Genomic DNA, 57,671 nt, shown 5'->3' with positions numbered 1-57,671 from the left:
GACGATCCTCGCGGATGCAGGCGATAAAGTCGGTGTCCTCCGCCAGGTAAGCATCCTTGAAGAGCGACCTCCAGCTGTTCATGTACGGGCGATGAAGCGTTTTGTCCCTTCGCGCGGTCACGATCGTTCTCTCGTGCGTCTGTCCCAGATAGATGACGCCCTCGGTGCCGAGAATCTCCACGCGGCTGTCGTAGCCATACTGGACGCCCATTGCCCCATCTATGCTGCCGAGCTTGCCGTCCGCGAACTTGGCGGTCATCGCGACCGTGTCGTAGAAGTCCGGATACTGGCCTCGAATGTCCGGACAGCGGAAGTTCCCTCCTACGGCGTGCACTTCCGCGATCTCCGAGCCGGCGAACCAGCGCAGCGTGTCGATGTCGTGGCTGTTCACCTCGGCCAGCGGTCCGTTGCTCTTGCGGATGTCGTACATCCACGGCATCGGCGTGCTCGGCCCGCGGGTCAGCGACTTGACCAGGACGACGTCTCCGATCGCTCCGTCCTCGATCTGCCGCTTCGCGTCCCGGAAGCTCTCGTCGAAGCGGCGCATGAACGCGAGCTGCAGCTTCACGCCGCCCCGCTCGCAAGCCTCGATCATCTCCGCGCACTCCGCCTCGTTCATTGCCATCGGCTTCTCGCATAGCACATGCTTGCCCGCCGCCGCCGCATCGACGACGATATCGCGATGGTACGCGGTCGGCGTCACGACGACAACGGCGTGAATCGTCTCGTCCGCCAGCGCATCGCGGTAGTCGGCATACACCTTCTCGACCTCCAGCGACCGCGCCGCCTGCTCGGCCGCCTCCCGGTTCGGATCGGCGAACGCCGCTAATCTCGCGTAAGGCACGCTCTTGCGGAAGTTGGCCGCGTGAATCAGGCCCGCCCGTCCCGCGCCTATGACGCAAACGTTGATGATGTCGGGTGCCACTCTGCTCCCACCTTTAACGAATGATTTTATATATTATCGTTTATTATCATATTTTATTGAATAGTGTTGCGTCAATCGGTTTTTTGAATTTATGGTTTTGCAAACAAAGAACCGCCAAGGCGATTGCCCTGACGGTTTATCTTCCTAGAATCGGTAGCGGCCCGCCCCGACTTCGACCCCATGCCCAATCGGATCCGGAGAGGCCGCCGTTCCGAACGGCAGATGAACGACCGCCGAGACGCCTTCCGGAATCTCGACGTCCAAAATCAGCCTCCCGCCTTCGCGGCGCCACGCCGAGACGATCGTCCCCCGGACGGTATCGATTCGAGCCTCCGCCCATTCGAGCCCGACCGGCGGACACGGACGGATCTCGATCCTCTCGTAGCCGGGAGCAAGCGGCCGAATGCCGCCAAGCCGAGTATAAAAGGACGCGCCGATGCCTCCGAACATCGCGTGGTCGTGCGAATGCATTCCTCCCTTGAAGCTCCACTGTTCCCATAGCGTGGTAGCTCCTTGCGCGATTTGCCAGCCGAAGCCGGGATACTCATCCTTCTTCAGGATCGCATAGGCGAGGTCGATGCGGCCATGATCCGCCAGTACATCCATCAGATAACGGGTCCCGTAGATTCCCGTGTCCAGATGGCCGCCTTTGGCCTCGATAACCGCGGCCAATCGGGCAGCGGCCGCTTCCTTCTCGGAGTCCGGCGCCATGCCGTAGGCCAGAGGCATCAGCTGCGCGGTCTGCGAGCCGCTCCCGAACACTCCCTCGCCTTGGTAGAAGCGCTTGAGAAACGCCTGCCTTACGCTTTCGGCGTGCCGGGCGTACTTGGCTTCGTCCTCGCGCCGACCAAGCGCCCCCGCCGCCTTGGACACGACGGAAGCCTGATGATAATAAAGAGAAGTGTTGACGATAGCTACCTCGCCGAAGTAATTCTCCCACCCGTCCTCGTTCGGCGGGCACCAATCCCCGAAGCCCTCCTCCGCGATGCCTTCCGGCCACTTCTCCGCCAGATGATCGATATAGGAGCTCATGGCCCCGTAATGCCGCTCGAGCGCTTCGACATCGCCGTAATACCAATATAAGTGCCATGGAAGCGTCACTTTGTCCCCGCTCCAGTCCGGATTCGTCAGGCTGTCGTCGATGTCGCCCAGCCACTTCCGGTAATAAAGCCGCATGTCGAAGTTATGAATGGCGGCCTCCTCGACGACCGCCGAATCCATCAGACAAGGAGTGCGTTCGTCGCGCTGGCAGCAATCGGTCGGAATGCTGACGAGGTTGTTCAGGAAAGACCAGCGGATATTGCTCTGCAGGCGCGTCAACCGTTCGTCCGAGCAAGAGAACCGGCCCGTCTCCCGTACGTCCGCATGAATGGGCACCGCCTGAACGTCGAGCAGTTCCGCGTCTCCGGTAACCTCGACATACCGGAATCCGTGGTACGTAAAACGCGGCTCGTAGCTCTCGGTTCCGGAGCCGGACAGAACGTAAACGTCGGTCGCGGCGGCGTTGCGGTTCGTCCAGGGGTCGATGTTCCCCGCCTCGTCGATCAGCTCGCTGTATCGAAGCTCGACTCGGCTGCCCGCCGAGCCGACGGTCTCTATCCTCGCCCAACCGGCGATATTCTGGCCGAAGTCGTAAACGGCAGCGCCTTCGCGCGGATGCAGGACTCGAACGGGCGCCAACGGCTCCCAGGCGAAGACGCCAGGCTGCGAATTCGGCTCCAGCCGGCCTTCCGGAGGCTGCGCCAAGCTCGCCTGCCTCCAGCTCTCCGCTTCGAAACCGAACGTGTCCCAGCCGATCGGCTCCCTGCGGGCGTCGTAAGTCTCTCCGTCGTAGATATCGTTAAGCAGCAGCGCGCTGTCCGATGTCCGCCACGTCTCATCCGTGACGATCCGCTCCGCGCGGCCGTCCGCGAACCGGATTTCGAGCGACGCGATTACGGCTTTGTCCCTCTTCCATTTCCAGCCCCAACGGGAATAGTTGAGGTTGTAGCCGTTGCCCAGCCACAGGCCGATCGCGTTCCCGCCTTGCCTGACCGCGCTCGTCACGTCATATGTGTCGTAGAGGAGGCGCCGTTCGTACGGAGAATTGGCCGGAGCGAGAACGCGCGCATCGGCTTTGTGGCCGTTCAGGCGCAGCTCGTACCAACCGAGGGCATAAACGCTCGCGATGGCTCGTACGACTTCTCCTTCCAACTCGAAGCTCTTGCGAAAGAGAGGGCTGTCGACGGGTACCGGCGATTCGCATAAGGAAAAGGTGTTCTCGCCGAGCCGAAGCCCGCTGCCGGAAGAGTCGACGTTCCCGGCGCTGAATTGGACCGCGGAAGGATCGTAGAACCGGTTGACATACAGGGCGCGGCCGTCCTCATCGAATACGCGAAGCTTCCGGATAACGGCCGTCTGGCCCGAACCGGTCCGAAAGCCGATCGTTCCCGGCTTCAAGGAAGGCGCCGGAACGGTCAACGCCTTTCTCCCGTTTAGATGGAGCGAGCAATACTCCCCGCCTCGCTCGATTCGAATGGAGACGGCGACGGGGGAAGCGGCCATTGCCGCCGCCTCGGCTCGGGCAAGCTCGCGGCGAACGCCGTCCTCCACCTCGACAAGGATGGCGGCGTCTTGCTCCGCGATCAGCTCGATGCCGTAATAATTTCTCTCGTCCCGAACGCCGAACAGCAAAGCGGCGCCGCCCGACTCGATGACGACATCGGCTTCCACGGCGATTCGCTCCCATTCCCGATGAGAGGCAACGGGCCTCGTTATCCAGCGGGCATGCTCGAGGCCGAAATCCGGTCTGGCGTTAAAGGCTTCCGTCATCTCGGTCGACCTCCCGCTTGTTCGCCATCGATGCGAGGGCCGCCCCCGCCCGAAGCCGGAGCATTCCATGCGCCGACCGTCAGTTCCCCGAGCGAATCCCCGCTTCGCGCCAGAAAGGGGATTCGCCGCGCTTCGTTCGGGCGCAGGCCGAAATCATTGTCCGCCAAATAACAATCCCAGTCGTCCGGGAAGCCTTCGACCGTCACCCTCACGGCCGGCACGTCCCCGGCATTGCGGACGATAATCGCGCCTTCGTCGCCTTCGCGCTCGACCGACCACTCCAACCGGGTTTCCGGCAGGCGTCGCATGGGGGCATCGCCCAGGCTTCCATACAGCCCGAACGCCTTCTTCGCTTCTTCGCCCGGATATTCGTTCCCGTTATGGACGTGGTTCTTCTCGAAGTCGAGCAGCTCCTCGTTCTTGGGCTGCGCGTTGAACCAGTACCATTGGTCGGATAACGGCGTTCCGTCGGTGCTTCGCAGCTCGACCGCGAGCAGGAACGGGGAAATCTCCGCGGCGGACGGCAGCGGGAACGCAATCTTGCCCATCCCTCGCGTCTCGTTCGCCTTAAGCTCCAGCCCGGCATAGCGCTTCGACCAGAGCACGTTCAATTTGCTGCCGTACATAACGGCGGTCACGGAGACGTTGCCCAGAGTTTCGCGCGTATCGTTCGCGGCATATAGCTCCGCCTCGAACGTCTCTCCCTCCAGCCAGCCGTTCAGCTTCGCCGCCGTCGCGAATGCGGCTTGCGGACGGCACGCCTGCATCGCCCGGTAATAGCTCAGCTTCGGCGTCCCGTAGAAATCGACGACGGCCCAGGAATGCCCCGGGAAGAGGTCGGTGAATTTGTAATACCAGAACCCCGTCGCTCCCACTCCCGCTTGGGATCGCTGCCTATCCGCGGTGAAGCGAATCGAATCTCCTTGGGCGGTCTGTGAATAGAGAATGTAATCTTCCAGGCTTCGGATAGGACCATAGGCGCCGTACCTCATCACCTTGATGACATCCTTAAGGCTGAATTGGTGGGAATGCGCCAACCATCCGCGGCTCTCTTCCGTCGGCGGCCACGAGGACAAATCTTCCGTCGGCAAGTAACGGGCGCAGCTCGAGAGGTTGACCGAGCTCGGGATGCCGAATTCTCCGTAGAAGACCGAGGGCATGGCCAGCGTGGCCGCGTCCAACGGCTCCCCGCCATGGTAAACGTTCCAGTTGTGCGCGCTTCCGCCCCAAGGATCGGTCCGGTGGAACGGCCGCGACGGATCAAGCTGGCGGCAGCGCCTTCCGACGAGAAACAGTCCTTCATCCGCGCCGCCGTGCGGGCCGTTCTCGTTGCCTCCGCCCCACATGACGAGCGACGGGTGCGAGCGAAGCCGCTTGACCGAGAGCGTCACTTGGCGGTCGATAACGCCGAGATCGGTAAACGGCGCGTCCATAGGGCCCCAGCAGAGCGGGAATTCCTGATACACCATGATGCCTTTCTCGTCGCACAGCCGATAGAAGACGTCATCCTCGACGATTCCTCCTCCCCAGGCGCGCAGCATCTGCACGTTGGCCCTGCGGGCAAGCTCCAGCAACCGTTCGTATTTGGCTTCCTCCCGCTCCAGCATCGGGTCCGGCCAGCACCAATTGGCTCCCTTGACGAACATCGGTATTCCGTTGACGATAAATTGCCAGCGGTACTCGGTCTCTTCGGCCGCGCCGGGATGAGGAGCCATCTCCAGCGTACGCACGCCGAAGACGACGGATTCGCCATCGATCGGCCTGCCCGGCTCTAAGCTCACTTGAAGCGACAATCGGTACAGAGCCGGATCGCCGTATCCGATCGGCCACCACAGCTCCGGATCCGGCAGCCCGATATCGGTGCGGAACTTGTTCGTTCCGCTCGCGAGCTCGACCTCGTTGCGGAAACGCAGCGCCGGCTCGGCTTCTTCGCTTCCTTCCAGGCGAATTTCGCCATGAACGACAGCCTTCGCGAAGGCAGGGAGGCGGCTCTCAAGCCCATATTCCACGAGAAGCTTCGCTTCGCCGTCCGCGATCGACCGCGTGACGACGTACGCATCGGACAGCGAGAGGTCCGGCTCCGCCCTCAGCCATACGTCTTTCCAGATTCCCAAGGAGATAAGGTGACCGTAATGCCAGCCGAAGCTCGGGCTTCCCTTCAACAGGCCGTTCCACGACTGCGGCGCCTGATCGATTCGAACGACAAGCTCGTTCGGCTCGCCGAAGCGAAGCGAATTCGTCACGTCCAGGTACGGGCCGCCGAACATCCCCTTATGGTGGCCGAGCGATTGTCCGTTCAAGTATACCGTCCCCGAATAATCGAGCCCGTCGAACCGCAGCGTAAGCCTTCTCCCCCGCCAGCCGTCCGGCACCTCGAACGTCCGGGCGAACCACCAGTCCATTCGTTCGGCGCGAGTGCGCCGGAACCACAGCGGCGTCTCCTTCGGCTCGCCAAACTCCTCCAGCTCATCCAGCATGTTGGCGTTCCAATGCGGATCCGCCAGTTCCCCGAGCATCGTCAACGCCTTCTGAACCGTAGAGGGAACCGTTACTTCGCGCCATTCGCCGCGGTCGAAGCCGGGCTTATGCCAGCCTTCGATTAGACCCGGACTGTCCTTAGCCTTTCTTCCGAACCACCCGGTAGCCGGGGCCGGATGGCCCGGATCCGCCGGTTCGCATTCTCTCATTCTCCATGTTCCGGACAAGCTCAGCTCTTCGCGCTTCCAATCGATGACGGGAATATCGGAAGGCAGGGCAAGAGCCTCGCGAACGGGAAGACGGATCGCCGCTTCCGTCAGCGAATCTCCATAAAGAGCGGATCGGCGAAACGCTTCGTCTTGCAGCTCGTCAAGATAGCGCTTTCCAACTATAGGGCGATAATACGTTATGTCATCCATCGTGATACCCCTTTGCCTAGGAATCCATTGACATAAAATATTATCGATTGTTTCATTGTTATAGTCAATCATATTTTATTGCTTATTGTTGTTTTATTGTTATTCCATTGTGGTTAATGCAGATTCGACGGCTTCCCGGCTACTGCCGCTTGCCGAAGTTGCGGATCCGAACCCCCACCTCCACGTCGATTTCCGCCTTGGAGAACGTCTCCGCCCAGTCCAGCTTCTCCCAGTCGGAGTAACGCATGGAGTTGCGGACGTATTGGCCGATTCCGATCGCGTCGGCGCGGGCGTCCTGCATGCGACGGATTAGTCTTTCGCACCTCAGCTTGACGAATTTCGCGATCTCCTTCTCCAGTTTAGCTTGTTCCGCCCGCTTGCTTACTTCCACGGTCCCGACGTACTCCAGAAGCGAGCCGCTCAGCGATACCTTCACCGTCACCTTCGGGCCTGTCCCTCGGGAGAGAGAAGGCAACGAGCGAACCTTGATTTTGCGACGGCTGGAGAAGTAAAGCATCGATGCCACGTCGGAGGAATAGTCGTCTCCTGTGAAATCGACGAACAGATCGCCGGATTTGACTTTGCCGTACAGAATTCCGAAGTAAGGCAAGTCGTCGGGTTCCACCTTGCCCGTCATCCGGTCTCTCTCGAACAAGGCGATGCCGTCGAAAATAATGCTTTCAGGCTGCCCCCGGATGATGGCGGCGATGGGGTCGATGCCGTCGTCGTAATAGTCCCGGGCAAACGAGTAAAGGGTCGTATCCGGCATGTTCATGGCTCCCGTTTCGACCCGGATCAGATTGTCGATATATTCTCCCGCCGTACCGCCTTGTGGGTACTTCCTCTTCAGTAGCTCTTCCGCCGAGCCCTCGACGACAAGAAAGTGAACCCGGTTGCCGACGGACGGGTCGCGCATCAAGGAGTCGATGTGCGTCCATACTCCCTCCCGCGCCAGGCTCGCTCCGAATAAAGCCTGCCGCATCTGGCCGTTCACGAGTCGACGGTCGTTCTGCCGGTCGAATACGATTCGCGCTTCCCTAGCCGTCTTCGCGACGGCCGAATATTGGACCGCCTCCTTCTGGGTCGTCTTCGGAATGCTTACGGTGACCTTGATTTTCCCCTGGTTTTCTTCGCCGTCGCCGGCAAGCTCATAGGCCGTCGTCCGAATGAACCCCAGCTTCTCGATGATTCTTTGATCCGAGCAACCGATCAGCGGCAGCGCGAGTGCCAGAATGACAAGCGAGAGCTTCCGAAGAGTCATCCTTATCCTCTCTCTTTCTTCTTCCTGCTGTTCTTCTGATGCAAGGCGACCGGAATCAGGACAAGCGGCATGGCGAATGAAAGCAGGGCTTCCGTCATTAAGCCCATATCCAGCCACTGTTCGGTATCGCGAAGAATCTGCAGGAAACATCCGAAGACGAAGACTCCCGCGATAATTAGGATAGCGAAGAGCTTGTCCGGCGCCTTGGTAACGATCCGTTGCAGGGTCACTTTACTCGCATAACAGTAACCTATTGTAGAGACCAGATTCGCGAATAAGAAAACCGTGAAGATCAGATTTTCCACTCGGTTAAGAAACGGAAGTTCGATATATTCCAGCGTATTGATCAACGGATATTGCAAGCTCTGTATTTCCTTGAAGCTGAAAAAACCGAACGCGATGATCACCGAGATAATATAGATGACGGTGATCATTAAGTGACCGTAGTACGCCCCTCGCAAGGCGACTCCCTTCTTGTCCATCTGAGGGAACAAGAACAGAAGCACCTCGAAACCCACAAACGCGAGGTACACCTCGAACCAACCATGAAAGGTATGTCCGTTCTCCGCTCCTTGAAAGAAAGAGGAGGTTAAACGGACAAGTTTCCATTCTCTGAAAAAATAAGGAATCAGCATGTTCAGGGAGCAGGTCAAAATAAAAAATACGGTGACGGCTTTAAGGATGCTGTAGATGTCTTTGATCAACAGAGTATAGACGATCAAACAATAGAGCGCTAACAACATCGTCGGGCTTGTCGTTTGAAAGGCGAACGTTTGGTAGATGAGCAGGAAGTGTTTGCCGATGATCGCCCCCAGCCATGCCCAGTATGCAGCTAAGATTATGTAGAATGGGGAAAGTATCCACTTGGGGAAAGTCCCCTCCAGCAGCTCGAATGCCGAACGGCCTTCCCCCGCGCGGAAGAGAATATGATAGAGGAAAATGTTTATTAAGGCTATAGGGGAAAGCAACAGGATAGCGACCCAGCCGTTCGTCCCGACATTCTCGGCGATGGTGCGAGCGAGGCTGAAGACGGTCCCGTCGAGCTCGCACATGTAAACGAACAGCGCGAGATGGAACGAGTTGATCTTCTCTTTGGTCATCCCTTGCATGTTCTCACCGCCGCTATATCCGTTTCTTGACCCGGACGCTGTTAGGAGTTCTGGAGATGGTGGGACGACGGGTCAGGGCCCAGAAGGGGCCGCGAACGAACGTATCCAGCATATCCCTGAAGTTGACCGGGGCGACCGGGGTTAAATACGAAGCTCCGAGATTGGTTATTCCGGACAGATGAATGATCATCAGCGTGATTCCGAGGAACAAGCCCAGATTGCCAAGCAGGCCGGCCAGGATAATCAAGCCGAACCTGATCAGGCGCAAGGAAGCGCTCATGATATAGCTGGGAATGACGAAAGAAGCGATGGCCGACGTGGCGACCGCGATGATCAGGATGTTGCTCGTGAAGCCGGCTTGCACGGCCGCTTGGCCGATAACGATACCGCCGACGATGCCGATCGTTTGTCCGATCTTCGTCGGCAAACGCGCTCCCGCTTCCCGAAGAAGCTCGATCGTCGTCTCCATGAGAAGAGCTTCGTAAAGAGGGGGAAAAGGCACTTTGCTGCGCGATTCCGTCAAATTCAGGAGCATCGTATGAGGAATCATCTCGTAATGAAAAGTAGTCACCGACACGTAGAAAGCGGTGAAGCCGATCGTAATGACGAAACCGATGATCCGGAGCAGACGGAGCGCGGTGCCAAGCAGCCACCTTTGGTAATAATCGTCCGGGGACGCGAAGAAATCGAAGAAGGCCGTCGGACAGCTGAAGACGGACGGGCTTCCGTCGACGATGCCGATGATTTTGCCCCCTGTCAGCTTGGAAGCGGCCGCGTCCGGACGCTCGGTCGTCATGAATTGCGGGAAGACGGAATTCGGGTTCTCGTCGATCAGCTGCACGAGCATGTTGCCTTCGCCGACCGCGTCGATCTCGATGCTTTTTATTCGGTTAATCAGATTGTCGACGATCTCTCGGTTAACGACTCCGTCGATATACATGATCATGACTTGCGTTTTGGAGATCTCGCCGACCGACAGAAGGACGGTCTTTAACTTGGAGCTGCGCACCCTCATGCGCAAGACGGCGACGTTCTGGAACAGATTCTCGACGAAGCCGTCGTGCGGGCCGGCGATGACCGTCTCCGTCTCGGACTGCTCGATGCTGCGGCCGAGCTGCTCGCTCAGATCCACAAGCCAAACATAATCCTCCAGGAAGATAGCCGCGCTGCCGGTCAGGATGCCGTCAACGCAATCGCCTGTCTCGGCAACTCGATGATAAGGGGCACGGCCTAGAATGCCTGCCGCTTCTTCCCGGCTCGCGTCCGCGAACGGCTGGACAATGTCCCGGTGGAGATTGTTGTTGCCGGTGAGCGGCACCATATAGAAGACGCTCATTCCGTTCGCGAATTCCCGCTTAACGAAATCGGCGCAGTCCTTGAACTGCGCCTCGATAGTTGCGATCGTCGGCTTTGCCGTTAGCTCCTTGTCTAGCTGCGCGCTGTCGCCCATGTCGTTCACCTCAGGAAGAATAATGAAGATATGGTCATCCTTCCCTAGATGCCGCCGGGCCATACGCGCGCGTTAATCACGCGAACTTACCATTCGTTGATTATCAAAGCTATTTAGTGGGTCTCCGTTCAGACCTTATTCTTCCCGGACAGAAGCCCGCCCAGAGCTTCGACGAGCTGGCTGGGATAATAAGGCTTGACCAGATAGCCCTTGGCCCCGAGCTGCCGGGCTCGCTCCTCCTCCTCGAAAGCGGAGGAGACGAGAACCGAAACGCCGGACAGCCGTTCATCCGCCCTTATTCGCTCCAAGAAATCCAAACCCGACATGCCTTTGCTCAGCAGAAGATCCAGCACGACCGCGTCCGGCAGCCGCTCGATCATCCTTGCCAGCGCCGCCTCTCCGCTGTCGCAGGCGATCACCCGGTACCCGTTCTCCCTCAGCTCCCCGGCGAGCAGCTCGGCCATGCTCGCGTCATCCTCCACGAGCAGAATCGTTGCGTGGCCCTCGCCATTGGCCGACTCCTCGGAATCAAGAGTCCCCCGGTCTGCCTCCGTCCTCTCGACCATGCGCGGGAACGACAAGGTGACGGTCGTTCCTTGGCCATATTCGGAGGAGACCTCGATTTCGCCCTCGTGCAGCGTCATGATCTCTTTGACGATGGAGAGGCCGAGTCCGGTTCCTCCGATCTTCCTCCGATCTCCGTTATCGACCCGATAAAATTTCTCGAACAGCTTCGGAAGCGATTCCTTCGGGATGCCGAGGCCGCGATCCTCGACGCTGACTTGGATTCGGTTCTCCCGGAGCGAACAGACGATTAGGATATCGCCGCCTTCGGGAGAATACTTGACCGCGTTGCCAAGCACGTTCGTCAGAGCCTGATTGATCTTGTCCTCGTCCACCTTGGCGATGGCGCCCTCCGATTCGTCCGTAAAAGAGAACCGATGGCCCTTCGCTTGCACGGCATGAATCTCCATGGCATTCCGGACGAGCTTCGCGATCTCAAGCTCCTTCGGATGCAGGGTCGTACGGCCGGATTCCATCCGCTGCAAATCCAAGAAGTCGTTGATCAGAGACGTTAACCGATTCGCTTCCTGATGGATGGTTGTGACGTATTTGCGCTGCCGTTCCTCGGTCAGCTGCTTGTAGAGCAGCAGCTCGGCAAATCCGAGGATGCTGGCCAGAGGCGTCCGCAGCTCATGGCTTACCGTGCTCACGAATTCGGATTTCAACTGGTCGGCTTCATGCTCCTTCGTGATGTCCCGATGAACGAGAAGGTAGCCGAGCTGCACCTTGTTCTCCATGAGAGGCTCGTAATACATCCGAATGAACCTGGGCTCGGGGCCCGTCATCCGGTAGACAAGCTCGGCCCCCATCTCCCTTTCTCCTTCCACGATCGCGGAGATAAAATCCAGGAGCTTCTCCGGCTCGTCCACGAGCGGCATGACGATACGACCGAAAGCCTTCAGGTCGAGCTCAAGCTCCTCCTTCTCGGGGAGCCCCATCATCTCGTACCATTTGCGATTTACCTGAATCGTCGTTCCGGACGCATCCAGCAGTTGAATGCCTTCTTGAATCGTATCGAGCATGTCTTGAGTCAGCCTGCGCTGGCTCTCCGCGTTCTCGTACATCTTCAGCTTCTCCAGGGAGAGGGACGCCTGCAAGGCGAAGGAGACGATTTCTTCCTCGTCGCTTGGGGTAAACCGGCGGCCTACGCTGGTAAGGCCGATCAAAGCCAACGGCTTGCCGTCCGCTCCGAGAACGGGAACGTACATGTCGCTGGCTTCGATCTCTTCCGTTACATATCCTTTCTCGGAACCATAGGCTTGGCGCTTGATCGTATAGGGCTTTTTGCAAGCAAAAATTCTCGCGAGAATTCCGTTGTCCCGGGATTCGATCAATTGGGAGATGGCCGCGTCGGATAAACCGAAGGACGAATAATCCCGGCTACCGTCCAGCATGATCACCAGACCCTTGTCAGTCTCGGTAAGCATGACGAGGTTATACACGATGCTGTCCAGCAGCTCCCGCCGCTCCAAGGTGGTGGAGAGCGCTTCGACAAGAGAATTGCGGCGCTGCAGGATTCTCTCGTTCGCTTCCATCCTCGCGAGCGCCGTCGTCAGCTCCTCCTGCTGCATCTGAAGCTCGTCCTGCTGAGCGATAAGCTCCTCGTTCTGGGCGAGAAGCTCCTCCTCTTTGCTCTGGATTTGATGCATCATCGAATCCAAGGAACGGGCGAGCTCTCCGATCTCGTCCTCCCGCCAAGAGTATCGCGGCGGATCGATTCGTCCCGCGGCGAACGCCTTCGCGCTCCGGGAGAGCTTGCGGATCGGGATGCTCAGATCCCTGACCATGCGATAATACAGGAAGACGACAAGCGGAAGAGCCGCCAAGCCGTACAGCATGAATCTCGTCGCCTGTCCCGACAGCCGCTCGTTTAATCGCGTCTGCGCTTTCTCCAGTTCCGCTTGGTTGCTCGCCATCACTTTGTAGGAGTTATCGAGCACCTCGTTCGAGAGACTATTCAACCTGCCGTTCAAAGCGGGCGGTGCTCCGCCGTTCTCCTGGGCTTGTTCTCTCGCCTCCGGCAGCTGCTCATCGAAGAACGTATGGAAGAACCCGTCGAGCGAATCCAGCCACTCCTTCTCCTCGCTCCTAAGCTCCAGCTTGCGATACTGCTCGACCGCTTCTTCGTACTTATCCTGTTCGTCGTATATCCGATCGTACTTGAAGTCGTCCGGTTTCGAGTTCTCGATGTAGTCCCGCGAGCTTGCAAAAATATTGTTGATATGCTGCGTGATTTGAATGACCATGCGCTCTTTGAGCGCAAGCTCGTCCGCCTGGCTTTGGAAGTTGCGAAGCGCCCGATGCTCGTTCACGTTCATCAGGGCTACTCCCAGAATAAAGATCACCATAAAACTTAGCTGCAGCAAAGACAAGCGCCACAGCATGCTGCGCTGGGGCGCTTTCCAGAACCTATGCATGGAGCATCTCCTTTACTTTGTCCACGAGCGCCATCGGGCTGAAGGGTTTGGCCATGAATTCGTCCGCTCCCGCCGCCGCCGTTCTCTCCCGGTCCGTCAGCTGGTTTTTGGCCGAAAGCATGAGGATCTTGAAGCGTTCTCCTCCGGGCAGCGCTCTTGCTTGAACGATAACGTCAAGCCCCGATAATTTGGGCATCATATAGTCCAGAATAAGCAGATCGTAGCTTCCGCGCTTGATCATCCCGATGGCTTCTTCCCCGTCGCAGGCCGCATCGATCTCGTAGCCTTCGTCCTCCAGGGAATCGCTGACGAGCATGCGAAGGGCGGGCTCGTCTTCCGCGAGCAGCAATTTGAACATTCCTTATCCTCCGTTTCCGGTCACCGGATTCTTCTAAGCAGTCTTTTGATTCGGGCATCCAGTTCTTGAATCCGGAACGGCTTCGTTAAATAGTCGTCCGCTCCGAGCTCCAGCGCGCGATTGATGTCGTCCGTGCCGGCTCTTCCGGTCAGCATAATGACGGAGTAACGGTCGGAATCCGCTTTGGCGCGAAGTTCCGCCAGCACCTCCAAGCCGTCGATGTCCGGCATCATGCCGTCCAGGATAACGAGATAAGGATGACGCTCCTCGTGCCTTTCGTCCGCAAGGAAGCTTTCCCCGTCCCGGAAAACCCGAATGTCGGCGCAGATCGATACGTCGAGCGTCATGTTCAGCAGCTCCATAAGAAGGGTCCGAATGATGACGTCGTCGTCGACGATCGCGATGTTCAGCCTCTTGCTCCTCTCGAACGCCGCCTGTTCGAGCGAACCGGTCTCGATGCGGCATCGGCCGAACGCTTTCGCCCGGTACAAGGCGCGGTCCGCGGCTTCGAGCCATTCCTCGTACCGCTCCGGGTTCGCGTCGGACACCTCGACGACGCCGGCGGAGAACGTCACCCGCAGCGCCTGCTCCGCCGTGCCGAAGTCCACCTTGCCGAACTCCTCCAGAATGCGTTCGAGAAGCACGACCGCTTCCCTGGAGCCGGTATGAGGCAGAAGCAGAACGAACTCCTCTCCTCCGAAGCGAAACAGATCGTCCGAAGCTCGCGTATGGTCTCTAACATATTCGGCGAAACGCGACAGAACCCGATCTCCGGTCGAGTGCCCGTAGCTGTCGTTCACCGCTTTGAACCGGTCCAGATCGACGACCGCGATGGCGAAGTTCGTGCCCGAACGCTGCTTTTCCACGCATAAACGGCGGTAAGCGCCCGCGAACGACTTGCGGTTGAAGGCGCCGGTCAGGTCGTCCACGTACAGCAGCCGGTCGATCTGGTCCTTGCGCTTCAGCTGCCTCTCCAACCGGACAAGCAGCTCCTCCATATCGAGCGGCTTGCTCAGGAAATCGTCCGCTCCCAGGCGGAACGCCCTCAGCCGGTTCTCCTTGTTGTCGACGACGCTGATGACGGTCGTGGGGACGAAGCGGTTTCTCATGCGCCCGCTTAACGTCTCCATGACCTGGAACCCGTCGATCTGGGGAATCATAAGGTCCAAGATAAAGCAATCCGGCATCAAATCGTGAAAATAATGAATGGCATGATCCGGGTTTACCGTCGCGATGACGAAATATCCGTGGGATTCCAGCTCTTCCTTCAAGTAGCGAAGCATGGCGACGTCGTCATCGAGAATCAGCACCAGCGGCTGATCCATGGGAATGTCGAAGTCGTTCGCCAGCAGGAGCGGCTCCGAACCGTCCCGTTCCTGCGAGGACTCGTAGCTGATTCTCATAAGCGGGAATAAAAAAGCTCTAAGCTCGTCCCGGGTCCATTCCCCTTCCGCCGGGCCATTCAGCCGGGCGTCTTCCATGAGCAGGGCGGCAACCTCCGAGACATCGGCCATCCCGATCGTTCCGGCCGTTCCTTTGACCGAGTGCAGGAAAAGGGCGATTTCTTCGGCCGTGACGGACGCATGCTCCTCGAACCAAAGCTGGAACTGATTATGTAAAGAATGAATGAGAGTGTCCTGATATTTGCGCAATGCCGTTCCTCCGCACTAGGATGCCAAGCATCATTTTCCTATTTTTAAGTATATCACCCCGCGCAATCCGCCCTTTTGTCCTATATCGCCACCGATAGGCAAAGAAGCCTTGAGCGATGGCGCATCGCTCAAAGCCGAAAAATAAGTTCATTGGATTAGCGGGTAGCCATGCCGTCTCGGTTCGAAGGAACCCCGGTCGGTGAATAATACGAAGGCGCGGTTCGGGTCAACTGCCTGGTGCCGTGACCTGCTGCCTGCGGGAAGATCCGCGAGACCATGGCGTTGAGCTCGTCCACGAAGCCTCTGACCGGATGTCCGGCACGCACGTCGCTAGCGTAGCTCTGCAGCCGTCCGAACAAATCCGCGTTCGCGGTGACGTAAACATTATCGATGTTCGGATTCATGCCTTTGACGATGTCGGCCACTTGATTCTTCAGAGCATCCGAAAGCTCGCTGCTCGTATACCCCGTACCGGTTCCTGTCGTACCGGTTCCGGTCGTCCCGGTTCCAGTCAAGCCGGTTCCGGCGGTCCCTGTCCCATTCATTCCGGTTGTCCCCGGAGTCGGTGTGGCGGTGAACGGCGCAGGGGCGCGATTCGTGCTCATCGTTCCTACTCCGCCGCGAATACGGCCATTGCCGGTCATGCCGGTCATTCCCGTTCGAGGAACGGCGTTCCCCGCATTGTAGCCATAGCCGGACGGGCTGCCCGAGAAAGAACGAGGGTTGTTCGGACCCGCTCCGCGGTCGACCGAGTCAAATCCGCGGGAATTGTACGGAGTAACGGAATGAGTACGCGTGGAACGGGTCGTGACTTGGCCGGTGCGATTGTTTTCTTGGACGACGGCTACATAAGCGTTCCTGTTCGTCAGAGCGACATGCGCCGACTTGATCTCAGGCAAAGCGGCCAGCTTGTCCGCGATCTCCTGACTCATCTCCACCTTCGTATTGCCGTCCACCACGTTGCCGTCCATATGCTGAGTGCCATATGTGCGGTAATGCTCTTTGGCTCCGTCATTCGCGAACTTCATTCGGTATTGATTCGTCCGAACGTTCTTGGCATTCATGCCCTGTTTCGCGTTCGTACCGCAACCCGTTACGACAAGAGCGGTGGAGAGAACAAGCGTCGAGAAGATCAAGCCTTTACTCAAAAGTGATTCCTCCTTCGTGCAAAGTGGTCGCCGTCGCGCCATGAATTAGGTTGCCCCCCGTAAGTCGGCCTATGCTTGGAGATGCTATCCTTGACAGTAGCAATAAATGCTCGTAAGATGACTTTAGTACCTGGTTCTAGTATCTAACTATATAAGGAGCGTGGCGTCTCATGAACGCAGCAGCTATGTCCTCCCAAGCCTCGATAACGGCAATCGGCAGTTATGTGCCTGAACGTCGCCTGACGAACGAGGATCTCTCCTCTATGGTAGACACCAACGACGAGTGGATCGTAAGACGCACCGGCATCAAAGAACGGCGAATCGCTTCTTCCGACGAATACTCCAGCGACTTGGCCATAAACGCTCTGCGCAATCTGATCGACCGTTTCGGGGTAAACGCCGCTTCCATCGACGGCATCGTCGTCGCTACGACAACCCCGGACTCGCCATTCCCGTCCGTCGCTTCCCGCGTTCAGGAAGCGTTCGGGATGCGCGGAAGCCTTGCCTTCGATATGAATGCGGCATGCGCGGGCTTCGTCTCCGCCCTTCAGGTCGCGAACGGCCTCGTGCTGACCGGAGCCTATCGGAAGATCGCCGTTATCGGAGTGGAGACGTTAAGCCGAATTACGGATTATGCGGATCGCTCTACGTGCATCCTATTCGGGGACGGAGCCGGAGCGGTATTGGTCGAGGAAACCGGAAGAGGCGACTTCCTCTCCTCCGACGCCGATACGACCGGGTCGGGAGGACCGCTCGTCTATGCGACGGGAATGTCCGACAAGTGGAAGGATCAATCCTTATCCGGCGATGGAAGAATCGTTCAGAACGGCCGCGAGGTGTATAAATGGGCGGTGACCCAAGTTCCGCTAGGCGTCGGGCGGTTGCTGGAGAGAGCCGGCCTGACGATGGAAAAGCTGGATTGGTTCGTTCCCCATAGCGCCAACATGAGAATGGTGGAAGCGATGTGCGAAAGAATCGGATTGCCGGCGGAGAAAGCTTTGACCAGCATGGAGGGGTACGGGAACACCTCGGCCGCTTCCATTCCGCTTGCCTTGGACTTAGCGGTGCGGGAAGGCAAATTGAAGCCCGATCAGTTGATCGCCCTTTACGGCTTCGGATCCGGCCTCAGCCAAGCGGGGTTGCTGCTTCGTTGGAGCCTTTAGAATAGGAAGGGGACCTCCCTAAGTCATTCGGGATGACTTTCGGGACGTCCCCTTAGCTGTCTATTTTGCGCGATACCGTTATTCGGATCTTCTTCTTGACTTCTTCCAGCTGCCGGAAGGCCGTCTGCAAATTTTCTCCCTTAACGACGAGCTGTCCGATACGGTCCGTTCCGACTTTGAATTTGGGAATCCAATCCCCGATTCGATAATCGAACAGGATTTGGATAATGTCTCCCCCGACATCGTTGTCGTTATCCAGTCCGATGATTTCTCCTTCTTCGCCCGACAGCAGCAGCTCGCAAACGCACGCCTGCGAGAGCGAGGTGGGAAATTCGGGGGAGAGGCCGAGCGCCGCCTTCACCATCTGTTCGTAGTAGTCGTATCCATAATAAGTAGAAACCAACTCCGGCAAGCATGTCGCACCGGCGCGGGCTCCGATTTCAAGAACGAATACTTTATCGTCCTGCCGAATAAAATCCGCATTGATCGCGCAATTGTCGAGACCGAGCGCCCGAATGCTTCTCTCCAGCTGCAAATGGGCGTCCTGGACCGCTTGTTCCGAAAGCTCATAAGGAACATAATGGCCGATGGGAACTCCGGCATCCCCGTAGAACATAAGATCGCCGTGAATCATGACGAAGCGAAGCTTATTGTCGTAGATAAACGCCTGAGCTCCGAATTCGATTCCTTCCACGAATTCTTCCACGATAAAGTAATCATGCTTCGTCGCTTGCAAGACCGCGTTAACCGCGTAATCCAATTGAGAGGCATCGCTCACTTTGACGATGCCTTTGCTTCCTCCGCTGTCCACCGCTTTGAATACGTATGGAGGCTTAAGCAGCTCCATGGCGCGGTTGGCTTCTTCGGCATTTCTGGCCTTCATGAAGGACGAGGTTCTGACTCCATGATCCATGAAGGCTTGCTTCATGGCCCACTTATTCGAAGACAGCATCGCCGATTCATAGCCGACTCCCTTCAGCCCGAGCGCGTCGACCACTCGGCCGATCGTCTTGACGGCTACGTCCGTTCCGGTCGTGCAGATGCCGTCGATTCGTTCTTCCCTGGCGATCTTCAGGACGCTTTCCGAATCCGTCGTATCCACATAGTAGGCCTTATCGGCCGCCGCAAATCCGGGATAATTCCCGTTTCTGCTGACGACGATTACTTCGATTCCCATTCGTTTGGCGGTCTCGATCAGAGGCAGCTGAGCGGCTCCGGCGCCAAGAACCATCAGCTTGCTCATGGCCGAAACTCCCAGATCCGAGTGATAATCCGATCCAGATCGTCTTCCGTTATATTGGGGTGAATGGGCAATGTCAGGATTCTTTTCCAAATCTCCGTCGAGATCGGCACGACGGCCTTCAGGTCAATGTAGCAAGGATGAAGATGACAGGGATAGTAATGGACGCCGGTAGCGATATTCTCTTCTTGCAAATGGGCGATGAGGCGGTCCCTTGCCGTTTGATCCTTCAGCTTGATCTGAAACAAGTGCCAGGAGCTTCTGGCATAAGACTGCTCCCGCGGCAGCTCGATCCAATCCAAGCTGCTTAATTCGGAGATGTATCGATCCGCGATTTGCCTGCGCCGCTCGTTTAACCGCTTCAGTTTTTTTAATTGCACAAGCCCGATGGCGGCTTGCAGATCGTTCATATGGTATTTATAGCCGACCTGATCGACGAAATACTGCCAAGCGTAAACCTTCTCGGACGAGGATCGAATCCAAGTGTCGCGCGATATGCCGACCCAACGCTTCTCTCTCAGCTTGCGATTCATCCACTCCACGTTGCAGGTGATGGCGCCGCCTTCGCCGCTGGTCAGGTTCTTGACCGCGTGGAAGCTGAAGCAGGTCAGCTCGCTGATCGAGCCGATAAGCTTGCCTTTATACTCGGCGCCGCACGCATGCGCCGCATCCTCCACGACCTTGATTCCTCTCGTCCGAGCCAGCTCGTGAATGGCATCCATGTCGCAGGGATGGCCACCCATATGGACGACGACGATCGCTTTCGTCCGATTCGTGATCTTCCGCTCGATCTCCTCTGCCGTCAAGTTCATCGTAATCGGATCGATATCGGCGAAGACCGGCGTGGCTCCGACATAGCTGACCGCATGAACGGTCGATATAAAAGTGATGGACGGAACGATAACCTCGTCTCCCGGTCCGATCCCCAGAATCTCCAGCGCCAAGTGCAGGGCGGCCGTTCCCGAGTTGAGCGCGACGGCGAACCGGCTTCCCGCATAGCTTGCGAATTGCTGTTCGAATTGCTCGGTCTTGGGTCCAAGCCCGAGCCAGCCGGAGCGAAGCACCTCGGCTACGGCTTCTATCTCTTCTTCTCCGATACTAGGCTGCAGCACGGGAATGTGTTTTTCCCCCAAAGGAACCTCTCCTTTTAAAAAACGCCTTGTTGAGTCAGCCTTGCAGGATTTGCTTCCGCCACCGTTCCGCGCAGGTCTCGACGGTAAAATTCTCCTTAGCCGTGCGCATCGCATTGTTTCTTAGCCGCTTGAGGAGTTCCGGCCGCTCGATCAATTCTTCCATTGCCTCTTGCCATTCCCGAGCGCTTGCCCCTGCCAGCAGCCCGTTCTCCTTGTTCTTCACCCAACTCTTGTAGACGGGAGAATCGGAGTATATTCCGACGATTCCGCATGCGCTGTATTCCCGGAACTTGTTGTTGCTCTTGCAGTCGTGAAAGAGAGTCGGCTCGAGAGGAGCAAGCCCGATGTCCCAATTGGCGCCGTAAAGACGCTTAAGAAAACGAGGATAATCGTTCTCGTAGGGATAGACGCGGACATGCGGTTTATTCTCGAAGCCTTCGGGAGCGAAGCCGTAAAACTCGATGCGAATCCGGTCCTCGTACTTTCGAATGATTCTGCGAAGAGCTTTGGATACGGGCTCGAAGGCCGCTTGCTTCCTCCCGCCCTCGTAGCCGATGACGATCCTGTCCTCGTTCCCATCCTTCTCAACCTCTTCGGTCTTCTCCGACTTGGACAGAATGGAGAAATCGACGCTGCCCGGAAAGCATACGATTTTATTCGGATTGAAGTGATTTCTCAGGTGTTCGGCGAAGAAGTCCGAAGCAACCTTGACGATATCCGCGTTCTTCAAAAACCGGATATAGACATTCCGTTTGCCGGGATCGTTATAGTACCTGCCGACATCGGTCGTGGGCGACAAAGCCAGAAAATGATCGTCGATCACGTACACGGTCTTCTTGCCCATCTCTCGGGCCAGCTCCAAAAATCGATACGCTTCTTCGCTCACGGTGCGGATGAAGATCGCGATATCCGCCGCCAACAGATCGGAAATTTGGGCCTCGTCGTCGTTCTTGACGCTGAATCGGCAATCCCCGGACTTGGCCAGGTGACGGAGCGGCTGTTCGATTCCGATTTTATAGGAAGGGATTCGGTTGGATCCGATGATAAGAACGTTCATGCGCGCCTTCCTCCTCTCCCGCTTTGCCCTTTGCGTTCATTAGTTCAAAACGCGGTTCTTCCAATTGTCGACGCATGCTTCGAGCGAGAACGACTGCCGTGCCGCTTGATACGCTTGCTCCTGAATGCGAAGCCTTAAGGGCACGTCTTCGATCAAGCGCTTGATTCCTTCATACCAGCCGTCTTCGGTATGCTTAACGAGATACCCCGTTTGCTCGTGGTCGATCCATGACGTATAAATCGGCAGCGAGGAATAAATGCCGGGTATCCCGCAGGCCGCGTACTCCCGATATTTATTGTTCGTCTTGCCCCTGTTGAACGGATTGTCGTCAAGCGGAGCCAGCCCGATATCCCACTGGCGCTGGTTCAGCTTGCCGATGAAACTCTTGTAGTCCATGCCCCCGTCCTCATAAATGACGCAAGGATGATCGGCCAAGGCGGAGGGCACGAATCCCATGAACTCCAACCGCACGAAGCCGCCGTAATAATACAGGATTTTCTTCAGGGCCGGCACGACGGGAACGAAGTCCTCCTCTTTGGGACTGCCTTCGTAGCCGATGACGATAGGCCCGCTTAGCTTCTCGGGCTTCGGATTCCGGTCCAGCCATTCGAAATCCACGCTGGCAGGGAAATAGACGACGTTCGAATTGTATTTCTCGCGAATGACGTTGCCAAGATCGGGCGCATCCACCTTGACCATATGAGCATCCCTCAGAAACCGGATAAACGTCTCTCTCCGCGCCGGGTCGGAATAGTACTGTCCTATCGGTTCGGCAGGATTGAGCTCCAAGAAATTATCGTCGATCACGTAGACGGTGCGTTTGCCCAATTGCAACGCTTTCTCCAGCAACGCATAAGCCGCGGGCTCTACGTTCCTTACGAACAAAACCGTGCGGGACGCCGCAATCATCTCTTCGGTGACTTCGTGCTCCAAACGGACATCGTAACGAAGATTCTCAAGTTTGCTTAAAGCTTCCAAGGGTTGAATAACGCCGATCTCCAGAGAGGGAATGATGCTCGCGGAGATAACCAGAATTTCGGCGTAAGATGGCAATGGCTGCCCTTGAGGCTCGTGCCGGGCGGCTTCCCCGCCCCGTCTGGCTCCGTCTTCCTTGCCTCTAAGAAAACCGTCTTGATGCCCTTTCTTAAAGCCATCCTGCTGTCCTTGCAGATAGGCGATTTGACGGATAGACGTTCGTTGACTGGCTGCCCTAGGTTTGTTCAAGGCCATCGTCGTTCATTCTCCTTTAAATGGCATCTTGATGGCCCGCGTTCAATCCTTCCTGATAGCCGAGGTTGTACCCGTTGTTGTAGGCTTCGTCGAACCCGGCATCGTAGGCCTTGTTATACGCCTCGGCAGAATAGGTTTTCCCGGCTGCCCGCTTCCCCTTGTATCTGCCTTTGTTTCTATGAACGGCCCCCGTTCTCTTTCGGACGGCCGCCGATTTTTTCTTCGCGATTCCTACGCCTTTTCGAGAGGCCGTTTTTCCGCCGAATTTTCTCTTCAACTCTAATCGCCTCCTCAACGACAAATGGTCATCCCCCCAGCCGACTTACCAAACAGTTTATTCGCCGGCAGGGGTTCGGAAACGGGACATCCATCCATTTTGAACCCTCCGATTAGACGGGAATACCGGGGTCAAGCCCCCATTTCTCCATGAACTTGCGCCGGTTGTTCTCGATCAGCTGCTTGACCTTGTCCCGCTCCTGCCTTCCGAAGCTGCTGCTGCCATGATGGAAGACGAACGCGTCTCCCGCGATCCGCAGCTGGTACCCGGCGTTTCGGGCTCTCAAGCAGTAGTCGTCGTCCTCGTAGTGTCCGGGAGAGAAGCGCTCGTCGAGCGATCCGATTCGATCCATCACTTCGCGTTTGAAGAGCATACAGAAGCCGATAAGGCGATCGACCGGCTGCCATTTGCCGGGGTCCGGGACGTTCAGCTTCGCCGCCATCTCGTCGATATGGGTGAACGGCATGTCGATTTGCTGCTTGCCGCTGGCATAATTCGTGATAGGGCCGACGATGCCGATCTCCTGCCGGCTATCCAGGCAGTCAAGCATGTTGCGCAGCCAGTTACGCGCTACGATAACATCGTTATTCAGCAGAAGCAGAGCGCTGCCGGTCGCGATCCGAAGCCCCTTGTTGCAGGCAGCCGGAAATCCGGCGTTGGCATGCAGGGAGACGAACGCGACCTGCTCCTGCCGGCAAACATCCAGCGTGCCGTCCGTAGAGCCGTTATCGACGACAATGATCTCGTAAGGCTCCTCGGTATGCTTCTTGATCGAATACAAGCAATCCTTGAGCAAATCCGCACCGTTGCAAGTCGGGATAATAATGCTGGTTCTCCTCATGAGTTTCACCCGCTGCGGCAAGATTAAAGCCGTTTCCGGATGCCGTCCGGAAACGTCAATCGAGACCCCCGCGCCTTGAGCGCCAGTTGTATTGCCTCTATATGGTCGCCTATGATCATCCGGGCAGTCTTGTTGCCGTTGCCGACATTCAAATCCCGAAGACGGTTGGCGGAGATCACGTCGATGCTGGCGGGCGCGCCTATCTTCATTCGCTGCTCCACCGCGACCGCTTGAGCCTTCGGGGGAACGGCAAGATTCGAATAGCCGATGCGTTCCGCGGCAAGCTTCGTCATCATATGGGGGACCGCCGTAAGCGAATTGGAGCCGAGATCCGCCCTTTGAAGAGAACGGTTCAGGAATTCTTTCGCTCTCGTAACGGAGTCTCTTCGATGGAATAGGCCGATATAAGGATCGATATTATTTAATGCGATATCCATCCCCTGTTCGATAGCTTGTATAAACGGGATGAGATTCTCGGCGGGAATTGCAAAATCGCCGTCGAGGAAAAGCAAAAGTTCGGATTCGGCAAACTTGGCGCCGATGGCCCTGCCCACGTCATGTCCAAGGGGATGAGGATAATGAAGGATGGCGGCGCGCGATTGGTTGCGGATGATTTCGAAGCTGTCGTCCGTAGAGCCGTTCACGACAAATATCAGCTCATGCAGAGGAAGCCGCTCCAACTGTTGAATGACTCCCGCTATCGTGCCTTTCTCATTCATTACCGTAACGATGGCGGCGACGGTTCGAACCGTGGGGATCGTCAGTAAATGGCCCAGATACTTGCCGGATCGCTTGGCGTATCCTTCGACGAACTTGGCCGAGGCCGCAGGGTAAACGGATCTGGGCACGCCTCCGACGGCGCTGTACCAGCGGTACCAGTCCTCGTTCGCGGCCTTTCGGATAGCTTCGGTAAAGTCCGATTCCGGAGTATCCTCCTTTACGGACTCGGCTTGGGCGGATAAGGAATGGGCTCCCGCATCGTAAGCCCTCCTCAACCAATCATGTTCCATACGCTTCTTGAGTTTGACATTAGGCGAACGTTTGACTTTGATCGGGGAACGGTTCCATCTCCGCCATTTGCCCGAATGGACTCTCGCAGCTATTCGCCTTCTTCTCGAAGGGGCTCTGGCGGGAACCCTTCCGGCGCGTCCCGCTCTCTTGACCGCCGCCCTAGCCATTGGCGCTCACTCGTCCCGGATTCATTCTTCCCACCTCCGCATCGTGTACGCCGCGGCTAATCGAGCCTTGCCAGGAATATTCTAGGTTTCTATCTTCAGTCATCTTATGTGTGGGTTAATGAATTGCAACGGCATTCGTACCTATATGAAACTCGCTGCATGAATCTAGCTAAAGAAGCTGCCGCGCAAAAAAAAGAAGCATGGCAGACCATGCTTCCCAGGCTCACAACTTGGACAGGATCTTCTGGAATCTCACCGCATACCGAGGCGGATTAAAGTCCCTTCTTATCGTGTTCAACCCGTTGCTCCTAAGCCTGCGCCTCAGTTCTTTGTCATGGAGCAATTCTTTGACATACCGAACGGCTTGGTCCGTATCGTTCAATCGGTAAAGCATGCCGTTGTGCCGATGCTTGATGATCTCATTCTTCCCGGGCACGTTGGAGCTGACGATCGGAAGGCCGCAGGCCATCGGTTCGAGGACGTGATTGCCCAATCCTTCGCGCTCGGAAGCGGACAGAAGGCAGCCTCCGGAACGCCGGACGGCGGAATACAGCTCCGGCATGCGATGGTTCGGCACGTGAACGATGACCTTGGCGACATCCAAAAGCCCTTTGCGGGACAGCCTTCGAAACAGGCTCGCCATGGCGACAGCGTCGTTCCGGTTGCAAATGATCCACGGTTCGATCGGCTCGGTTTCGTTCACCTTCCCGCAGATCCGAACGAACTGCCTCCAATTTTTGCTTCGGTCCAGCCTTCCCACGAAGGCGATCACCTTGCGGTTCTTGTCCGGAACGGGACAGTCGTCCCAGCTGCGGTTCGGATGCCGGATGAATCGAAACATCGGGTCGACCGCGTTGCCGTCGACATACACGGGGATGTGCCTTTTCAGGTGCTTCAGCACCACCGGCTTCAAATATTTTGCGATGCACAAGACTCCGTCCACTTTGCGGACTTGCCCGAGGCCATTAACGTTTAGGGCAACCTGCTTGTTCCAGCCGCGCACCTCATACAGGATTTTACCGGCATAATCGTCGGGCACGTGCTCCATATACTCCGTTGTATAAATAAAGGACAAACAATCGAACCTTCCGTTGCGGACGACTTCTTGAAAATCCGAAGGAGATAGGATCAACCGATGCGGAATCCGATCGAACAGATATTCTCCTTCCCCTTGTTCAAAGTAAGCCACCTCCGATCGGACGCCTTGGTCCGCGAGCGCCCGAATTCGGTTCCTCAGCGTCGTTTGCAATCCGCCTACGTTCGGTCGTGCCAGCACATACAAGATATTAATTTCGGATCACCTTTCTTGCGCCATCGATTTAAAGAAAGCCTCCCAATCGGCTTTGCAAGACTCCCATGTCCAATGGTTAACAATGGTTTTCCTAACGCTGCGTCCCATAGCCCTGCGCTCCTTCTCGTTCTCCTTCAAGTGCTGCACGGCTTTCTTGACCGCATCGGGCGTTCTCGAGACGATGAGTCCATTCTCTTTGTGCCTGATCAGCTCCGGAACGATGCCTACCTTCGTCGTTATGATCGGCACCCCGCATGAGGCTGCCTCCAGGATAGGCAGCGGAATATGCTCCGATCGGCTCGTGCAGAGGAAACAATCCAGTCCCTGGTAAAAGGACACCATCTTATGCCGAGGAACGTAATTTTCTTTGTACGTTCGGATCTTCAGCTTGGCATCCAGTCCTTTTAGCGCGGATAACGCGATATCGTACCCTTTCAACTCCCGGTACTCCGGCTTATCGATTCTCCCTACCCACCCGACGGTAAACGTTTTGTTCCCGGGAGAGCTGCCGGAACGCCTAAACATCTTCTCGTCTATCCCCACTCGCGTTTTGTGAACTTTGCACTGGCCGTCGAACAAGCGAATGATTTCGTCCGATGCGGTATTGACGCCCCGCAAACGTTTAACGAACCTGATGAAGTCGGAGTCGAACCCGCCTCCTTCCTTTTGGTAACTCTCGATCGAACGCAGAGAGGTAATGCCGGCCGCCATCTTATGATAGGGAATCCCCGCCCGGCTTTTGAGAATTTTCGCCCCGTCGAGAGTGAGCGGATAAATCAAGTCGTATCGGAGCCGGTCCTTCGGTTCGACTTCGCTTAAATATTTCAAACGGAACCGGATCCCGCTCATCCGAAGGGACATCAGGTCCCTGGCGCGGTGATCGAATGCCCATCCCGGTGTGCTGGGAACGAGTAAAATGTTCACGTGATCCCCTCCGCCCTAAACCAACGACTTGAAATAACGCTCCCAGTCTCGCTTGCAGATGTCCCAGGTCCAGCCGTTTACGATCGTATCCCGGATGCTGCTGCCCAACGATTCGCGTTCCTTCGGATGGTTCAACAAGTAAACTACCTTATCCCGGATCGCTTCCGCGTTTCTCGATACGATCAGGCCGTTCTTCCGATGCTCGATCAGCTCGGGCACGATGCCTACTTTCGTCGTGATCACGGGAACTCCGCATGCCGCCGCCTCCAGCAGCGGATTCGGAAGCCCTTCCGAACGGCTGGAGCAAATATAGCAATCGATTCCTTGATAGAAGTCGACCATCTTATGCCGAGGCACGTAATTTTCCTTGAACGTTCGGATGTCGAGCTTGACGTCCAGTCCTTTCAGCGCGTTCAATACGATGTCGTATCCTTTAAGCTCCCGGCTCTTGGGCTCGTCGATCCGCCCGACCCAGCCGACCGTGAACTTGGCGTTTTTCTTTTTTTCGCCGGGCTTAAACAGCTCTTCATCGATCCCGATCCTTGTTTTGGATATCCGGCAATGCGGCTTGAAGGTTCGGACGATTTCGTCCGACCATGCGTTGATCCCGCGCAAGCTCTTGACGAATTGCAGGAAGTCCGGCCGGAACTTCCGTTTCCCGATCATCTTATTCTCGTAGACCCGGATCGAGGTAATGCCGGTTGCCATCCTGCTCATCGGAATCCCTTGCTCGTTCAGCCTTCTGGCAACGGAGAGGGACAACGGGTAGATCAAGTCGTATTTGTTCGGGTCCTTTGCCGTAACCTCCGGCAAGTATTTCAAATATAAACGAATGCCGTTCCACTTGAACGACATCAGGTCTTTCGCCCGGTTATCGAAAGCCCAACCGGGACGATCCGGAACCAACAGCACTTTCATCTCGTCACCGCTCCTAACATCGTTGTCAGACGCCGTAGTAGGCTCGATACCAATCGATGAAATTGCCGATCCCGGTTTCTATCGGCGTGCTTGGGCGAAATCCCGTGTCGTTCATTAAATCCCCGACATCCGCGTACGTCTCCGTCACGTCGCCGGGCTGAAGAGGGAGCAGCTGCTTCTCCGCCGTCTTGCCAAGCTTCTTCTCGATGGCGTCGATAAAGGCCGTCAATTCGACGGGGCTGTTGTTGCCGATATTGTATATCTTATAGGGCGGATCGGGGACCCGCGGAATCAGGCGGACGATGCCCTCCACGATGTCGTCGATGTACGTGAAATCCCGTCTCATCTTGCCGTTGTTATAAAGCTTGATCGGAGTTCCTTCCAGAATCGCTTTCGTGAAAATGAAGAGCGCCATATCGGGTCTTCCCCACGGACCGTAGACGGTGAAAAAACGCAGCCCCGTCGTCGGCAGGCCGAATAGATGGCTGTACGTATGCGCCAGCAGCTCATTCGCTTTTTTCGTTGCCGCGTAGAGGCTGATCGGACGGTCGACGACATCCGAGGTGGAATACGGCAGCTTGTCGTTTAAGCCGTAAACGGAGCTGGAAGAAGCGTAGATCAAATGCTCGACGGGATGGCGGCGGCACGCTTCCAGAACGTTGGTGAATCCGACGAGGTTCGAATCGATATAGGCATGGGGATTCTCCAGGCTGTACCGGACGCCCGCCTGCGCGGCCAAATGAATGACGACGTTAGGCTGCCATTGTCCGAACAGGCTGTCGATCTTATCCCGTTCCTCCAAGCTCTCTTTAACGAATATAAAGCGTTCGTGACGGATCCATGCTAGCCGACTCTTTTTGAGAGAGACATCGTAATAATCGTTCAGGTTATCCAAACCGATCACGAAATGCCCTTCGTCAAGCAATCGTCTGGCTACGTGCGAGCCGATGAAGCCGGCGCAGCCAGTGACGATAATACGCACATAACCACCTCCGTAAATGTATGGACATTATATGCCGCCCTTCTGCGGTGGACACGGCTAGTGAATACATCTCCCGAATCCATCGTTCACCCATTCCCGCCCTGTAACATGTACATATGATGGAGAGGAATCATAGCCGTTGCCGGGGTGAGGAGCGAGATGGCGATGAGAGTATTGCATCTGCCGGTGGGCAGGCAAATGATCGAGATGTGCTCCGCTCTGCGTCAGATCGGGGTAGATGCGACATCGTGCCACTTCAGGGAGCGTTCCGTTCCGTTAAAGCCGGATCTTTGCCTACACCTGGAACGATTGAACGGCGAAGAACGAAAAAAGCGAAGGGAGGAATTTCTGGAAGAGGCGATCGAACGCTACGACGTCTTTCATTTTCATTTTGGCGAAACGTTCTTTAAAGACCGTTCCGATCTGGCCATACTCAAGAAACACGGCAAAAAGCTGGTCGTTCAGCATCGCGGCTCCGACGTTCGCATGCTCTCCGTCGCGAGAACCGCCGGCAATCCCCATGTCCGGGTCAAAGAGGGCGAGAGGCGGGAAGAGAGGCAGATTCGGCGCAAGTTGAAAATTCTGTCCGCTTATATCGATCATGCTATCGTGGCCGATCACGAGCTTAGAAGCTACATCCGCGGATTCTACAAAAAGATTCATATGCTTAGGCAATTCGTTACCTTGAATAAATTCGAACCTTCCTATCCATCGGAACGAAACCGCAAGCCGCTGATCGTTCACGCGCCTACCAATCCGTATCTGAAAGGCACGGAGTATGTTCAAAGCGCGATCGACAGGCTCTCCAGGAAAGGCACTCCTTTCGAATATCGACAAATCGAGCGAATGACCCACAAGGAAGCGATCCGCTGCTATCGCGAGGCGGACATCATTATCGATCAGCTGCTCCAGGGTTCCTTCGGCGTGTTCAGCCTGGAAGGAATGGCGCTCGGCAAACCCGTCGTCTGTCACATCCGGGACGATCTGCGCAAGACCTACCCGCCCGGACTGCCGATCGTGAGCGCCGATCCGGATACCTGCTACGACACGCTGAAGCGGCTCGTCCGAAATCCGAAGGCGAGGCGCCGAATCGGCATGGAAAGCCGCGTATACGTGGAGAAATACTACGATTCCCGAAAGCTGGCCGAGGAGTTAAAGCAAATTTATTTAAAGTTGTCCTAAAGGAGCGCGTACATTTGAAAATCCTTTATGTAGCGTGGAAATCAGGTACGGGCGGTTTGGCCACCACTTTGCGCAGCCGAATCCTCGCTTTGAGGGCGGCAGGGATTCAGGCGGATCTCTTGTTTGTTCAGAAAGGAGACGGAGAATACCTTTTCGAGAAAATCCCCCACCGCTACGTAAAAAGCAAGGAGCATTTCCAGTCTATCGTTAAAAACGGAAAATACGATTATATCTCGTTTATTTTTACGACCGAATATATCCCTCATGTCCCGAGCTCCTATAAAGGCAAGATCCTGTTCGAAGTGCGCGGGTGGAGCAAATACGTCAAGGAACAAATGAGGCGGATCGGACAAGACGGGAAAGTGGACGCCGTTCTTTGCATTGCCAAGTACTTGGTGCCTCTGTGCAAAAAGAAAATGAATAAGCCGATTCCGGTTTACGTCGACAGCAATACGGTGCACCCGATGTTTCGTTTTGTTCCGCCAGCCGAGAGAACGAGCGAGCTGGTCCCGAAACCGCAAGCGGGCGTCAAAGCGATCGGCTTCGTGGGCAGAATCGAGAAAAATAAAAACTGGAGGGAGTTCGTTAAAATCTGCACCCGCGTAGCCGAGACGGAAAACATCGAAATGTGGTTTATGTTCCATCCGAGCTCTTCGCCGGATTATAACGAACTCGTCAAGGTCTGCTCCTTAGGTCCCATGAAGCGCAAAACGAGAATGGTCGGGTTCGTGCCCAACACTCTCATGCCCGAGATTTACTCCGCGATCAAAAGCTCCGGCGGCTGCCTGCTGACCACATCCGTCAGGGAAGGGTTGGGCAATTCGGTTCTGGAGCCGATGGCGTGCGGACTGCCCGTCGTCAGCTCGGATATCCCCGGCAAGAACGAAGTGATTACGAGAGGCCGGGAGAACGGCTCGCTCTACCCGCTTGGCGATATCCGCCAGGGAGCCGACGCGGTCAAAAAAATGCTCAACGACACGGAATGGAGAAGAAAAGTCATCAAAAACGGCATCAAAACGATAAACAAGCACTTCCGGGATTCGGGATATGTAAGCAGATACTTGGCCATTCTCGCGAAAATCAAAAAAGCACAATAATATCGCGAGACCGCTTAAGTGCACCCCTTAGAATAGACATTGGAGAAACCCCCGGGGGTTATCCGATGTATTCTAGGGGGTGCATTTTTATACGGATTTTATATAGCCGATGCTGTCTAAATACTCAGCCAGCAACCTCAGAAAGGCTTCCATATCCTCGCTTGTGATGTCCCCCATATTCGCAACCCGGAACGTGTTGAGACGTTCCAGCTTACCGGGATAAATCGTGAACCCCTTGTCATAGAAAAAATCGTGCATGTTCCGAAAATCGTATCCTGAGCAATCGGGCTCGATAATCGAAGTGACGATTTTGGAGTGATGTCGAGGGTTGACGAGATGCTTTAACCCAAGCTTGGCAATGCCTTCGATCAAGGTTGTCCATGACTTCGTATACCTCTTGTATCGGGCTTCGATTCCTTCGACGAATAGCTCGTCAATCGCCTGACGGAGGGCGTAAAACGTCTGTACCGGCGGAGTGAAGCGCAGTTGGCGCGTTCGGACAAAATAGTCGTATTGCGCATACAAATTCAAGTAGTAGCTTCTAGGCTTGTTGCAGCGCATATTGTCCAGCCGTTTTTTCTCGGCTACGACCATGGAGATGCCGGCCATCCCTTGAATATTCTTGTTCGAGCTTGCGGCCAAGTAGGCGATGTGCAAGTCTTCCATTCGAATCGGAATGGCTGCAAACGAACTAATGGCGTCGACCATAAATTCGATCTCGTATTTACGGCACAGTTCCCCTAGGGAACCGATGTCGTTCAGCAGTCCGGTTGTCGTCTCGTGGTGGACGACAGCGAGGTGAGATGCCTTGCGAGGGGAGGCGGCTATGAATGCTTCCAGCGCTTCCAGGTCGATAGGATCCGTCGAGGAACTGGTGAACTCAAGATAGGAGATGCCGTAGGTTTGGACAATCTCGCACATTCGCCTTCCATAGGCGCCGTTGTTGACGATGATGACAGTGCCATCCGCGGAGACCGATGAACAAAGCATGGATTCCACTGCCGCCGTGCCGGAACCTGCAAACAAGACGGCGGTATGAGTTTGCGGATCGGCAACGATCCGGGTCAAATCTTCAGAAATGCCCGCCAACAGACTGCCGAATTCTTCCTCCCGAGGACAGATGTCGGGAACCACTTGCGCCCGCTTTACGCTGTCCGTCGTTGTCGCGGGTCCGGGACTAAGCAATATATTTCGTTTAACAGGATTCATGGCGAATTCTCCGTCTTCCCTGCGAGGCGGCGCCGCTCAATAAAGCTTCGCAGCCTCTGGTTCACTTCATGAGGCTTGATATTCGGGCGACCGAGCGGAGACTTGGAGCCTTTGGCAATCCGCATATGGATGAACGTTAACCCTTTTGTCCTTTTCCATTCGAGGATAGCAGACTTCAATTCGTCCAGGTTATGCACGTAGAGGGCAGTTTCATACTTGCAAGCGGCCGCGATCTCTACAAAATCCGTTTGATGGGAAACGGTACGTTGACCTCCGGTCGAATCGTGCGAGTTATTATCCAAAACAAGATGCAGCAGATTACTCGGATGGCAGTACCCGATCGTGGCCAAGCTTCCCATCCGCATTAGCAGCGAGCCGTCCCCGTCAATCGTAACCACATCGAATTCTGGAGCGCTTACCGCCAGTCCTAGACCCAGAGAACCGATACAGCCCATGGAACCGACCATGTACAACCGATTGGGAGCATCCTCGATCTCGTACAACTCCCTTCCCGTTTTGCCGGTTGTGGCAAGCTGAACCGTGCTGCTATCTGCCAGGCTAGCGATAACGGTCAGCGCGTCATATCGGGAAGGCAGTTGATCCGGCGCTTCCTTCCTCTTCTTTGCGGCGTTTCGGCCGGTAGATACTTCCTGTTTCTTCAAAGGCTCATCCGCGAATGTTCCCTTGCGTACGACAAAGAAAAAGGAACCTCCGCGTTCGATTTCTCGGTCAGCTTCAATTAGTTGCCGCTTCGCTTGCTCCAGATCGTCCGACAGTATCTCCCAACGAATCTTCAATAAGCTCAGCATTTGCGTCGTGATTTGTCCCATCAGCTCATGCTGCGGCTCGTCGGGGTAACCAGGCTCTCCCCGAAGGCTGATAAATCCGAGTACGGGAATCCGGAACGGATAATTGAGCGACACCAGAGGCGAGAGGGCGTTCGCCAAGCCCGAATTTTGCATAAGAACAATCGCTTTACGACTTCCTAGACTGGCGCCGGATGCTATAGCTACGGCATCTCCTTCATTGGCTGCGCCGATATATTCGCACTCATTGATGGCGTAGTTAATAAGGCTTTTCAGATAAGAACAGGGAACTCCGACATATAAGGAATAGCCCAAATTCAGCAATTGCCGTCCCCATGTTCTCGTATCGATCATTTCCGCTCTCTATCCCCCTTCGGAAGATATCTTTCTTCTGCCGCCTGCAATTCTTCCATCTTTTGCAACCGGAATATTTCTTCCAGGGCTGCCACGTCGTCTTCCACGCTAATCAAGCTTTGTTCCCGAAAAATTCGCTGGGATACTTCCTGCATGGCTGCAACCGACGCACGTAAATTGTGGTTCGCCCAGATAACGGCATTCACGCCTAGTTCGCGAAAGCGGGAAGTTGGGGTAGAATAATATTTGGTCGGTACGATGACGACCGGATGCCTGCCGCCCCATTCCTTCATGAACGCCTCTATTTCGGAGACATCCGACTTTTTGCTGTGAATGAGAACGGCATCGGCCCCCGCTAACCGATAGGCCTCCGCACGCCGCAGCGCCTCCTCCATCCCGAGGCCCGCGATCAGCGCCTCCACCCTGGCTACGACGACAAAATCTTCATCCTGTTGCCCGTCTTTCATCGCTTTGATTTTTCCGCTGAATTCTTCTATGGAGGCAAGCGGCTGCGCTTTTCCTTCGATAAACGAATTCGATTTCGGAAACTGCTTATCTTCTATGCAGACTCCGGCAATTCCCCTTTGTTCGAGCTTTTTGACCAAACGCCGGGCGTTGTTGAAATTTCCGTATCCCGTATCGCCGTCAAGCAGAATTGGAATGGAAGTCGCATCGCTCATGAATTCCAGAATGTCAATAACCTGTGTCCAGGAAACTTCATTATTGTCCCGAACGCCCATCGCCGCCGACATGGATAATCCGCTGGCCCAAATGCCTTTGAATCCGGCTTCTTCGACTATGATGGCCGACAAGGCATCATGGGCTTCCATGAGAAATTCCAAACGATTCGATACAATGGATTGTTTAAGTTGCGAAGTTTTATTCATCTTGACACCCCCTAGGCGCTTGCGAATGAATGTCAAGATAAATTATGTTGGCCTACGGTTGATTTGCCACGGCATTCCTCCATATGACCAAATAAAACCCCCACGATTAGAAAGCAGTCTATGCTAGCAATTGAAGTTACGAATCGCATGAACAAATGCGCTATGATGTTTTTTGATCGCGGGCATCTCCGGCAGTCGTTCAAAATCTCGTTTCCACTTCGCCACTTTCATCTCGTCCTCATCCGTCATTACCTTCAAATATCTCCTTATGTTCTTGTCTATTTCCGGCCGATACCGGGTCGGAATAAGCTTCCCGCTCGGACGATGCCATTTCTCCATCCAGCTTACATCCGTAATGTCGCCCCGCGTTTTTCGCTTCAGCAAGATCATTAACGGATGGTTTCCGCTGTAGTGAGCCGTATTGTAAGTCATCACGTTTTCGAAGAAAATCGGAAACTTTTGCAGTTTGTCGCGAATGCCCTTGGTTTGAAAGCATTGATCCAACCATGCATCGCTGACGGGTTTTCTCTGCAGCGCCAGCTTGATCAACTGCTTGCGGAAGCATTTGAAGCATTTCATGCACGGCTTCCCTACCGATCCGCTCGTGCAAGATTCCGCGAACCGAATGTAAGGCGACTTCATCACGATTTTGTAAGTCCCGATTGAGGTAACCCCTCCCATTGGCTGATTCAGTTGAATATCCACCGCGCGGAAAAGATTTTCCCATTGGATCGAGTACGTTCTATTTTCATAAAAACGAGAGTGGTCGATAAAATACTCCAAATGAGATCCGATCGCGACGCTATCAAACTCGAGAAAGTCCGACAACAGCAATGCCGGGATCGCGGTCGACATTTCGACCGCAAATCCTTTCGGGTCTCGCACATCGTCAAAGTCGGATCTGATTCTGTACACTTTGCGTCCGGACTGCTGCAGCGATTGGCAAGCATGAATCGCAGCTTTCATATTATGCGCATGGCCCTTCGGGTACGTACGTTCATGGAATACGCAACAGGTATTGGAGGGCATAACCACTAAGCAAGCCGTACAATCGATGCCACCGCTGTAAGCTAAGGCCGGGACGGAACTTGCGCTTGCCTTTCTCGGTTTCAATCCGGCATCTATCGGAAGCATGCTTATGTTTGTTGTCTTTTTCACTTCATTGTGGAAGGCTTGGCTGACGCCGTAAGGCAAGGTCATTCTTGACTTCGTATACGGATAGGCAATAAGCAAGGCAACCAAGCCCAACACGTCCGGATGCAAGGTACGTAGGTTAAGTCCGTCGGGCAAATAGGTCGTGCACGTTCGATTGCCCATCTTCACCTTTTGCGAGGAATCCATCCCTTCTCCCTCTTCCGGACGGAAAGTCATGCCGAGTAAGCCCGGGGCGAATCGGTATTCTACCTTCACGGTCATCCCTCTTTCGAATTAAGCTTTGATACCTTCAGCTTATGTGGACTAGCAGGCGAGGATTGGACTTCTTCATAAGGCGATTCATCCATTTCGGACAAGAATGCCCAGAGCAAGTCCTTCTCGGCTGCATACCATATAGCAATATGGAAAATAAAGGTGGGTGCTCAATTGGTTCAATCGATAGCTGTAGTCGGGCTCGGATATGTCGGGCTTCCTCTGGCATTGGCATTCCACCATGAAGGCCACTCGTTAATAGGAATCGACCTGGATAGGAGAAAGCTCGATTCGATCCGCCGGGGGAAAAGTTATTTGCCGGATATCGAGGATGAACTGCTTAGCAAAGCCGTAAATTCGGGCCGATTCGACGTCACGGAGCATTTTGCTTCGATCGCCCATGTCGACGTCATCGTCATCTGCGTTCCTACTCCGCTCAACAAACAGCATACTCCCGATTTGAGCTACCTGATTCGAGCCGGAACGGCAATCGCCGAATACGTTCGGCAAGGGCATATTATCGTGCTGGAAAGCTCCACCTACCCGGGCACGACCAGCGAGATCTTAAGGCCGATGTTCGAAGAGAAAGGCTTGATGGTCGGCGAAGATTATTATCTGGGCTATTCGCCCGAGCGTATCGATCCAGGCAACGGAGACCATCCCTTCCGTACGGTTCCCAAGATCGTAAGCGGAGTTACGGAGGCTTGCGTGCGGAGAGTTTCCCAGGTGTACGAGCGCGTGTTCGACCAGGTCGTTCCCGTATCGTCGACCGAAGCGGCCGAGCTCGCGAAATTATTGGAGAACTCCTATCGCTTCATCAATATTTCGTTTATCAACGAGTTCGCCATCCTGTGCGATCGAATGAACGTCGACGTCTGGGAGGTCATCGCGGCCGCCGGGACGAAGCCATACGGGTTCTCGGCGTTCTATCCGGGACCCGGCATCGGGGGACACTGTATTCCGGTGGATCCTCTATACCTCCAATGGAAGGCGAAAGAGATCGGCATGAGCAGCATCTTTATCGAAGCCTCCACCGACCTGAACGGCAGGATGCCTTCCCATATCGTGAAGCAGGTCCAAGACTGCTTGCCGGGAGCTAGCTTGGAAGGAGCGCGGATCCTGGTCGTCGGCGTCGCTTACAAAAAGAACATTAACGACGTGCGGGAATCCGCCGCCGTCGAAATCCTGCAGCTGCTAGCGGAACAAAGAAGCCGGATATCCTATTACGATCCTTTTGTCCCCTCTCTCGCCTTAAACGGGCTTGAGCTTCGCAGCGTAGAGCTAACCGAACAAATTCTGGAGAATACCGATTGCGTAATCCTCGCGACCGAGCATTCCAAGCTGCCGATTCCGTTCATTCTCGATCACGCTCCGTTGGTCTATGACACACGCAACCTCACCAAAGGGTTGAACGGCAAGGCCAAGGTCGTTCGATTCGGAGGCGGCGGCAGGCATTATAACAACGGGGCCTAAGAACAAATCCCCCTAAAGTGACGCAAAAACGACCTTTCCGCTTCAGTAAGGCGGAAAGGTCGTTTTATTATCCATTGCGGGTTATGATCGGGATGAAGTTTCGGGTGCGGCGGATCATTTTGCATCTGGCCATGTATTCCCTCGTTTTGGTTTTTTGCGTATGCGAGCGAATGTTTTTTCTTCTAATGCAAACATAATTGTATTTGGAAACGGAGTAGACCCGGTAGCCCTTTTTTCTGCACCTTCTCAAGAAGTCCTGATCGCTTCCGTTCGGTTGCCTTTCGTCGAACTTCACCTTTTCCCATACCGACTTTCGGAAGACGAGCGTGCCTCCTTTGAGCCTTTTGCGATACTTCTTCTCTCCCCCTTCTCTATATAACATCAGAGCTTTTTTTTCTTCGAAATAAACGTACGAGGCGTTCTTTCCGACGATGGAGGCTTTCTTTTTGGCGAGCGCGCGAAGCGATTCCTTCAAATAAGCGGGGGCATAATAGTCGTCGTCGTCGAATTTGGCGATGAGCCTGTGTTTCGCTTTCCTAATGCCGTAGTTCAAACATTTGCCTAATTTCCACTTCTCAGGCACTTGATAGACTCTAACATTTTGGTAATTTTTCGCGCGTTTTCTCCATTTGGCTAGGTCCATGCTATCCCGGTTAAGGATAATGATCAGTTCTTTGTTTTTGGCTGATTGCCTCTCGTAATTCCGGAATATTCTATTCATGTAGTTAGGTCTCATCGTGCAGGTAATAATGGAGACCATCCCGTCTTCTCCCTCCCTTGAGAGATTCGATAGCCGGCTCACTGTTTCTTCCATTTCGGAATCAGCTTTTTGACTTTCTTCCAACCGTCTTTGGTCACCGTGAACACCGGCCGATATTGGCCTCCCCATCTCTTCAAAGCGTTGTTCACCGACCATTCGACGGTCCGGTGCAGCTCTTTTCTCTTGAGAGTCAGGTTGGAACGATGGACCCGCTGAATATAAAGATTTTTATCGATCCAATGGAAACGAAACCGACCGATAAGCCGATAGAGCATTAACATGTCCTCCCGGTATCGGCCTTTGTACGGATCCTTGATCGGCCAGCCACCGACTTTCCGCAACGCGGAGGTTCGATAGAATCGGGGAATTAGATTTCGGTTCGCGATAAGAAATTCGTAACGGTCGGAGAAGGAACGGCCTTTTTTTAGCTTCTTGCGGATAACTTTTCCCTTTTCATTCTCCCAGACGACAAGCACGTTCCCGCTAATGACCGCCACGTTCTTAGGCAGCTTATCCGCCGCCTTGACGAGAAGCTCCAACGTATTCGGAAAAAACATGTCGTCGCTGTCCAATTGAATCATATAGGGAGTGTCGACGACGGCCAACGCGGCATTTAAACTCCGGGATTGGCCCAGGTTCTTCCGATTTCGGATTAGTTTCACCCGGGGATCCCTCAAGTATCTCTTTAAGCGCTGCGAATATCGTTCCTTGGACCCGTCGTCGACCAGAATCACTTTCCAATCCTTGTAGGTCTGGCGGAATACGCTGCGAAGAGCCTTGACGAGAAGCTTCTGGCGATTCAGAAAAGGAATGACGACCGTTACCTTTGCCATTATTTTTTGCCTCCTTTCCCTCGCGGCACGAGTTTGATTCGCAGCCAATCGGAGGGAACCGAGTAGACGGCACGGTAAGACCTTCCCCATCGTTTCAGGGCCTTGTCCGTGAAGTGCTTGACCAGTTTGTTGTACAATCCGGCGTTCTTCACGTGGCTCAAGTTTTTCCCATGGTACCGGTAGTGATAAAGATTCCGGTCGACATAAGTAAAGGAATATTTATCCAACAATCTTAGAAGCATTCGCCGATCCTCGAGCAGCTTGCCGTTCGTCAGCTTATCCAGTTCCCAACCGCCGACCTTCTTCACGCATTCGGTCCGGTAGAAGCGCGGGAACACCATTCCGGGATGAGTGACGAACGCATAGCGATTCTTGAAAGCTTTGGCCTTCACGACCTTACGGAAGCGATTCTTCCCGTTCCTATAGTTCCAATGAACGCAATTGGCGTAAGCCAGCGCGGTAGTGGGCGGCTTCTTCTCCATATGATTGACAAGAATCTCAAGGGTATTGGGGGATATCCAATCGTCTCCGTCCACTTGAATGAAGTACTTGGTATCGATGTGCTTTAGCACGTCGTTAAGGGAGTGGCAGATCCCTTCGTTCTTCTTTCTCCGGATGATCTTCATCTTCTTGGGATCGATATGTCTCTTAGCGACCGCAACGGTATCGTCCGTCGAATGATCGTCTATGACGATGGCTTTCCAGTCTTTAAAGGTTTGATCGCGTATGGATCGCAAGGTTCGGGCGATAAACTTGGCTTTGTTATAGGTCGGGACGATAACCGTAACCATGCTTGGGCGCATTCTTTTCTACTCCTCCTTGTATAGCGAATGTTCACAAGCCTGTCTGCCTGGGTCAAGAGAGCGTTCGACCGGCTTCTATCAAGTCAGGTCCTGTATTTTATGAGCTGTCCCGGTAAAAGGAAAGGTACATTCGTTTGGTTGAGGCATGACCGGGGCGAATGGTCCCTCTGCAAATGAGGGATTTATACGCGGAGGAGACTTCTGTCCGGAACTTTCCTTGAAGCTTGTCAATACAATGATTGGCAGAGGAAGTCTTCAGTTCTAACCGGAAGGGTGACAGCCTGCCATGTCCAAGATTTGCTTCGCCATCCTTGTCCATAACAACAAAAAGTCCTTGAAGGACATGATCGACAATATCCGCCGCTTCTGCCCTCACAGCTCCATCGTTCTTTACAACGGGGGCGACGATCCGAAGCTTTGCCGAGGACTAGGAGTGCCTGTTTGTCCGACCAGCAAAAAACTCGTTTACCCGACGTCTATCTCTACTTACATGCTGGAAGTCATGGACTGGCTGGTGGACACGGATTATAAATTCGACTATCTGATCAATCTGGACTCGGACTGTTTGTTTGCGAGGAAAGGCTTTGAATCGTTCGTCAAGAAAGAAATGAAAAAATGCGATTACATGGGGGTCAGGGTTCGGCCTCCTACGGACGATTGGCTGCCCTATCGGAATTTCAAGAAGGAATGGGCCATCTGGAAGCCGGTATTCAAAAAGAAAGAAAATCTTCTATGCTGCTTTAACGTAGGGCAAATCTACAGAAGGCGATTGGTAGAAAAGATCGTTCGGGTCAGCAAATCTCTTCGGGTCAGGGATAAGCTGCTGCGTACGCGGTCCAACGGAATCGTCGAGATTCTATATGTATCCCTCGCCCGCAAGCTGGGAGCCCGGATCAAGCGGTATCCTTCCTCCGTCGACGGTTCGATTCGATACCGCCCCCACTTCACCGCCGGCGAAGTTAAACGAACCCTTCGCCAGAAGCCGCGCCATTCCTTATTTCATCCTATCTATCGAGATATCGGCAACGATGCAAGGGTCGCCATCCGAAACCGGGCAAATAGGCAGGGCAAATAGGCGCGGCAAGCCGATCGGCTTCGGCGGAGGATCGAGCGGATTCCCTCTGGAAGGAGAATGATTGCAAATGAACATATTGGTCGCAGGCACCGGATACGTGGGCACCACGACCGCGCTCGTGTTGGCGGACATGGGCTGGAACGTCACGGGGCTCGATCCGGATGCGGAGAAGATCCGCACGCTCCTGCAAGGTTCGATCCCATTCTATGAAGACGGACTGGAAGAGCTGCTTCGCAAGCATCTGCAGCAGGCCTCCATTCGGTTCACGACGGACGCTTCCGAGGCGATCCGGCAATGCGACGCTATCTTTATATGCGTCGGAACCCCTCCGCTTCCGGACGGCAGCGTAGACATGCGGTATATCCGCCAAATCTCCGAAGAGATCGGCCGTCATGCCGACGGGTATCGGCTGGTTATCGTCAAAAGCACGGTCCCGGTCGGAACGCATGCCAAGGTGGCCGAGTGGATCCGTTCCGCTCAGCCCTCTCCGCATCCGTTCGATGTCGCCTCCAATCCCGAGTTTCTGAGGGAAGGAAGCGCCCTGGCCGATTCCTTCCAACCGGACCGGGTCGTTATCGGAGCCGACGGCGAGGAGGCGGTCCAAGCGGTACGCAAGCTGTACGCATCGCTGAATTGCCCGTTCGTCGTCACGACTCCCCGTACCGCCGAGATGATCAAATACGCCTCTAACGCATTCTTGGCCACCAAGATTTCCTATATCAACGAATTGGCCCGCTTGTGCGACAGCCTGGACATCGACGTGAACGAAATCGCTCGCGGGATCGGGCTCGATCCCCGAATCGGAGCTCTATTCCTGCGAGCCGGCATCGGATACGGCGGCTCCTGCTTCCCCAAAGACATCGCCGGGTTGCTGCAGACCGCGCGGGAGAACGGCGCCCGGCTCGGCTTGCTCGAAGAGGCGGCGGAGATCAACCGGACGCAATACCTTCATTTGCTGAACAAGGCGCGGGTTCGCCTCGGGGGCTTCCAGGGCAAAACCGTCGCCGTCCTAGGCCTTGCCTTTAAGCCCGATACCGACGATATCCGGGAAGCTCCCTCCCTGAGGCTCATCCGCAGCCTTCTCTCCGAGAACGCCGACGTTCGCGTTCACGATCCGATCGCCAAGCTGCCGCCGGATTTGGCGCGTCAGCCCCTAACGTCTTGCGGCACTCCGGAGGAGGCGGCGCAAGGCGCGGACGCCGTCTTCCTCTGCACGGAATGGAAGGCGTACCGTCACCTCGACTGGCCGGGAATAAAGTCGGCCATGAAGCAGGCGAACCTGTTTGACGGAAGAAATATGATGAATGCAGACCATATGAAAGCAATGGGCTTCTATTATCAAGGAATCGGCTACCGGTAACGGTCAGCCGATCAACCTTCGACTCCCTCCAGAAGGAACCGCTCCGCCATAGCGGCGGGCCTCTCCAGCTTCTTCCGGATGGCCGGCCAATCTTCTTTGCCGGCGGAATGGATGATCATATCGTAGGAGACTCCCTTGATCGTCAATCCCCCGCGCTCGACTCCCTTCCGAACGAGTCCGCACCGGTCATGGAAGGATACGACGCTGGCATTGTCGATAACCGTGTTGGAATACACGCCGGATAATCCGAGAATGTCGAACGCGACGTGGAAGATGAGCCATACGCTGGCAGGCGCCGCCGGGTACCCCGGGGAGATGATCCATCTTCCCCAGTTGCCCGTGCCGGCCGCAATATCGTAAACGGAGATGGTTCCGATCCGTTGGCCCGCCAACGTCTCGATGCAGAAGTAATAATCCCCTTCCCGATGCATGTAGTCCTCCAGCCACGATTGATGCCGATCGAAGTCTTCGTTCAGCTCTCCGATATAGCGGGACAATTCGGGCGATCTTCGCAGCTCGTAAATAAACCTCGCATCGGATAGCTCGACCGGCCTCAACCGGACTCCGAATCGTTCGACCGTGATCCGATGGTTCACGACTTCACCTCGACTAACCGTACGAGATCGTCCATGCTTTGGACGTCCGATACTTCCCCGGCGGAGAAGCGAATCCGGAACTGCTCCTCCAGCCGAAGTATCAATTCTATATGCGTAAGGGAATCCCAGCCGGGAGTCTCGTTCCGAACGGGATTCTCCTCCGGCGGAACCTCCGTCTCCAGAACCTCGGACAGGATGGCTCTCACCTGCTCCCTTGCTTCCTCTCTCATGTCGCCACCTCCACTTGTGCCGGGTGATTGCCGCAGGCCGCGGCCACTCGGGATCTCAGGTCCGGCAGGGGGCAATCCTCGCCGGGAGCATCCGCGAATCTCCCGAGCCATTCCAGCGACGGAGCGTTTCTCGGACCGGTCCTCGCGTCGATCCGCAGCCGCTTGACTCCCCTGTTCGCCAGCATCTCCAGTACGTGCGCGAACGACAGCGTCTCCACGTCGCGTCCCAAGGCCCTGCAGCTGAACAGGGTCTCGATCAATTGAGCTTCCTCTCCCTTAAGCCGGATGACGAACGCGCCGACGATTCCGCTGTCGGCCAATTTATCCCTTAGGCCGACCGTAACCGTCAGATGCTCTTCCCGGCGGAAGGCGGCCCGGGCTTCTTCCTGCGTCAGCCGCCGCAAGGCCAAGTTGAATTGGTTCGTCTTGCGGCTAAGATCGTACAAGCGATCCGCATGGGCCATCTCGTTCACGTGGAGGCGAACGACCATCTTCAACCCGGCCAGATAAGAGTTGAAGTCCGAGGACTCCCGCCGTAGCCGCTCGCGCGATGCGCCCGCTTGAATATCGGCGGTCCGATTGCGCGCTTCGCTGTCCCGGCGAAGCTGGTACAATCCCGGATAATGCAGAAGCTTGCGCAAGGTCTCGAACGCATCGTCCCGGCTTGCCCGAAGCAGATGAAGCTCCGGCAGGGACTCGGCAGCCTTCAGCAGTTCGACCGAATTGTCGTCGACGAAGAGCATGGCCGAGCAATCGATGTTCAATTGCCGGGCGAGCTCGTTCAGATTGCCCGCTTTGGGCTGCCAATCGGCTTTGATAACGGAGAAATCCTTCAAGCGCAACGGAAAATCGTCCCTTGCCTCGAAAAGATCTTCGACGTCCTTCGCTTCGTTGCGGCTGCAGATTGTCAGCATGATTCCGGATTGCTTGAGCCTAAGCAGCGATTTCTGCAGTCGGCGGTGTCCTTCCGTCAATCTTACTCCCGCCGCGCCGTCTTCGCCGAGAACGCCGCCGTACAGCGTGTCGTCCAAATCGAGCGCGATCGCTTTAAGACGGGGATTGCGGGAGGCGGGAAGCAGATGGACGCCAAGATGCCGGGCAATCCGGATCGTCGTCCGGTCGGAGAACGGATATCCGGCGATAGCGTCGTTGCGATCGTCGTAGAAGGATGAAGCGTCTTCCTGAGCAAGCAAGGCCAGATCGATCAGCTCGATCCCGGGCTCGCCGAAGGCAAGTTCGGACAATGCCGCGTTTAAGGAGCGAAACCAGCCTCGATCGCTGGCCCGGTCGCTGTAGAGGCATTCGCCTTCTCCGCCGCTCTCCGCCCAGTTGTTCACCCAAATCGGCTTGTCCGTTACCTCGCGCAATCGGCTGATGCGCTCCTTCAGCCAGCTCGCGCAATCCGATGCCGCCATCGATCCGGAGTAAATCCGCCAATCCATCCAGAAGATGTGCAAGTCCGCGTCCCTCGCTTCTCCAAGACCGGACAGCGCCGCATCGTAGTCGGAGAAGTCGAAGCGAACGCCTGCTCCCCACAGCCCGCTGAACGGAGGCATTAAATTCGCGACGAATTCAAACGGCATCGTTCGGTTCACCCGGATCCGGACGGTATGCGATGCCCCGGCTTCGGGAATTCCGGTCAATTGCTTTCTGGAGGGAAGCGTTCCGAGCAGGATATCGGCCGAATCCAGATAGGACAATACATCGTTCATCTCGCATCTCTCCCGTCCCGGATCTTAGCCGAATCACTTGACATGAAGTCCGAGCTCCTTGCCCCAACCTTTGATTTTGTCCAGGTAGCCGTCCAGCAGGAACGCCGGCTTCTGCCCCTCCACCGCCCATTGGAGCTGCAGGAACAAGCTTTTCTCCAATACCTTCTGAAGGTACGCCATCTTGTACAGCCTTACGGGATCCCCTTCGAACCGGACTCCGTGTTTGCTCATCTCCAAAGCGTAAAGCGGGGCGCAGCGGGCGACGACTTCCTCCTCCGCGCTCCTCCAGTCTTTGCGGTAAGCGAAAAAGATACCGATCAGATTGAACATATCGAACCAGCAAGGAGCGAATCGCGCGCCTTCCCAATCGAGGAATTTAAGGTTCCAGCTCTCTTCCTGCACGTTGCCGCAGCCGATGTTGGGAGTCTGCAAGTCGTTATGAATGACGCTCTTGCCCGCTTGGGCCAGCTCGGGGAAATACTCCGGGCCGCTGCTTAATAAGCGCTGCAGCCTATCGTATTGGGGCTTTAGCTTCTGTCTCCATTCGGGATGCTCCATCGCCTTGTCAAGATACTCCAAAGTCCGATCCCGGGTTTGAACGCGCTCGGCGATGGCGGTATCCGAATGATAGAGGGGAAGCCACTCCGAGAATAGGTCCCAGCGTTCGAAGAGACGGTCGTTATGGGTTCTCGCGTGAAGCTTCGCCAAGCTGGGGATGATCTTGTCGAAGCTGTCAGGCGTGAAAATGATCTGTCCCTTCAATTGAGGCACGTATTCCAGGATCGCCCAAACCTCGTTCGTATTCGGAACGTCTTCCGTCCAGTAAACCGCGGGCATCAAATCCGAGAGTAGGACGCTCGCCTTGCGGTACGTATTCAGCTCAATCCATTTCGGGCCTTCGATCGGAGCCTTGAATATTTTGAGAATGAGGGGAACGCTCTGCGTTACGGTACGGATCTCAAGCTTCCAAATGGCGCTTTTGTCCGTCTCCTTCAAGCATTCCTGATTTTCTTCGACCAAGGCGACGGACGAACCGAAATGGCCGGCCAGCTTCTCGGAGAATCGATAATCCCGCCATTTCTCGCTTATCAGGCTCACGGGCGCGGCGTTCCTCATGCGGGAGGCGTCTTCGAGGCCTCTGGCGTACCCTTCTTGCCTGCCTCGCTGGAACCCGTCCGCACGGCCTTTCTCATAGCCCTCTCGATTCAAATGCACAGTCGAAATCCTCCCCCTCAAGGCTGATACTGCATCTTATGCAGCTCCTCATTGCCGTGACATCGGCTCGGCAGCTTCCCCTGCAGGAGAAGAGGCTAAGGGAAGCGATTCTAAAAACAAAAGGCTCCGAACGGATCGGGAGCCTTTTGACTATTTAACCAGCATGCCGCTTAAGGTCTTGATTTTCTGGAGATAGACCGGAAGCAGCTTTGCTTCCTTCTGGCCGGTCACGGCCCATTTCAGTTGCAGGTAAAGCCCCCGCTCCAATATTCTTTTCAGATAAGCCATTCGGTACAAGGTCATTCCGTCCGTCTTGAACTCGATGCCATGTCGCTTCATCTCGTCCACGTACAATCGGACGGCGCGCTCCGTGATGGCCTCTTCTTCCTCTTGCCATTCCCGCCTGTAGGCTAAGAAGATGCCGACCAAATAGACAAGGTCGTACCAGCAAGGGGCGTATTTCGCTCCTTCCCAGTCGATCAGCTTGATCTGCCAATTCGGATTGTTCAACTGATTGCTGGCGATATTCTCCGTATGAAGATCCCCATGAGTGACGCTTAATCCCTCCCGGGTGACCTCGGGAAAGTACCCGGGGCCCTTGGCGAGCAGCTTGCGCAATAAAGCCTCATGAGGCTTCAACAGGCCGCGAAGCTCAGGAACTTTCATCGCTTGCCGGAGGTACGAGCGCGTCTCTCTGTTGATTCTCCGCCGTTCTTTTTTGGCCTCGTCCGATTGATGGTGCGGAAGCCAATCGCGGAAGACCCGCTCCTGTTTGGCGAATCGTTCGTTCATCGTGGCAGCGTGGAGTTTGGCAAGCAGCGGAATGATTTGTTTGAAATGCTGGGGACCGTATTCCACGCGGCCATGAATGGGTTCGATATGCTCCATGAACACCCATAGGTCGCGCCCGTTTATGTTGCGCTTGGTCAAATAAATTTGCGGCATGAACGGCTGCAGGATCTTGCGCGCTTTCCGGTAGATGTTCCTCTCCACCGTGCTTTCGGGACGCGGCTTGCGCAGCTGCTTGGATATTTTCAGGATAACCCGTATTCTCTTGGCGTCGCTTTTGACGACGAGCTTCCATATGCTGCTCTTGTAAGAATCCTTAAGGCAAGTCATGCTTCGACGTTCCAGCCTGGCTTCTCCTTGAAGCAGTTCCTTGAAGCGATCGGCGAAGTTTCTCTCTCTCCATACCCTGCGAATCAATCTCTTGTCGATTCGCCTGACGCGGTTGCGACTCATGATACGCTCCTCCTCGCGTTGAATCGGTCGAGCGCGACTCCTGCATGTAGAAGGAATATGTACCGCCCCTCGCGAAATCGCGGCAGAAGAAAGAGGCTATCCTTCCATCGGTCCTGCTTGGATAGCCTCGACTCCTTCTCTCCGTCTATCCGCGCGATTAATCGGCGTTCATCGCTGCAGAAGCGTCCCCTTCAGCCTGAGCGCCGCTTCTTCGAGAGATTCGAAGGTGCCCGCGTCGGTCCACCACTTGTCGATCACGCCGTAACGCAACCGCTTGGCGTGAGCATAGTAGTTGTTCACGTCCGTGATCTCCATCTCTCCCCGAAGCGACGGCGACATCTGCCCTATGACTTCAAAAACGTCGGCGTGATAGAAATACAATCCCGTCACGCAGTAAGAAGACGCCGGGTCGTCCGGTTTCTCGTCGATGTGCAGGATGCGTCCCGTCTCTTCGTCCAGCCGGGGAACTCCGTACCTTCTCGGATCCTCGACTTCCTTCAGCAGAACCATCGCGCCGTCCTCCTGCTGCTCGAAGGTTTCGGCGAACGGAGTCAGCGGCTGCTCGAACAAGTTGTCTCCCAGCAGCACGACGAATTTATCGCGAGAGGAGATAACGGGACGCGCAAGCTCGAGCGCGTCTGCGATTCCGCTGGCTTCTTCTTGAACGCGGTATACGATCGATACTCCCCAATCGCTGCCGCTTCCGAGCACTTCCGCAAAATCGCCTAGCGCCGTTCTTGTGGTGACGATAGCGATATCCTTTATGCCCGCTTCCGACAGCTTGGCAACGCCGTAGCAAATCATAGGATAGGATCCTACGGGAAGCAAATGCTTGTTCGTCCAATTAGTCAAGGGCTGAAGCCTTGTTCCCTTGCCTCCGGCTAAGATAATAGCCTTCAACGATTTCCCTCCCTAGACTCGGATCGGTAGTTACCTTACACGACATTATATGAAGGCCGCGAATGACCGGAACGGCGCTTGTACGTCAAGGGTTCAAGCTTGCTTCCGCTTCCGGCTGGGAGCCCGACGGCGATAAGGCCAACTCCAGCAGACGGGCCAGCCGGCTCTCGTAAGAATGATCCCTTATCGTTCTGTGCAGGGCTCGCAAGGCGATCTGTTCTCTCTCCTGCTCGTGGTCCAAGTAATAATCGATAAGCTCCGCCAGCTGTTCGGGCGAGCTATAGGTGACGATTTCCGATCCCGCTTCGTAATACTGGGTGATATCGTCCCGGTGATCGACGATCTGAAGCGTGCCGCAAGCGGCGATCTCGAACAATCTGGGATTGGGGGAGACCGCGGACACGCGCGCCGAATTCTGATTGAAGGTCTCGTCGTAAGGAGCTCTGTGCACGTTGATCACGACGCGGTGCGCATTGTAATATTCCGCCGTCTCCACCGCCGCCATCCATTTCCCCAGCTCGATGCGATTTTTCCACCTGTTGTACTCGGGCAGGCGATCCCACCATATTCCGGAGATCCGGAAGACCCTCGACTCCAATCGGGGCAGCAGCTCATGGAATACCTGTACCCGGTTCCAGAAGGCCGTGCCGACGAAGCATACGTCTCCTCTTAGGCTGATTCTGGGATTGCGGGGGCGATAATACCCCGGGTAGACTCCCAGGGGCAAATTATAGACCCGATTGCAGCCAAGCTGTTGGTAGAACGGCACGCAGTTGCGTTCCAGAGTAAAGACACTTTCATAGTGAGGAGCCAGTTTAGACGTAATATCCGTATAGTAGGGGTCGTCGGTGAACCAGATTGCCGTATGGATGCCCATATCGCGCAGCCTTTTCACCTGATCGACGGCAAAATCCATCCCGTCCAGCGCCAGAACGAGATCCGGCCTTTCGAATGCGGCGATGGAGACGACGTCTTCTTTGGGAGTGGCCAGCACGACGCGTTCCGCCAATGCCGTCAGGGAATTATGGATTCCTTCGTCAAGCGGGCTGTAAGGGAAGCCTTTGCCCGTCGTCACGTAGAGAACTTTAATGGGAAGCTTCTGGAAAGCCGGGGCCGCCTTCTGGAGCACCGCTTCGCACAATCCCAGCCAGCGGCCATGCTTGAACCCAAGCTCCGAGCCGCCTCTCCTTGCTTCGGCGAGGTGGGGAACGTCGGGTCTCCTTAATGACGATGCAACGGATTTCCTGTTCGTTCTTGCCATCCGATGTTCGGCCTCCTTATTCGCCAGGCGCCTCTGGATTTTGCTCGAGCAACGGGATCATTTGGGCGATCCGGTGAAGAAAAGTATGTTCCCGCCTGGTCCGCCGGAAGCTGCGCACCGCCATCTTCATCCGTTCTTCTTCATGGTTCAGATAGTAATCGATTTGCGCCATGAGCTCGGAAGCATTCCGAAAGACGGCGATCTCCGAGCCGACGTCGTACCTCTCGGGAAGCTCGCTGCGGTAATCGGTCAACTGCATGGCTCCGCAGGCCGCAATCTCGTAGGTTCGGGGATTGATAGACTCCGCTCCCCAGTTCAAGGCATTCCGGTTGTCGACTCCGGCTTCGGTCGTCCGATGAACGTTAATGACGATTTTGGCGCCGTTGTAGTACTTAACCGTCTCCTCGATCGGGGTCCAGCCGTCATGAACAAAGCGGGACAAGTCCTCGTATCGAAGCATTCGGTCCCAGAGGCTTCCCGCGATCCATACTTTCTTGTCTTGAAGAAAATCGGCCAGCTCGTCGAACAGCTTCGCCCTGTTCTCGAAAGCGACGCCGATAAAACAAATGTCGGAACGATATTCCGACGGGACGTGCATCTGACGGAACACTTCGGGATGAACGGCTAGCGGCATGTGGTAAACCTGCCTGCATCCGGCGGAACGATAGAGAGGAACGCACGACCTCTCGTGAGTGAATACCTTATCGTATTGGAGAGCGATTTGCGGAGTTTCGTCCGTCGCGTACGGATCGTCCACGAACCAGATCCCCGTCGCGATTCCCATTGCCCGTATAGCGGCGACCTGCTCCAGATGATCCGGCGGAAAGACGTGCAGTCCGTTCATGACCAGGACGAGATCTGGCATGGATTCGGCAGCCGCCTCCCTCATTCGTTCTGCGGGAGCGACGATCAATTCGGATACGAGCTGCCCCAGCGCCCAGATCATCCCTTCGTCGATCGCCGGAAACCCTTGAGGCACGTACATCAAGCGCAGTCCGCTGCGCACGAGATCCGGATTCGGCGTGCGATCGACGATCCCCTGGCAGGCCCCCGCCCTCCAGCCCTCCGTCCAACCCGCGCCGAAGCCCTCTTTTCTGGCGATCGCTCGCAGCTTTTCCCTGCTTCGGTACCTCATGTTCATCACCCAAGTTCAATATATGCGCCCCTGGTCTGATGGACATGGATACTTGCCCGTCCGCTAGAGCGTATATAAGGAACCGCGGGCTGCCCGTCGCTTCGATCCTCCCCTTAAACGGCAAGCGCCCGGACGGTTTCCGTTACCGTCGGGCGCTTGCCGATTCGATTAGAGCTTGCCGTAATTCGATCATATCGCCATCGCTTGCCCGTCCTGCAAGCCTTGGGCGAAGCCGGCATTGAACCCCTCGTTATAAGCTTGATTAAAAGCCTCGCTGTAAGTAAGTCCATTATCCGAAGGAACGCTCTTCTCCTTCGGATACCGGCGTCCGCGGGGAATCCGCCTCCGTCTTGCGGCCGTCTTCCCGCGCGGGGAAGAGCTCCTTCGAGGAGACGGCTTCCGGAGGCGCTTGGCTTTGGTTTGCCGCTTCCGGTAGGAAAGCTTTGTCGTCCTTCCCCCCCGATAGGAGCGGCGTTTAGCTCGACGTGATCTTCGCATCGCCCGATCCCAGCCTTTCCGATCGTCAGATCTGTTGTTCGTAGGCAAGCCGGTGCCCATCCTCGAACCCCTTGGCGAAACCCGCATTATAACCATCGTTATAGATTCGCCTGTAGTCAAGGGTTCGGACGGCTTCTTGCTTATTGGCTCTTCGTCCCCTGACGGGCTTATTCCGAGACCCCGAAGCCGTTCGTCTCGTGACCGTCGCCTTCCGAGTCCGCCGGTTCACGATTCGGCGACTGCGGTTCTTGACGGATGAATTGGAACCGGCCGGCCGACTCGACGACCGACGCCTTCCCGCTCTACTCACCCCGCTCCGCCTCCCGCGCGCTCATGCCGTTGTATAGAGTTGCGACTTGCTTCGCCAGCCATGGGGGAGACGGAACTCCCTCCTTCGGAGACTGCCAGCCCATGCCCGTAACCGCGCCGAGCAAAGCCTTCTGCATATTCGACAAAACCCGAATGTGTTCGCGAAATTCGGCCGCTGACGTCTCGCTGTTCGCCGAAACGTCAGCCACGCTTTCCAATATTCGAGCCAGCGCCTCCTGGCTTCTCGTGATGGACCGAAGGAGGTTTAATTTCACCTCCCATTCCTTGCCGAGCTTGCTCATGCTTCCGTTTCTCCCGCATTCATGCCACCGAAGAACGCGCCCATCTCGCCGGCGCCTTCCCCTTCCGGCTCGAGAATCGCCTTCATGTTGCGGTTCAGCCCGTGGCATAGCTTCGACAGGCTATCGATCACTTCCACGGTTTGGTCGTGGAATTGCAGAGAGGTAGACAGTCGATCCTTCTGATCCAAGTGCGTGTCATTGGTAAAATGAGTGAGGAGCCATGTGCGCACCTTCTCCGCTTCGGCGGCTTTAGCCTCCAGAATGATGGCCGTATTCCATTGCATTTTGGCCAACGCGTCCAATGCCAGATGGTAAGCTTGCTCTCTATTCAAGCCTATCCCTCCCTTCGATTCGGAAATCCCTATGGGTAGGAGGAATTCCAATGTTGGTTTCAGCTAATCCGGCTATTCTTCATCGGAATCGTCGTTCGCCTTGATCAATTGCGTCAAGCTGTCCGCCATCGCTTCCTCGAGTTCGGCCAAGCTGTTCAGATAAGCGATAACGCTCTTGGATACTTGCGAAGAGCTGCTCAGCAGCCCCTTAAGTCCATCCAGCTCCGGATGCTCATCCGGCAATAGCTGAATCATATGAGCCATGCGTACAGCGATCTGCCGCTTGGAATCCATTATTCGCGCCATCTGCTGATGAGAGTGAGATAGATGTACGATGATCTCTGTCAATAGTTCCTGCACCGCGACGGTCTCCCTCCATTCCACGGCGATGTCTGCACGGATTTCGGCATTCGCCTGATCCTCTACAGCATATGCCGCAATGCGGCGCTTGCCACAAATGAACGCTGTTTCCCGGAAGCTCCGCGTTCGCCCGGCCCCAACGGAAAAAGCGACATTCCCGCCCCGATAGGGCAGAGAATGTCGCACAGCAAGAGATAATCTGATTAGCAAGCGAATTACAAAGCTTGACGCAATTGCGGAGGCGCGATAATCGGCAGACCTTCCTTATGAAGCGCGAGTTCCTCCGGCGTCATGGCACGAATCGGGCGCCGATTCAGCTTCCAAGCCTCCATGGCCGCGCGGCTGACCACCTTTCTGGCGACGGCTCCTTCCAAGACATAGAACGTTTCGTCCGGAAGCTTCGCCAGGGCGGAGGAAGTCTCGTTCGCCAACCCGACATACCGCTGCTCCGCTTCCCCCGCGGAGATCGGACTTGCGATCGGCCATCTTCTAAGATCGACCTGCGAGACTCGGGTGACAGGAAGGGTTAGCTCTCCTTCGACAGGCCTTCTCACGCCATCCTCCACCCAGTACGGCGTCGAATTTAACCCTTTGACGAGAATGCCGCTAGGGTAGAGCTTCCCCGCGTCTTGAACCGGATCGTCATTCTCCGCTATGAGCTGCAGCACCTGATGGACGGATTCGTACGGATTCTCCCATTTTGCCCTGAAATAATGCTCGTTCTTGTCGTTGATCGGTTTCGCCTGATCCCCCAAAGCCTTCATGCTGACGCTTCCGTAATGGTGGATAAACGCGTCCCCCGCCACGACCAGACTTCTTCCCAGCATTCGAACGCGAATATTGTAATCGTCGTCCTCGAAATTCCCGATCTCGAACCCTTCGTCGAAGTAGCCGATCTGTTCGAATAACGATCTCTTGAAGAGCAGGCAGAACCCGACCAGACGATCCGTCCGCCGCCAACGGCCGGGATCGGGCTTATTAAACTCCCGGGCGAAGGCCGGCATATCCTTGACATCCTTATAAGGGACGTTAATCTGCTGGTCTCCGCCGATATAGTTCGTGACAGGCCCGACGATGCCGATTCTCTCGTCGCTATTCAAGCACTCCAGCATATTATCCAGCCAACGCTCGGTGGCGAGCGTATCGTTGTTCAACAGCAAAAGAGTGTCGCCCTTGGCCATCATCATGCCGACATTGATCGCGCCGGAGAAGCCCTTATTGCTGTCCAGTATCCGATGCCGCACCTGTCCGCCCAGGCTCTTCAAGTAAGCTTCCGTTCCGTCGGTCGAAGCGTTGTCTACGACGATGATCTCGTATGGAGGAACGGTATGCTCCATGATGCTGGCCACGCATTGCTTGAGAAAATCGATCTGGTTGTAAGTGGGAATAATGATGCTTGTTCCCGGGAAAGGAGTAGAGAAGCTTTGAACTCCTCTTTGCATGCCTTCGCGGTACCCTTCCTCGTACCCTTCGTCATACGGGCTCGCCTTGCGGGGCTCCGGTTTGCCGGTTCTCTTCCCGACGAATCTGCGGCGCAAGCGGGGGGCTGTGCGGATTTTCCCGCGACGTCGAACGCGTTTGGATCTCGCCGCAGCGTGCTTCATGCCATCACCTCCCCATCATTCTATTGCCGCGGCAGGCAATGGGTGTCGAACGAATGGACCCGTCAAGCCGGTAATCCGGTTCGCCAAGTGTCCGAAATCGATCGCGACCTTGCCCGTCCGATTGGCAAGATGAACGCATATGGGAACGGCGGCGATTCCGGCGGAGACCAGCGCCAAGTCGAACTCGTACATGGCCGCGATATCCACGACCCGGGGAAAGTCGGAAACCCCTCTCACGGGACTGACCGTCCCCGCTATCCGGACTCCTCTTCCCATCAAGCTCTGGGCGAGCGGATCCGCCAAGTCCCCAATGACCAGAACTCGTCGGCCCGTCAAGAGCCGCATCATATACCCCTCGTCGTTCAAGGAATAGTTGACCGTGGACGAAGTCAACCGGAGCGTATGGGGATGAATCCCGTAAGCCCTCCAGACGGCGAACAGCAGGGGTTGAAAATGCGGGCTTCTCGATAACGGAACGCCGACCAGAGAAGCCGATCGGATACAAGACGCAAGCTCCTCGCTCGCCTGAAGATCCGGAACGTCGATTCCCGCATAGACGAGAAATGCCCCTTTTTGGCGAACCTCTTCAATGGTCATTACCTTCTCTTGAGCAAGCGTCAGCAATTCTCCGTCGCCCAGTCTGACCAGCGAATAAGGCTGCTTGGCCGTCAGCATTCTCTCCAATTCCGCATAGACGTCAACCGGCTGAAGGATCGGAATTCCCCTGTAGCGCAAAGCGGCTATGCCTTCCGCCAAAAAATCCTCCAGGGTCAAGTCCGGGAATATCAGGTTCGGGGGCAAGCGCTTCTCGAGCAAGCCTTCTCCCCCCGCGTACAAGCCCTCTTTGTACCCTTCGTCATATCGATCCGTTGCTTGCTCCTCCGCCTCCTGCGGAATCTTCTCCGCAATGATCGGAAGAACGGCTCTGCGGAGCGGCCTTCGCGCGGATCGGCGCTTGCCTCCGGCCCGCTTTCTTCTATCCGCCTTTGACTTTCTCCTGAAGGTTCGTTTGGACGTTGCGCCGGACTTTAGTCTCCGAGGAGTCGCCTGCGATCTTCGGCGCGGCCATTTCGACATTTCAGCTGCTCACCATCCATCTTTGCCTGATTCCGTCCTCGTAGCCGCCTCGTTCATCCGTTTGATTTATCCACCAATGAATGGCTTCCAGATGGTCTCCGACGATTAGAGGCTCCAGGGATCGGACGCGCTCTCTTCTGGTCCGAATCGGATTGATCGCTCCTACGTCCACATGCTTGACTCGTTTAACGACCAGTTGGGAATGAACGGCCATCGTTTGAGCAAGCGGAGGAACGGATAAGGAGGCTGCCCCGATCGTCTCCAGCGCCCTTCGGCTAATCGCATGAGGTACGGCGGTCATCGAGGCTCCCAACAAGTCGGGGCGGTTCAGCAACGAATTCAAGACATGCTTCGCCAGAACGACGCCATGAACCCTCGCCAGTCTCGTCGGTCCCGAGTAATCGTTAAGAGCCACGTCCGTTCCGTTCTTCACGGCATGGACGAAAGGACGCAGCTTAAATGCCGGTATGACCATGTCGGCATCGATAAATAGCAGAATCCGGCCCCGCGCTTCCCTCGCTCCGACCGCTCTTCCGACATCGTGTCCCAGCGGCCGGTCAAACGCGATCACCCTGGCTCCGCTTCTTCGGGCGATCTGCAGCGAGCCGTCCGTCGAACCGTTCGCCACGACGATGACCTCCGTTCCGGGATGCACCTTCTTCGCTTCGCGAATAACCCTCGCCAGGGTTCTTCTCTCGTTCATGACGGGAACGATGACCGAGACAAGAGGATCGGACGGAAACGCATCGCCTGCGGCCGATTTCGATTCTGCAACCGAAGCTGCGCCGCTCTTCCTAATGAAAACATGCCTCCGGCGGGACTTGGCTCGAGTTCGGACCGTCTTCTTGCTGCCGCCTGTTCGGACAGCCAAACCAATCCCTCCCCTCAGCTAGGGCAAGTGTTTACAACTCATAGTATGTATGACGTGTACATGCGTAACGGCATCTGTACGCCTTTGCAAGCTCGCCGGATAGACCATTGTCCATTGCCGGCGGAACAATCAAGCGGCGGTGCGGGAGAGAACTCCCGCACCGCCGCTTCGTTCGATTCCGTTGTTTGGCAAGCTGCAACCGTACTACCCTCTGCTGCCGACCGCGATCCACTGGATCCAGCCCGTCGGCTCCGGCGCAAACCGGGTGCGAACGACCTCGATCACGGCATATTCGGGTTCCTTCCTCTTCAGGATACAAGCGCAGGAAGGATGATCCGACATGGCGACGATCGCGTACGACGCATTCGGGAACGGCTGCTCAAGCTGTACCGTCAACTCTATGCTCTCGGTTACCCCTTGGAATTCGTACCGCTCGTTGCCGAACAGCAAAGCTACGTTCGGCTGAGTGGCTAGCACGGGAAGAATGGCCAGATGGGAACTCGTAACCGATCCGGAAGCCAGATGAGCGCTTTGAATGCTTCCTTCCCTGATTTTCGAACCGGTGATGCCGTTATCCGCCAGCTGGTCTTCTCCCACGCTGCCTTCTTGCAGCTTCTCCGGACCGATGCTGCGGTCGGCAAGCTGTTCGGACCCGATGCTCCCTGGCGCGGCCTTATCCGCTTCAAGGACTCCGATCGGCTGAGGTTCCGCCGCGTTCGAAGCGGCGGCTCCGGCCAAGAGATCCAATACGCTCGGAGCAAGCTTCTGAACGGTGATGACGCCGTCGTTCAACTGCTCCTCTCCTACGGACCCGGCCGCCAGTTGCTCTTGGCCGACGCTGCCGGCGGCGAGATGCTGGGATTGAACGGAACCGGCTATCATGTGGGAGGAGCTGACGCTGTTGAACGAGAGTTTCTCCGCCGTGACGGCGCCCGTCGCGAGATGTTCTGACCCGATGCTGAACGTTTGGATATTCTTCGAGGCGACGCTCCGGCTCGCCAGTTTGTCGTTCGTCACGCTTTCGTTTGCTAATGCTTCCGAAGTAACGACTCCGTCCGCGAACGGATTCTGCGAGGCAATGATGAGCTCTTGCAGCTCGGGAGAGAGCTTATTTACGGTAATGCTTCCGTCGCCGAGCTGCTCTTCCCGTATGGAACCTATTGCGAGCTTATCGCTGGAGACCGCCCCGTTCGCAAGCTTCGAGCCGTCTACGCTGCCTTCGCTCAGGTGCCAGCTGCTTACGCTTCCTGCCGTCAGCTTCGATCCGTTCACGCTGCCGTCCGCTAGCTGCTGCGAGCCGATGCTTCCTTCGCTCAGGTGCCAGCCGTTTACGCTGCCCGCTGCCAGCTTCGATCCATCGACGCTGCCATCCGCGAGCTGCTGCGTTCCGACGCTTCCTTCGCTCAGGTGCCAGCCGCTCACACTGCCAGCGGCTAGCTTCGAACCGTCTACGCTGCCCTCGGCAAGCTGCTGCGGGCCGATGCTGCCTTCGCTCAGGTGCCAGCCGCTTACGCTGCCCGCCGCCAGCTTTGAACCGTTCACGCTGCCCTCGGCAAGCTGCTGAGAACCGACGCTTCCTTCGCTCAGGTGCCAGCTATTTACGCTGCCTGCCGCTAGCTTCGAACCGTCTACGCTGCCCTCGGCAAGCTGCTGAGAACCGACGCTTCCTTCGCTCAGGTGCCAGCTATTTACGCTGCCTGCCGCTAGCTTCGAACCGTCTACGCTGCCCTCGGCAAGCTGCTGAGAACCGACGCTTCCTTCGCTCAGGTGCCAGCCGCTCACACTGCCAGCGGCTAGCTTCGAGCCGTCTACGCTGCCCTCGGCAAGCTGCTGCGGACCGACGCTTCCTTCGCTCAGGTGCAAGCTATTTACGCTGCCTGCCGCTAGCTTCGAACCGTCTACGCTGCCCTCGGCAAGCTGCTGAGAACCGACGCTTCCTTCGCTCAGGTGCCTGC

At 55.8% G+C, this 57,671-nt stretch carries 49 protein-coding genes (1 of these 49 running past the window's edge); 6 read left to right on the top strand and 43 right to left on the bottom strand.

Features of this window, described 5'->3' with window-relative positions; genetic code table 11:
• The 10 genes from H7B67_RS31320 to H7B67_RS17300 form a co-directional block, all read right to left on the bottom strand.
• Positions 1-925 carry the 5' portion of a Gfo/Idh/MocA family oxidoreductase gene (locus tag H7B67_RS31320; RefSeq protein ID WP_185121125.1) on the bottom strand. Its footprint begins 101 nt before the window's first position, so only the first 925 of its 1,026 coding nucleotides appear in the window; it begins with the start codon at positions 923-925; its stop codon lies off the left edge, out of view.
• Between the two features lie 144 nt (positions 926-1,069).
• Positions 1,070-3,736, bottom strand: a complete 2,667-nt coding sequence (locus H7B67_RS17340) for a family 78 glycoside hydrolase catalytic domain (RefSeq protein WP_185121124.1) — start codon at positions 3,734-3,736, stop codon at positions 1,070-1,072.
• Positions 3,733-6,633, bottom strand: a complete 2,901-nt coding sequence (locus H7B67_RS17335; protein ID WP_185121123.1) for a beta-mannosidase — start codon at positions 6,631-6,633, stop codon at positions 3,733-3,735. Before H7B67_RS17335 ends, H7B67_RS17340 begins: the two co-directional genes overlap by 4 nt.
• 139 nt (positions 6,634-6,772) lie before the next feature.
• Positions 6,773-7,894 (bottom strand): Ger(x)C family spore germination protein, encoded by a 1,122-nt coding sequence (locus H7B67_RS17330; RefSeq protein WP_185121122.1) that lies wholly within the window; start codon positions 7,892-7,894, stop codon positions 6,773-6,775.
• Between the two features lie 2 nt (positions 7,895-7,896).
• A complete protein-coding gene (locus H7B67_RS17325) occupies positions 7,897-8,994 on the bottom strand; it encodes a GerAB/ArcD/ProY family transporter (RefSeq protein ID WP_185121121.1) in 1,098 nt (365 codons plus the stop codon).
• Positions 8,995-9,016: 22 nt separating this feature from the next.
• Entirely contained in the window at positions 9,017-10,453 is a 1,437-nt protein-coding gene (locus tag H7B67_RS17320) for a spore germination protein (RefSeq protein ID WP_245363931.1), read from the bottom strand.
• Positions 10,454-10,581: 128 nt separating this feature from the next.
• Complete coding sequence (locus H7B67_RS17315) at positions 10,582-13,434, bottom strand: ATP-binding protein (protein ID WP_185121119.1); 2,853 nt, start codon at positions 13,432-13,434, stop codon at positions 10,582-10,584.
• Complete coding sequence (locus H7B67_RS17310) at positions 13,427-13,792, bottom strand: response regulator transcription factor (protein WP_185121118.1); 366 nt, start codon at positions 13,790-13,792, stop codon at positions 13,427-13,429. Before H7B67_RS17310 ends, H7B67_RS17315 begins: the two co-directional genes overlap by 8 nt.
• Before the next feature lie 20 nt (positions 13,793-13,812).
• Entirely contained in the window at positions 13,813-15,444 is a 1,632-nt protein-coding gene (locus tag H7B67_RS17305) for a response regulator (RefSeq protein WP_185121117.1), read from the bottom strand.
• A gap of 155 nt (positions 15,445-15,599) precedes the next feature.
• Entirely contained in the window at positions 15,600-16,592 is a 993-nt protein-coding gene (locus H7B67_RS17300; RefSeq protein WP_185121116.1) for a YhcN/YlaJ family sporulation lipoprotein, read from the bottom strand.
• A 170-nt stretch (positions 16,593-16,762) separates the two neighbouring features.
• Between H7B67_RS17300 and H7B67_RS17295 the strand changes: the two genes are divergently transcribed.
• A complete protein-coding gene (locus H7B67_RS17295; RefSeq protein ID WP_185121115.1) occupies positions 16,763-17,755 on the top strand; it encodes a ketoacyl-ACP synthase III in 993 nt (330 codons plus the stop codon).
• A gap of 52 nt (positions 17,756-17,807) precedes the next feature.
• Here H7B67_RS17295 and H7B67_RS17290 read toward each other — a convergent pair whose 3' ends face one another.
• The 11 genes from H7B67_RS17290 to H7B67_RS17240 form a co-directional block, all read right to left on the bottom strand.
• A complete protein-coding gene (locus H7B67_RS17290) occupies positions 17,808-18,998 on the bottom strand; it encodes an ATP-grasp domain-containing protein (protein WP_185121114.1) in 1,191 nt (396 codons plus the stop codon).
• Positions 18,995-20,128 (bottom strand): DegT/DnrJ/EryC1/StrS family aminotransferase, encoded by a 1,134-nt coding sequence (locus tag H7B67_RS17285; protein ID WP_185121113.1) that lies wholly within the window; start codon positions 20,126-20,128, stop codon positions 18,995-18,997. Before H7B67_RS17285 ends, H7B67_RS17290 begins: the two co-directional genes overlap by 4 nt.
• A 34-nt stretch (positions 20,129-20,162) precedes the next feature.
• Positions 20,163-21,185 carry a glycosyltransferase family protein gene (locus H7B67_RS17280; protein ID WP_185121112.1) on the bottom strand — a complete coding sequence of 341 codons (1,023 nt, stop codon included), beginning with the start codon at positions 21,183-21,185 and terminating at the stop codon, positions 20,163-20,165.
• Between the two features lie 39 nt (positions 21,186-21,224).
• Complete coding sequence (locus tag H7B67_RS17275; RefSeq protein ID WP_185121111.1) at positions 21,225-22,415, bottom strand: glycosyltransferase; 1,191 nt, start codon at positions 22,413-22,415, stop codon at positions 21,225-21,227.
• A gap of 16 nt (positions 22,416-22,431) precedes the next feature.
• Positions 22,432-22,692 (bottom strand): hypothetical protein, encoded by a 261-nt coding sequence (locus H7B67_RS17270; protein WP_185121110.1) that lies wholly within the window; start codon positions 22,690-22,692, stop codon positions 22,432-22,434.
• 112 nt (positions 22,693-22,804) lie between these two features.
• Positions 22,805-23,533, bottom strand: coding sequence for a glycosyltransferase family 2 protein (locus H7B67_RS17265; protein WP_185121109.1), 729 nt, complete (start codon positions 23,531-23,533; stop codon positions 22,805-22,807).
• Positions 23,534-23,556: 23 nt separating this feature from the next.
• The gene (locus tag H7B67_RS17260; protein ID WP_245363929.1) at positions 23,557-24,711 is read right to left on the bottom strand and encodes a glycosyltransferase family 2 protein; all 1,155 of its coding nucleotides are present in this window, start codon (positions 24,709-24,711) and stop codon (positions 23,557-23,559) included.
• A gap of 223 nt (positions 24,712-24,934) precedes the next feature.
• Complete coding sequence (locus tag H7B67_RS17255; RefSeq protein ID WP_185121108.1) at positions 24,935-25,960, bottom strand: glycosyltransferase family 4 protein; 1,026 nt, start codon at positions 25,958-25,960, stop codon at positions 24,935-24,937.
• A gap of 48 nt (positions 25,961-26,008) precedes the next feature.
• Complete coding sequence (locus H7B67_RS31315; protein ID WP_185121107.1) at positions 26,009-26,926, bottom strand: glycosyltransferase; 918 nt, start codon at positions 26,924-26,926, stop codon at positions 26,009-26,011.
• A gap of 15 nt (positions 26,927-26,941) precedes the next feature.
• Positions 26,942-27,844, bottom strand: coding sequence for a glycosyltransferase family 4 protein (locus H7B67_RS17245; protein ID WP_185121106.1), 903 nt, complete (start codon positions 27,842-27,844; stop codon positions 26,942-26,944).
• A gap of 25 nt (positions 27,845-27,869) precedes the next feature.
• Positions 27,870-28,826, bottom strand: coding sequence for an NAD-dependent epimerase/dehydratase family protein (locus tag H7B67_RS17240; protein ID WP_185121105.1), 957 nt, complete (start codon positions 28,824-28,826; stop codon positions 27,870-27,872).
• A gap of 165 nt (positions 28,827-28,991) precedes the next feature.
• Between H7B67_RS17240 and H7B67_RS17235 the strand changes: the two genes are divergently transcribed.
• Both H7B67_RS17235 and H7B67_RS17230 read left to right on the top strand, forming a co-directional pair.
• Positions 28,992-30,008, top strand: a complete 1,017-nt coding sequence (locus tag H7B67_RS17235) for a glycosyltransferase family protein (RefSeq protein WP_185121104.1) — start codon at positions 28,992-28,994, stop codon at positions 30,006-30,008.
• A gap of 14 nt (positions 30,009-30,022) precedes the next feature.
• Complete coding sequence (locus tag H7B67_RS17230) at positions 30,023-31,105, top strand: glycosyltransferase family 4 protein (protein WP_185121103.1); 1,083 nt, start codon at positions 30,023-30,025, stop codon at positions 31,103-31,105.
• 87 nt (positions 31,106-31,192) lie between these two features.
• Here H7B67_RS17230 and H7B67_RS17225 read toward each other — a convergent pair whose 3' ends face one another.
• The 4 genes from H7B67_RS17225 to H7B67_RS31310 all read right to left on the bottom strand — a co-directional run bounded on the left by H7B67_RS17225 (position 31,193) and on the right by H7B67_RS31310 (position 35,771).
• Positions 31,193-32,314: a 2-aminoethylphosphonate aminotransferase gene (locus H7B67_RS17225; protein ID WP_185121102.1), complete on the bottom strand. Its 1,122-nt coding sequence runs from the start codon at positions 32,312-32,314 to the stop codon at positions 31,193-31,195.
• The gene (aepY, locus tag H7B67_RS17220) at positions 32,311-33,474 is read right to left on the bottom strand and encodes a phosphonopyruvate decarboxylase (RefSeq protein ID WP_185121101.1); all 1,164 of its coding nucleotides are present in this window, start codon (positions 33,472-33,474) and stop codon (positions 32,311-32,313) included. The genes H7B67_RS17225 and aepY overlap by 4 nt, the downstream gene beginning before the upstream one ends.
• Positions 33,471-34,361 carry a phosphoenolpyruvate mutase gene (gene aepX / locus H7B67_RS17215; RefSeq protein WP_185121100.1) on the bottom strand — a complete coding sequence of 297 codons (891 nt, stop codon included), beginning with the start codon at positions 34,359-34,361 and terminating at the stop codon, positions 33,471-33,473. Before aepX ends, aepY begins: the two co-directional genes overlap by 4 nt.
• Positions 34,362-34,484: 123 nt before the next feature.
• A complete protein-coding gene (locus H7B67_RS31310) occupies positions 34,485-35,771 on the bottom strand; it encodes a DUF6395 domain-containing protein (protein WP_185121099.1) in 1,287 nt (428 codons plus the stop codon).
• 171 nt (positions 35,772-35,942) lie between these two features.
• Here H7B67_RS31310 and H7B67_RS17205 point away from each other — a divergent pair, with 171 nt between their 5' ends.
• Positions 35,943-37,241, top strand: a complete 1,299-nt coding sequence (locus H7B67_RS17205; protein WP_185121098.1) for a nucleotide sugar dehydrogenase — start codon at positions 35,943-35,945, stop codon at positions 37,239-37,241.
• 67 nt (positions 37,242-37,308) lie between these two features.
• Here the strand turns inward: H7B67_RS17205 and H7B67_RS17200 are convergent, their stop codons facing one another.
• Genes H7B67_RS17200 through H7B67_RS17190 form a run of 3 tightly spaced genes read right to left on the bottom strand, consistent with a single transcriptional unit; the run spans position 37,309 to position 39,637 of the window.
• A complete protein-coding gene (locus H7B67_RS17200) occupies positions 37,309-38,085 on the bottom strand; it encodes a glycosyltransferase family 2 protein (protein WP_185121097.1) in 777 nt (258 codons plus the stop codon).
• On the bottom strand, positions 38,040-38,834 hold the full coding sequence (locus tag H7B67_RS17195; RefSeq protein WP_185121096.1) for a glycosyltransferase family 2 protein: 795 nt from the start codon (positions 38,832-38,834) through the stop codon (positions 38,040-38,042). The genes H7B67_RS17200 and H7B67_RS17195 overlap by 46 nt, the downstream gene beginning before the upstream one ends.
• Complete coding sequence (locus H7B67_RS17190) at positions 38,834-39,637, bottom strand: glycosyltransferase family 2 protein (RefSeq protein ID WP_185121095.1); 804 nt, start codon at positions 39,635-39,637, stop codon at positions 38,834-38,836. The genes H7B67_RS17195 and H7B67_RS17190 overlap by 1 nt, the downstream gene beginning before the upstream one ends.
• 286 nt (positions 39,638-39,923) lie before the next feature.
• On the opposite strand from H7B67_RS17190, the gene H7B67_RS17185 reads away from it, so the two are divergent.
• Both H7B67_RS17185 and H7B67_RS17180 read left to right on the top strand, forming a co-directional pair.
• On the top strand, positions 39,924-40,712 hold the full coding sequence (locus tag H7B67_RS17185; protein WP_185121094.1) for a hypothetical protein: 789 nt from the start codon (positions 39,924-39,926) through the stop codon (positions 40,710-40,712).
• Between the two features lie 67 nt (positions 40,713-40,779).
• The gene (locus H7B67_RS17180; protein WP_185121093.1) at positions 40,780-42,072 is read left to right on the top strand and encodes a UDP-glucose dehydrogenase family protein; all 1,293 of its coding nucleotides are present in this window, start codon (positions 40,780-40,782) and stop codon (positions 42,070-42,072) included.
• Positions 42,073-42,083: 11 nt separating this feature from the next.
• On the opposite strand, the gene H7B67_RS17175 is transcribed toward H7B67_RS17180, so the two are convergent.
• The 15 genes from H7B67_RS17175 to H7B67_RS17105 all read right to left on the bottom strand — a co-directional run.
• Positions 42,084-42,668, bottom strand: a complete 585-nt coding sequence (locus H7B67_RS17175) for a GNAT family N-acetyltransferase (protein ID WP_185121092.1) — start codon at positions 42,666-42,668, stop codon at positions 42,084-42,086.
• Positions 42,665-42,898, bottom strand: coding sequence for an acyl carrier protein (locus tag H7B67_RS17170; protein ID WP_185121091.1), 234 nt, complete (start codon positions 42,896-42,898; stop codon positions 42,665-42,667). Before H7B67_RS17170 ends, H7B67_RS17175 begins: the two co-directional genes overlap by 4 nt.
• Complete coding sequence (locus H7B67_RS17165) at positions 42,895-44,610, bottom strand: HAD-IIIC family phosphatase (RefSeq protein WP_185121090.1); 1,716 nt, start codon at positions 44,608-44,610, stop codon at positions 42,895-42,897. Before H7B67_RS17165 ends, H7B67_RS17170 begins: the two co-directional genes overlap by 4 nt.
• Positions 44,611-44,643: 33 nt before the next feature.
• The gene (locus H7B67_RS17160; RefSeq protein ID WP_342592601.1) at positions 44,644-45,825 is read right to left on the bottom strand and encodes a hypothetical protein; all 1,182 of its coding nucleotides are present in this window, start codon (positions 45,823-45,825) and stop codon (positions 44,644-44,646) included.
• A 150-nt stretch (positions 45,826-45,975) separates the two neighbouring features.
• Positions 45,976-47,067, bottom strand: coding sequence for an aminoglycoside phosphotransferase family protein (locus tag H7B67_RS17155; RefSeq protein WP_245363927.1), 1,092 nt, complete (start codon positions 47,065-47,067; stop codon positions 45,976-45,978).
• 168 nt (positions 47,068-47,235) lie between these two features.
• Positions 47,236-47,967: a sugar phosphate nucleotidyltransferase gene (locus H7B67_RS17150; RefSeq protein WP_185121089.1), complete on the bottom strand. Its 732-nt coding sequence runs from the start codon at positions 47,965-47,967 to the stop codon at positions 47,236-47,238.
• Between the two features lie 85 nt (positions 47,968-48,052).
• A complete protein-coding gene (locus tag H7B67_RS17145; protein ID WP_185121088.1) occupies positions 48,053-49,228 on the bottom strand; it encodes a CgeB family protein in 1,176 nt (391 codons plus the stop codon).
• Positions 49,229-49,244: 16 nt separating this feature from the next.
• Positions 49,245-50,363 (bottom strand): CgeB family protein, encoded by a 1,119-nt coding sequence (locus H7B67_RS17140; RefSeq protein WP_185121087.1) that lies wholly within the window; start codon positions 50,361-50,363, stop codon positions 49,245-49,247.
• Between the two features lie 800 nt (positions 50,364-51,163).
• Positions 51,164-51,472, bottom strand: a complete 309-nt coding sequence (locus H7B67_RS17135; protein ID WP_185121086.1) for a hypothetical protein — start codon at positions 51,470-51,472, stop codon at positions 51,164-51,166.
• Positions 51,469-51,804 carry an alpha-helical endospore appendage domain-containing protein gene (locus tag H7B67_RS17130; protein ID WP_185121085.1) on the bottom strand — a complete coding sequence of 112 codons (336 nt, stop codon included), beginning with the start codon at positions 51,802-51,804 and terminating at the stop codon, positions 51,469-51,471. Before H7B67_RS17130 ends, H7B67_RS17135 begins: the two co-directional genes overlap by 4 nt.
• Positions 51,805-51,876: 72 nt before the next feature.
• The gene (locus H7B67_RS17125) at positions 51,877-52,164 is read right to left on the bottom strand and encodes a nucleoside-diphosphate sugar epimerase (protein ID WP_185121084.1); all 288 of its coding nucleotides are present in this window, start codon (positions 52,162-52,164) and stop codon (positions 51,877-51,879) included.
• A gap of 215 nt (positions 52,165-52,379) precedes the next feature.
• Positions 52,380-53,768, bottom strand: coding sequence for a glycosyltransferase family 2 protein (locus H7B67_RS17120; protein ID WP_185121083.1), 1,389 nt, complete (start codon positions 53,766-53,768; stop codon positions 52,380-52,382).
• Positions 53,769-53,783: 15 nt separating this feature from the next.
• Positions 53,784-54,845 (bottom strand): GT-D fold domain-containing protein, encoded by a 1,062-nt coding sequence (locus H7B67_RS17115; RefSeq protein WP_185121082.1) that lies wholly within the window; start codon positions 54,843-54,845, stop codon positions 53,784-53,786.
• A gap of 1 nt (position 54,846) precedes the next feature.
• On the bottom strand, positions 54,847-55,560 hold the full coding sequence (locus tag H7B67_RS17110; RefSeq protein WP_342592606.1) for a glycosyltransferase family 2 protein: 714 nt from the start codon (positions 55,558-55,560) through the stop codon (positions 54,847-54,849).
• Between the two features lie 360 nt (positions 55,561-55,920).
• Positions 55,921-57,671: WIAG-tail domain (locus tag H7B67_RS17105; protein ID WP_185121081.1), on the bottom strand; the 1,751-nt coding region annotated here is incomplete at its 5' end.

This window comes from Cohnella thailandensis (genome assembly GCF_014212135.1).
Taxonomy (GTDB): Bacteria; Bacillota; Bacilli; order Paenibacillales; family Paenibacillaceae; genus Cohnella; species Cohnella thailandensis.
Note: the sequence above shows the minus strand (reverse complement) of the source record. Positions and strands in the feature narration are given on the sequence as shown.

Excerpts from the sequence above, each read along its gene's own strand:
- H7B67_RS17180 (WP_185121093.1), top strand. The coding sequence starts at position 40,780 with ATGAACATATTGGTCGCAGGCACCGGATACGTGGGCACCACGACCGCG.
- H7B67_RS17135 (WP_185121086.1), bottom strand. The coding sequence starts at position 51,472 with ATGAGCAAGCTCGGCAAGGAATGGGAGGTGAAATTAAACCTCCTTCGG.
- H7B67_RS17310 (WP_185121118.1), bottom strand. The coding sequence starts at position 13,792 with ATGTTCAAATTGCTGCTCGCGGAAGACGAGCCCGCCCTTCGCATGCTC.
- H7B67_RS17340 (WP_185121124.1), bottom strand. The coding sequence starts at position 3,736 with ATGACGGAAGCCTTTAACGCCAGACCGGATTTCGGCCTCGAGCATGCC.
- H7B67_RS17115 (WP_185121082.1), bottom strand. The coding sequence starts at position 54,845 with ATGTCGAAATGGCCGCGCCGAAGATCGCAGGCGACTCCTCGGAGACTA.
- H7B67_RS17325 (WP_185121121.1), bottom strand. The coding sequence starts at position 8,994 with ATGACCAAAGAGAAGATCAACTCGTTCCATCTCGCGCTGTTCGTTTAC.
- H7B67_RS17335 (WP_185121123.1), bottom strand. The coding sequence starts at position 6,633 with ATGGATGACATAACGTATTATCGCCCTATAGTTGGAAAGCGCTATCTT.
- H7B67_RS17155 (WP_245363927.1), bottom strand. The coding sequence starts at position 47,067 with ATGAGTCGCAACCGCGTCAGGCGAATCGACAAGAGATTGATTCGCAGG.
- H7B67_RS17260 (WP_245363929.1), bottom strand. The coding sequence starts at position 24,711 with ATGGCTAGGGCGGCGGTCAAGAGAGCGGGACGCGCCGGAAGGGTTCCC.
- aepY (WP_185121101.1), bottom strand. The coding sequence starts at position 33,474 with ATGATCGATACGAGAACATGGGGACGGCAATTGCTGAATTTGGGCTAT.
- H7B67_RS17290 (WP_185121114.1), bottom strand. The coding sequence starts at position 18,998 with ATGAGCAAGCTGATGGTTCTTGGCGCCGGAGCCGCTCAGCTGCCTCTG.
- H7B67_RS17295 (WP_185121115.1), top strand. The coding sequence starts at position 16,763 with ATGAACGCAGCAGCTATGTCCTCCCAAGCCTCGATAACGGCAATCGGC.
- H7B67_RS17280 (WP_185121112.1), bottom strand. The coding sequence starts at position 21,185 with ATGAACGTTCTTATCATCGGATCCAACCGAATCCCTTCCTATAAAATC.
- H7B67_RS17190 (WP_185121095.1), bottom strand. The coding sequence starts at position 39,637 with ATGCGCCCAAGCATGGTTACGGTTATCGTCCCGACCTATAACAAAGCC.
- H7B67_RS17315 (WP_185121119.1), bottom strand. The coding sequence starts at position 13,434 with ATGCATAGGTTCTGGAAAGCGCCCCAGCGCAGCATGCTGTGGCGCTTG.
- H7B67_RS17245 (WP_185121106.1), bottom strand. The coding sequence starts at position 27,844 with ATGAAAGTGCTGTTGGTTCCGGATCGTCCCGGTTGGGCTTTCGATAAC.
- H7B67_RS17120 (WP_185121083.1), bottom strand. The coding sequence starts at position 53,768 with ATGAAGCACGCTGCGGCGAGATCCAAACGCGTTCGACGTCGCGGGAAA.
- H7B67_RS17140 (WP_185121087.1), bottom strand. The coding sequence starts at position 50,363 with ATGAGGTACCGAAGCAGGGAAAAGCTGCGAGCGATCGCCAGAAAAGAG.
- H7B67_RS17165 (WP_185121090.1), bottom strand. The coding sequence starts at position 44,610 with ATGAACGATGTATTGTCCTATCTGGATTCGGCCGATATCCTGCTCGGA.
- H7B67_RS17265 (WP_185121109.1), bottom strand. The coding sequence starts at position 23,533 with ATGAGGAGAACCAGCATTATTATCCCGACTTGCAACGGTGCGGATTTG.
- H7B67_RS17320 (WP_245363931.1), bottom strand. The coding sequence starts at position 10,453 with ATGGGCGACAGCGCGCAGCTAGACAAGGAGCTAACGGCAAAGCCGACG.
- H7B67_RS17170 (WP_185121091.1), bottom strand. The coding sequence starts at position 42,898 with ATGAGAGAGGAAGCAAGGGAGCAGGTGAGAGCCATCCTGTCCGAGGTT.
- aepX (WP_185121100.1), bottom strand. The coding sequence starts at position 34,361 with ATGAATAAAACTTCGCAACTTAAACAATCCATTGTATCGAATCGTTTG.
- H7B67_RS17235 (WP_185121104.1), top strand. The coding sequence starts at position 28,992 with ATGAGAGTATTGCATCTGCCGGTGGGCAGGCAAATGATCGAGATGTGC.
- H7B67_RS17195 (WP_185121096.1), bottom strand. The coding sequence starts at position 38,834 with ATGGCAAAGGTAACGGTCGTCATTCCTTTTCTGAATCGCCAGAAGCTT.
- H7B67_RS17275 (WP_185121111.1), bottom strand. The coding sequence starts at position 22,415 with ATGGCCTTGAACAAACCTAGGGCAGCCAGTCAACGAACGTCTATCCGT.
- H7B67_RS17145 (WP_185121088.1), bottom strand. The coding sequence starts at position 49,228 with ATGGCAAGAACGAACAGGAAATCCGTTGCATCGTCATTAAGGAGACCC.
- H7B67_RS17225 (WP_185121102.1), bottom strand. The coding sequence starts at position 32,314 with ATGAATCCTGTTAAACGAAATATATTGCTTAGTCCCGGACCCGCGACA.
- H7B67_RS17185 (WP_185121094.1), top strand. The coding sequence starts at position 39,924 with ATGTCCAAGATTTGCTTCGCCATCCTTGTCCATAACAACAAAAAGTCC.
- H7B67_RS17330 (WP_185121122.1), bottom strand. The coding sequence starts at position 7,894 with ATGACTCTTCGGAAGCTCTCGCTTGTCATTCTGGCACTCGCGCTGCCG.